Genomic DNA, 56,407 nt, shown 5'->3' with positions numbered 1-56,407 from the left:
CATGAGCGCGCGCACGCTGGCCGTCGACGTCGTCACCGGCATCGCCATCTCGGCGCCGGTGTTCTGGATGTTCACGCAGTTCCTGGCGATCAACCTGCCGGGCCTGACCTCGTCCGGCTGGATCTGAAGGACAAGCCATGGAAATCTTCGCCGCCCTGCTGCACGGCTTCTCCGTCGCCATCTCGCCCGCCAACCTGCTGTGGGCCCTGGTGGGCTGCGCGCTCGGCACCGCCGTCGGCGTGCTGCCCGGCATCGGCCCCGCGGTCGCGGTCGCCATGCTGCTGCCCATCACCGCCAAGGTGGACATCACCTCGTCGATGATCTTCTTCGCCGGCATCTACTACGGCGCGATGTACGGCGGCTCGACCACGTCGATCCTGCTGAACACGCCCGGCGAGACGGCCAGCATGGTCACCGCGCTGGAAGGCAACAAGATGGCCAAGAGCGGGCGCGCCGGCGCGGCGCTGGCCACGTCCGCCATCGGCTCGTTCGTCGCGGGCACCATCGCCACCGTCATCGTCACGCTGTTCGCGCCCTTCGTCGCCGACTTCGCGGTGAAGCTCGGCCCGCCGGAATATTTCCTGCTGATGGTGCTGGCCTTCACGACCGTGAGCGCGGTGCTGGGCGCCAGCACCTTGCGCGGCATGACATCGCTCTTCATCGGCCTGGCCGTCGGCCTGGTCGGCCTGGACCAGATCTCGGGCCAGGCGCGCTACACCTTCGGCGTGCCCGAGCTGCTGGACGGCATCGAGATCGTGCTGGTGGCCGTGGGCCTGTTCGCGGTGGCGGAAGTCATCTACTTCGGCATGTACGAAGGCCGCGAACGCGAGACGCGCAACGAGATGAGCCGCGTCTACATGACGGGGAAGGAGTGGAAGCGGTCCATCCCCGCCTGGCTGCGCGGCACCGCCATCGGCGCGCCGTTCGGCTGCATCCCCGCCGGCGGCACCGAGATCCCCACCTTCCTCAGTTATGCGGTCGAGAAGAAGCTGGCCAAGGGCGAGAACCGCAAGGAGTTCGGCACCGTGGGCGCCATCGAAGGCGTGGCGTCGCCGGAGGCGGCCAACAACGCCACGGTGACCACCGCGATGATCCCGCTGCTGACGCTGGGCCTGCCCACGTCCAACACCACCGCCATCCTGCTGGGCGCGTTCCAGAACTACGGCATCCAGCCGGGCCCGCAGCTGTTCACCACCTCCGCCGCGCTGGTGTGGGCGCTGATCGCTTCGCTGTACATCGGCAATGTGATGCTGCTGATCCTGAACCTGCCGCTGGTGAAGGTGTGGGTGCAGCTGCTGCGCATCCCCAAGCCGCAGCTGTACGCCGGCATCCTGATCTTCGCGACCGTGGGCGCGTACGGCATGCGCCAGAGCGCCTTCGACCTGGTGCTGCTGTGGGGCATCGGCCTGGTCGGCGTGGTGATGCGCCGCTTCGACTTCCCCACCGCGCCCGTGGTGGTGGGCATGATCCTGGGCCCCCTCGCCGAGGCGCAGCTGCGCAACGCGGTGTCCATCGGCGAGGGCAGCTTCGCGGTGTTCTTCCAGCGCCCGATGTCGGTCGCCCTGATCGTCGTCGTCGTGGTCGTGCTGGTGCTGCCGCGCGTGGCGAAGATGATGTCGGCGAGCCGGGCCGTGCGCACGGCCTGAGGCAACGAACCCGGGGTCCGCAGCGCAGAGGGCGCAGAGGTTTCGCAGAGAACGCAGAGGATCGGAAATCATTCAATGGTTTTCTCTGCGTCCTCTGCGAAACCTCTGCGTTCTCTGCGCTGCGGACCCCGCATTCAACGGCCTTAACATAGGCCGCCATGCCGCAAGACGACACCCTCCCGCGAGACGGCCAGCGCATCCTGGCGCTGGCCGCGCGGTCGATGTTCGACCTGTTCGCCAATGCCAGCGAAGGCATGCTGCTGGTCGACCGCGACGGGCGTGTCGTGTGGATCAACGAGCAGTACAAGCGCTTCCTGCCGGCGCTCGGCTTCGACCGCGTGGAGGACTTCCTCGGCCACCCCGTGGGCGAGGTGGTGCACAACACGCAGATGGACCGCGTCATCCGCAGCGGCAAGCCGATCCTGATCGACCTGCTGACCAACCGCGCGGGCACCTTCGTCGTCAGCCGTATCCCGCTGCGCGACGAAGCGGGGCAGGTGATCGGCGCGCTGGGCATCGTGCTGTTCGACCATCCAGAAACCACGCTGCAGCCGCTGATCCAGAAGTTCGCGCACCTGCAGCGCGACCTGGACGACGCGCGCCGTGAACTCGCCACGCAGCGCCGCACCAAGTACACGCTGGCCAGCTTCATCGGCACCAGCCCGGCGGCGGCGGAGGTCAAGCGCCAGGCGCGCCGCGCGGCCACTTCGGCCAGCCCGGTGCTGCTGCTCGGCGAGACGGGCACCGGCAAGGAACTGCTCGCGCATGCCATCCACGCGGCTTCGTCGCGCGCGGCGGGGCCGCTGGTCAGCGTCAACATCGCCGCCGTGCCCGACACGCTGCTCGAAGCCGAGTTCTTCGGCGTCGCCCCTGGCGCGTACACGGGTGCCGACCGCAAGGGCCGGCACGGCAAGTTCAAGCTCGCCGACGGCGGCACGCTGTTCCTGGACGAGATCGGCGACATGCCGATGTCGCTGCAGCCCAAGCTGCTGCGCGCGCTGCAGGAAGACGAGATCGAGCCGCTGGGGTCCAACCAGGTGGTGCCGTTCGACGTGCGCGTGATCGCGGCCACCTCGCGCGACCTGGGCGCTCTCGTGCGCGAAGGCAAGTTCCGCGAGGACCTGTACTACCGCCTGAACGTGCTGCCGATCCGCGTGCCGCCGCTGCGCGAGCGCCGCCCCGACATCCCCGCGCTGGTGGAGGTGCTGGGCGAGGAGATGGCGCTGCGCAACGGCACGCCGCCGCCCGAACTGACGCCGGGCGCGATGGCGATGCTGGCCGCGCAATCGTGGCGCGGCAACATCCGCGAATTGCGCAACGTGCTGGAACAGGCCGCGATGCGCAGCGATTCGCCGCGGCTGGAAGCCGCCCACGTCGAGGGCGTGCTGCTGGCCGCGGGCGTGGAGCGCATCGCGCCGTCAAACGCGGACGTGGATGCCGGTGCTTCCGGCGAAGCCCTGCTGCGCCCGCTGGGCGAGCAGGTCGCGCGCCTGGAGCGCGCCGCCATCGAAGCCGCGATGCAGGCCACGGGAGGAAACAAAGCCGCGGCCGCGAAGCTGCTTGGCATCTCGCGCGCCAAGCTTTATGAACGGCTGGGAGTGTCTGAAACTCAGCCAGTTGACTGATAATGAGACATCGATGTGTCTGAAAATCAGTCAATCCTTTGACGTGCTAATCAGAAAAACCTTTCCCATCAACCACTTACGTGTTGGCACGGTGCCTGCAAACGGGGCACCGGATAGCCGTAGTTCATCCAAGGAGACAAACATGCAACGCCGCACCTGGGTCGCGCTCGCCGCGCTGGCCGCCACCAGCCTCGCCGCCCCCATCGCCCTGGCCCAAGCCAAGGGCGACATCAAGATCGCCCACGTCTACAGCCGCACCGGCCCGCTGGAGGCCTACGGCAAGCAGACTCAGACCGGCCTGATGATGGGCCTGGAGTACGCCACCAACGGCACCATGGCCGTCAACGGCCGCAAGCTGGTGGTGATCGAGAAGGACGACCAGGGCAAGCCCGACGTGGGCAAGTCGCTGCTGGCCGCCGCCTATTCCGACGACAAGGCCGACATCGCGGTCGGCCCGTCCTCCTCCGGCGTCGCACTGGCGCTGCTGCCGGTGGCCGAGGAATACAAGAAGATCCTGCTGGTGGAGCCCGCCGTGGCCGACTCCATCACCGGCGACAAGTGGAACAAGTACATCTTCCGCACCGGCCGCAACAGCTCGCAGGACGCGATCTCCAACGCGGTGGTGATGGACAAGCCGGGCACCGTGGTCGCCACGCTGGCGCAGGACTACGCGTTCGGCCGCGACGGCGTGAAGGCGTTCCGCGACAACCTCAAGAACGCCAAGATCGTCCACGAGGAATACCTGCCGCAGACGACGACCGACTTCACCGCCGGCATCCAGCGCATCGTCGACAAGCTGAAGGACCAGCCCGGCCGCAAGGCGATCGAGGTGATCTGGGCCGGCGGCACGCCCCCGTTCAACGCGCTGGCCGCGCAGAACCTGAAGCAGCGCTACGGCATCGAGGTCTTCACCGGCGGCAACATCCTGCCGGCCATGGTGTCCTTCAACCAGTTCCCGGGCATGGAAGGCGCCAGCTACTACTACTTCGGCTTCGCCAAGAACCCGGCCAACCTGTGGCTGGTGACCAACCACTACAACCGTTTCAAGAGCCCGCCGGACTTCTTCACCGCGGGCGGCTTCTCCGCCGCCATGGCCCTGGTCACCGCGCTGAAGAAGACCAACGGCGACACCAACACCGACAAGCTCATCACCGCCATGGAAGGCATGAGCTTCGACACGCCCAAGGGCAAGATGACCTTCCGCAAGGAAGACCACCAGGCGATGCAGTCGATGTACCACTTCCGCGTGGCACCCGGCGCGCGCCCGGGCGCGATGGCCGACCTGCACCTGGTCAAGGAAATCACGCCCGAAGAGATGAACGTCCCGATCCGCAACAAGCGCTGACGGACCACCACCCGCGGTGAGCGGCGCGGTCCGCCGCCACCGCCTTTTCCAGTGATCGAAGAACGGCCCCCGCGCGGGGGTCGCGGGCCGTTGTACGCTTTTGCGGCCGCCCGACGGGCCCGTTGAACAGGACACCATGGCACTGCTCGCCACCCAGGACCTCACCATCCGCTTCGGCGGGCACGTGGCCGTCAACGCGGTCACGTGCTCGTTCGAGCCGGGCACGCTCACGGCCATCGTCGGCCCGAACGGCGCCGGCAAGACCACCTACTTCAACCTGATCTCGGGCCAGCTGAAGGCGTCCGCGGGCAAGGTGACGCTGGGCGGCCGCGACCTGTCGTCGCTGCCCGCGTCCGAGCGCACGCGCGCGGGCCTGGGCCGGGCCTTCCAGCTCACCAACCTGTTCCCGCGCCTGACGGTGCTGGAGAACGTGCGGCTGGCGGTGCAGGCCGCGCGCGAGGGCGCGCACCACCGCGGGCTCAACCTGTGGAGCGTGTGGAGCGACCACAAGGCGCTGCTGGAGCGCGCGGACGAGATCCTGGAATCCGTGGCGCTGGCCGACAAGGAAGACGAGCTGGTGGCGAACCTGCCGCACGGCGACCAGCGCAAGCTGGAAGTCGCGCTGCTGATGGCGCTGGAGCCGCAGGTGTTCATGTTCGACGAGCCGACCGCGGGCATGAACGCCGCGGAAGCGCCCGTCATCCTCGACCTGATCCGGCGGCTGAAGGCCGACCGAAGCAAGACCATCCTGCTGGTCGAGCACAAGATGGACGTGGTGCGCGAGCTGGCCGACCGCATCATCGTCCTGCACAACGGCGCGCTGGTGGCCGACGGCAAGCCTGCTGAAGTCATCGCGTCGCCGATCGTGCAAGAGGCCTACCTGGGCGTGAGCAAGGAGACCGCATGAGCAACGACCTCCTCACGCTGGAAGGCGTGCACACGCACATCGGGGCGTACCACATCCTGCACGGCGTCGACCTGCGCGTGCCGCGCGGGCAGCTGACGATGCTGCTGGGCCGCAACGGCGCGGGCAAGACCACGACGCTGCGCACCATCATGGGCCTGTGGAAGGCCTCGCGCGGGCGCATCACATTCGCGGGCCAGGACATCACGGCGCTGCCCACGCCGCAGATCGCGAGCCGGGGCGTCGCCTACGTGCCCGAGAACATGGGCATCTTCGCCGACCTGACGGTGCGCGAGAACATGCTGCTGGCCGCGCGTGCGGCGAAGAACGCTTCGCAGATCGACGAGCAGCGGCTGAAGTGGATCTTCCAGCTGTTCCCCGCGGTGGAGAAATTCTGGAACCACCCGGCGGGCAAGCTGTCGGGCGGGCAGAAGCAGATGCTGGCCGTCTCGCGCGCCATCGTGGAGCCGCGCGAGCTGCTCATCATCGACGAGCCGAGCAAGGGCCTGGCGCCCGCCATCATCAACAACATGATCGATGCGTTCGCGCAGCTCAAGGCCAGCGGCGTGACCATCCTGCTCGTCGAGCAGAACTTCAATTTCGCCAAGCGGCTGGGCGACACCGTGGCCGTGATGGACAACGGCCAGGTCGTGCACTCGGGCTCGATGAAGGCACTGGCCGAGGACGAGGGCCTGCAGCAGTCGCTGCTGGGGCTGGCGCTATGAAAACCATGGACTTCGACTGGAAACCGCTGGCGCTGGTGCCGGCGCTCGCCCTGCTGGTGTTCCCCTTCATCGGCTCGGGCTCCACGTGGGTCACGCTGACGGTGGCGGGCCTGGCCATGGGCATGATCATCTTCATCATCGCCTCGGGCCTGACGCTGGTGTTCGGCCTGATGGACGTGCTGAACTTCGGCCACGGCGTGTTCATCGCGCTGGGCGCCTTCGTCGCCACCAGCGTGCTGGGCGCGATGGGCGACTACACCGGCTCCGAGAGCCTGTGGATCAACCTGCTGGCCGTGCTGCCGGCGATGGTGGTCGCGATGCTGGTGGCCGCCGCGGTGGGCCTGGCGTTCGAGCGCTTCATCGTGAAGCCGGTGTACGGCAACCACCTGAAGCAGATCCTCATCACCATGGGCGGCATGATCATCGGCGAGGAGCTGATCAAGGTCATCTGGGGCCCGCTGCAGATCCCGCTGCCGATGCCGATGGGCCTGGGCGGCAGCTTCTTCTTCGGCGACGCCGCGGTGGAGAAGTACCGGCTGCTGGCGGTGGTGGTCGGCGTGGCGGTGTTCGCGCTGCTGCTGTGGACGCTCACGCGCACCAAGATCGGCCTCTTGATCCGCGCCGGCGTGCAGGACCGCGAGATGGTCGAGTCGCTGGGCTACCGCATCCACGTGCTGTTCGTCGGCGTGTTCGTCGCCGGCAGCGCGCTGGCCGGCCTGGGCGGCGTGATGTGGGGCCTGTACCAGCAGAACGTGGTGCCGCAGATGGGCGCGCAGGTGAACGTGCTGATCTTCATCGTGCTGATCATCGGCGGGCTGGGTTCCACCACCGGCGCGCTGATCGGCGCGCTGCTGGTGGGCCTGATGGCCAACTACACCGGCTTCCTGGTGCCCAAGATGGCGCTGTTCTCCAACATCCTGCTGATGATGGCCGTCCTGCTGTGGCGTCCGCAGGGCGTCTACGCGCTGTCGAAGTGAGGCGGACACCATGCTGAATCGCCTGATCTCCAACGACTACCCGCGCAGCCGCGTACTGGCGGTGCTGCTGGTCGCGCTGCTGATGGCGCTGGCCTTCTCGCCCTTCATCTTCCCCGGGGTGAAGGCGCTCAACGTCGCCGCCAAGGTGCTGATCTTCACCGTGCTGGTCGCCAGCTTCGACCTGCTGCTGGGCTACACCGGCATCGTGAGCTTCGCGCACACGATGTTCTTCGGCATCGGCGCCTACGGCGTCGCCGTCGCGTTCACGCGCCTGGGCCCCGACTGGGGCGCGCTGCTGATCGGGCTGGCCGGCGCTCTGGCGCTGTCCTTCGTGCTGGCGCTGGCCATCGGCCTGTTCTCGCTGCGCGTGCGCGCCATCTTCTTCTCGATGATCACGCTGGCTTTCGCGGCGGCGTTCCAGACGCTGGCTTCGCAGCTGTCCGAGATCACGGGCGGCGAGGACGGCCTGACGTTCAAGGTGCCCGCGCTGCTGGCGCCTTCCACCTCGTTCGCCGACGAGCCGTTCTTCGGCGTCAGCCTGGACGGCCGCCTCGCCTGCTACTACCTGCTGTTCGTGCTGACGGTGGTGCTGGTGCTGGCGCTGCTGCGCATCGTGAACTCGCCGTTCGGCCGCGTGCTGCAGGCCATCCGCGAGAACGAGTTCCGCGCCGAAGCCATCGGCTACCGCGTGGTGGTGTACCGCACCGCGTCCGCGATCCTGTCGGCGCTGTTCGCCACCGTGGCCGGCGCCATGCTGGCGCTCTGGCTGCGCTACAACGGGCCGGACACCTCGCTGTCGTTCGAGATCATGCTGGACGTGCTGCTGATCGTGGTGATCGGCGGCATGGGCACGCTGTACGGCGCCGCCATCGGCTCGGGCCTGTTCATCGTGGCCCAGAGCTACCTGCAGGAACTGTTGCGGCTGGCCAGCGAAGCCGCGTCGGGCCTGCCGTGGCTGGCCGCGCTGCTGTCGCCCGACCGCTGGCTGCTGTGGCTGGGCCTGCTGTTCGTACTGTCCGTCTACTACTTCCCCACCGGCATCGTCGGCAAGCTGCGCGCCCTGCAACCGGCGGCGCGGCCGCGGGTGGCGGCGGCCAAGGCCCCCGCGATGAAGTAACGCCCGAGGCGGCGACGAACAAGGAATGCGAACGATGGCTGCACCCACTTCGAACTACGCCACCTGCGCCGGCCGCGAGATCCACTTCATGGAGTGGGGCGCGGGCCAGCGCGAGACGGTCATCGCCTGGCACGGCCTGGCCCGCACCGGCCGCGACATGGACGAACTGGCCGAGCACCTCAGCGGCCGCTACCGCGTGATCTGCCCCGACACGCTGGGCCGCGGCTACTCGCAGTGGAGCCCCGAGCCCGGCACCGAGTACACGCTGGCGTTCTACGCGAAGCTGGCGGCGGACCTGTTCGACCGATTGGGCATCGAGAGCGCGCACTGGGTCGGCACGTCGATGGGCGGCGCCATCGGCACGGTGTGCGCGGGCGGCCTGTCGCAACCCGCGATGAAAGCGCGCATCCGCAGCCTGGTGCTGAACGACAACGCGCCGCGCCTGTCGCAGCCGGCGGTGGAGCGCATCAAGAACTACGCGGGCAATCCGCCGGCGTTCGGCACCATGGCCGAACTGGAAGCGTTCTTCCGCCAGGTCTACAAGCCGTACGGCTGGCTGTCGGATGCGCAGTGGCGCCGGCTGACGGAGTCGTCCACGCGCCGCCTGCCCGATGGGCGCGTGACCCCGCACTACGACCCGGCGATGGTCCGCCAGTTCATCGACCACCCGAACGACTACGAGCTGTGGGCGCACTGGGACGCCATCGAGATTCCGGTGCTGCTGCTGCGCGGCGCCGAGTCCGATCTCGTGCTGCCGGATGCGGTGGAAGAGATGAGGCGGCGCGGCCCCGGTGCCAAGGGCAAGCTGCGTGTCGTGGAAGTGGCGGGCTGCGGCCATGCGCCCGCGCTGAACGTGCCCGACCAGCTTCAACTCGTGGCCGGCTTCATCGCCGAAAGCGAAGGCTCGCTGGTCAGCGCGTAGGCCAGCCGGCCAGCTGCCGCTGCGCGATGCCGGCCAGCGCATCGATCCAGTCCGGGTCCGCGTTCAGGCAGGGCAGGTAGCGGAACTCGCGCCCGCCTTCCCGCAGGAAGGCGTCGCGCACTTCCATCGCGATCTCCTCCAGCGTTTCCAGGCAGTCGCTGGTGAAGCCGGGGCACGCCACGTCGATGCGCTTCACGCCGCGGCGCGCGAGCTCGCGCACGGTGGGCTCGGTGTAAGGCTCCAGCCACTTGGCGCGCCCGAAGCGGGACTGGAAGCTGAGTGTCCATTGCCCCCGGGCCAGGCCCAGGCGTTCGGCCAGCAGCCTTCCGGTGGTCTCGCATTCCGATTGGTAGGGATCGCCCAGGCGCACGGTGCGCTCGGGCACGCCGTGAAAACTCATGACGAAGTGTTCGGGCCGGCCGTGTTCGCGCCATTGCGCCTCGATGCCCAAAGCCAACGATTCGATGTAGCCGGGGTCGTCGTGGTAGCGCATCGCGAAGCGCAGCTCCGGCACCGCGCGGGTGCGGCCTGTCCACGCAGCGGCCGCGTCCACCAGGCTGGCCGTGGTGGTGCCAGAGTACTGCGGGTACGCACTGAGCACCACGATGCGTTCGCAGCCGGCGGCCTTCAGCGCATCGAGTTCCGCCGCGATCGAAGGCGTGCCGTAGCGCATGGCATGCCGGACCAGGACGCGGTGGCCTTGCATGGTGAGCGCCGCCTGCAGCGCCGCCGCCTGGCGTGCGGTCCACACGGCGAGGGGCGAGCCTTCGGGCAGCCAGATGCCGGCGTACTTCGCGGCGGAAGCGCCGGACCGCAGCGGCAGGATCACGCCGTACAACAGCGGCAGCCACGCGGCGCGCGGGATCTCCACCACGCGCGGGTCGGAGAGGAATTCCTTCAGGTAACGGCGGACGGCGGGCCGGGTGGGCGCGTCGGGCGTGCCCAGGTTGCAAAGCAGGACGCCGGCGGCGGGCCGGCCTTCAAGGGGCGGCGGTTCCGGCCGAAAACTCGGTGAAAGGGCCATCCGCTATTCTCGCCTGCATGCTGGACACTTCCCGCGTCAAAGCCATCAGCCTGGACCTCGATGACACGCTGTGGCCGATCTGGCCCACCATCGAGCGGGCCGAGCACGTGCTGCACGATTGGCTGACCGAGCACGCGCCCATGGCCGCCGCGCTGTTCTCCAACCCCGGCGCGCTGCGCGAGATCCGCAACCACGTGGCGGAGCACCGCCCGGAACTCAAGCACGACCTCAGCGCCGTGCGGCGCGAATCCATCCGCCTGGCGCTTTACCGCGCCGGCGAGGACCCGCTGCTGGCGGAACCGGCGTTCGACGCCTTCTTCACCGCGCGCCAGCAGGTGGAACTGTTCGAGGACGCGCGGCCCGCGCTGGAACGCCTGGCGCGCCGCTTCCCGCTGGTGAGCCTGTCGAACGGCAATGCGGATCTCGCGCGCGTGGGGCTGGACGGCTTTTTCCGCGCGGCGGTGTCGGCACGCGAGTTCGGCGTCGGCAAGCCCGACCCGCGCATCTTCCACGCGGCCGCGGGCGCCGTGGACACCCCAGCCGAAGCGGTGCTGCACGTGGGCGACGACGCCACGCTGGACGTGGTGGGCGCGCTGAACGCGGGCATGCAGGCCGTGTGGGTGAATCGCGGCGACCACCTGTGGCCGCACGAGCAGCATCCGCACGCGACGGTCAGGACGCTGACGGAGCTGTGCGAGCTGCTGGATTGAGGCGCGCGGCGGCCGCCTGCGCCGCGCGCACCGCGCCTTCCAGCGTGGCGGGGTAGGGGCCGTCGACGTAGTCGCCGCAAGCGAACAGTCCCGGTGCCACGTCGATGCCGGGCCGCCGCAGCGAGGGCACGCAGGCGAAGGTGGCACGCTTTTCGACGACGGTCTTCAAGGGTCGCACGCGCCAGCCCAATGCGCCGGCCTGCGCCAGCACCCGGGTTTCCAGCTCCTGCACGCCGCCTTCGCTGGCGCTGATGACGAAGGCCAGCACACCGGGCGGGCCACCCAGTTGCGCGCGGTCGAACACGAACTGCGCGGGCGCGTCGGGCGCCGAGTGCAAGGCCAGCATCGGCAAAGGCAGGGCGGGGCCGTCCTGCACGTAGACGGTGGCGATGGGCTCGTGCGCCAGGCTGCGCACCTGCGCGAGCCAGTCGCCGGTGGGCGCGGCGGACTCCGCGACAAGCCGTTCGGCTTCCCACGGCGGGGCCGCGAGCAGCACGCTGCCGAATCGCTCGCCATCGACCGCCCAGCCTTCCCCGTCGCGCGAAAGCGACTGCACGCGATGGCCGAGCCGCAGCGAAGCGCCTTTCGCTTGCAGCCAGGCAGCGGCCGCCTCGGGAAACAGCGTGCCCAGGTCGCGCGCCGGCAGCAGCAGGTTGGAGGCGCCCCAGCCGTCTTGCGAAGGTCCGAACAGGCCGTCGCGCAGCACGCGCAGGAGCACCGAAGCACTCGCGCGGCCGGCGGGGATGTTCAGCGCAGCCACGCACAGTGGATCGACGAGGTCGCGCATCACCGTGGGTGCCAGGCCTTCGCACAGCGCACTGACGGTCAGCGAGTCGTCGCACTGGAAGCGGCGCAGCTGCCAACCGGCAGCGTGCTTCAGCAGGGACAGCTTGTCCGTCCAGGTCCATCCGCGCGCGCCGAGGATGCCCCACGCGGCGTCCAGCGGCGCCGGCGCTTCCGGCAACACGAGCCCCTGTCCATCGGGGAAGCGCAGCGTGAGCGGCAGGCGGCGCAGCACTTCGCGCGGCTCGATGCCCACCGCGCGCATCAGCGCCAGCGTCTCGCGGTAGGCGCCGATCAGGATGTGCTGGCCGTTGTCCAGCGTGACGGTGCCGCCATCGTCCAGCGGCACTTCGAGCGCCCGCGCGCGGCCGCCCCATTGGCGCGCGGCCTCGAAAACCGTGACCCGGTGGCCGCCACGCACCGCTTCGATGGCGGCCGCGAGGCCCGCCCAGCCGCCGCCGACGACGGCGACGTTCACAGCCGGCCCAGCGCCTGCACTTTCCAGGCGAGCCAGAACTTGCGCAGCGGCGTGAGGCTCACGCGCTGGTTCAGCACGCGGAAGTCGTCGGCCTCGATCTCGCGCAGCAGCGTGCGGTAGATGCTGGCCATCATCAGCCCGGGCTTCTGCGCGCGCCGGTCCTCGGCGGGCAGCAGCGCCAGGGCTTCCTGGTACAGGCGGCGCGCGCGGGCCGCCTGGTAGTTCATCAGCGCGGCGAAGCGGTCGGAGTACTGGCGCTGCACGATCTCGTGCGCCTTGACGTCGAACTGCTGCAGCTCGTTGATCGGCAGGTAGATGCGGCCGCGCATCGCGTCCTCGCCGACGTCGCGGATGATGTTCGTCAGCTGGAACGCCAGGCCCAGCTTGTGCGCGTACTCGGTGGTTCGCGGCTGCGTCTGGCCGAAGATGCGCGCCGACACCTCGCCCACGATGCCGGCCACCAGGTGGCAGTAGCGCTCCAGCGTGGGGAAGTCGAGGTAGCGCGTCTGCGTCAGGTCCATGCGGCAGCCTTCGATCACGGCGCGCAGGTGCCCCTCCTCGATGCCGAAAGGCTGGGCGTGCGGCATCAGCGCGCGCATCACGGGGTGCTGCGGCTCGCCGGCGAAGGCGCGCGCCACTTCGGTGTCCCACCAGGCCAGCTTGGTTTGTGCGACGCCGGGGTCCTGGACTTCGTCGACGACGTCGTCCACCTCGCGGCAGAAGGCATAGAAGGCGGTGATGGCGGCGCGCCGCGGCGGCGGCAGGAAGAGGAAGGCGTAGTAGAAGCTGCTGCCCGACGCTGCCGCCTTCTCCTGGACGTATTGCTCCGGGGTCATCCGCCGATTGTCACATCCGCAGCATGCGCAGCCCGATGACGGCGACGTCACGGCGGCGGATCGTGGGGCGCGCGGTGAACGTGTCGAAGCCCAGCGCCTCGATGCGGTCCAGGATCCGCAGCCCGCCTTGCACGACGCCGCGCAGCTCCCAGCCCGCGCGGCCCGGCACGCGGCGGGCCAGCGGCGCGCCTTCCAGCATCAGCTCGCGTGCCCATTCGCATTCGTGGCGCACCAGGGCGCGCCGCTGCTCCACGGGCGCCGACGCGGGCACGAGCGGATCGACGTGGAAGGCGGCGCAATCCGCATCGGGCAGGTAGCGGCGGCCGCGCGGCAGGTCCACGCCCAGGTCCTGCCAGAAGTTGATCAACTGCAGCGCGCTGCAGATCGCGTCGCTGCGCGCCAGCGAGCCTTCGTCCGCGATGCCGTACAGGTGCAGCAGCAGGCGGCCCACCGGGTTGGCGGAGCGGGCGCAGTAGTCGAGCAGCTCGCCGCGGTCGCGATAGCCGTGGCCGTCGCGGGTCTTCACGATGTCCTGCTCGAACGCACTGAGCAGGTCCAGCAGCAGCGGAGCGGGCAGGGCGAACTCGCGCAGCGCCGCGCCCAACGGCCTGAACACCGCGTCCCAGCGGCCGGACGTCGCGCGCCCATGCGACAGCGCCACGAGGTCGGCGCGGTACGCGGCGAGCGCTTCGATGCGCCGGCCGGCAGGCGCATCGCCTTCGTCGGCGATGTCGTCCGCCGTGCGCGCGAACCAGTAGATGGCCGCGATGGGCGGGCGCAGCCGCGGCGGGCACAGCCAGGACGCGACCGGGAAGTTCTCGTAGTGGTCGACGGGCGCGGCGCGGGGCTCTTCAGTCACGGGGCGGATTCTCGCCTTGACGGCAACCCCGGGTTTACCTTAGATTACTAACCAGTCAGTCATTAGCGAGTGGAGCACTTCCATGTCCCTGTCTCCTTCGGCCCGGCTGAGGGTCCTGCTTCCCGTCGTCCTGGCTGCCGTTCTGGCCGGTTGCTCCAAACCCGCGCCCGCGCCGGAACCCATCCGCTCGGTGAAGGTGATGACCGTGGGCGAGAGCGCTTTCGGCGCGGCCCACGAGTTCGCGGGCGAGGTCCGGCCGAGGATCGAGACGCGCGTCGGCTTCCGTGTCGGCGGCAAGATCGTCCAGCGCCAGGCCGAACTGGGGCAGCGCGTGAAGCCGGGGCAGGTGCTGGCGCAACTCGACGCGCAGGACTTCCGCCTGGCCGCCGATGCGGCGCGCGCGCAGGTCACGGCCGCTGCCACCAACCGCGACCTGGCCGCGGCGGACTTCAAGCGCTTCCAGGCGCTGAAAGACCAGAACTTCATCAGCGGCGCGGAACTGGAGCGCCGCGAGACCACGTTCAAGGCGGCGCAGGCGCAACTGGAACAGGCCCAGGCACAGCTCTCGTCGCAGTCGAACCAGGCCCGGTACGCGAGCCTGGTCGCGGACGTCGCCGGCGTGGTGACTGCGATCGAAGCCGAGCCCGGCCAGGTGGTCGCCGCCGGCGCGCCGGTGGTGCGCATCGCGCAGGATGGCCCGCGCGACGTGGTGTTTTCCGTCCCTGAAGACAAGGTCGCGGCGATCAAGCCCAACTCGCCCGTCGCGGTGCGCGTGTGGGCGGGCGACAGCTTCGACGGCCAGGTGCGCGAGGTGGCCGCCAGCGCGGACCCCGTGACGCGCACGTACGCGGTCAAGGTTTCGCTGCCGGCCAATGCGCAGCCGCCGCTGGGCGCCACCGCGTATGTCTTCCCGCAGGCCCTGAGCATGGCGGGTGCGCTGGTGATCAAGCTGCCCACCAGCGCGCTGCGCCAGGAAGGGCAGGGCACTTCGGTGTGGGTGCTGGACAAGGGCAGCATGACGGTGCGCTCGCAGCCCGTGCAGATCGCCACCGCCGACGGCAACGAAGCCGTCATCGCGGGCGGCCTGCAACCGGGGATGCTGGTTGTCTCGGCCGGCGTGCACGTGCTGCAGCCGGGCCAGAAGGTGCGCATCTACGAAGAGCACGCGACCGGCCTCGCGCCTGTCGCCACCGGCCCGGTGCCCGCGGGGGCCGTGCGCCCCGTGGCCACGAGCAAGTGAGGCGCGCATGAACCGCCAGGACCAGGATTGGGCCGCCAAGCCCGGCTTCAACCTGTCGAAGTGGGCGCTGGACCACCCGGCGCTCACGCGCTACCTGATGGTGGTGCTGATGGTGCTGGGCTTCGCCGCGTACTTCCAGCTGGGGCAGGACGAGGACCCGCCGTTCACCTTCCGCGCGATGGTCGTGCGCACCTACTGGCCCGGCGCCACGTCGCAGCAGGTGGCCGAGCAGGTGACCGACAAGATCGAGCGCACGCTGCAGGAAGTGCCGTACGCCGACATCATCCGCAGCTATTCCAAGCCGGGCGAGTCGCAGATCATTTTCCAGATCAAGGACTCGTCGAAGCCTGCGGACGTGCCCAACGTCTGGTACACGGTGCGCAAGAAGATCGGCGACATGCGCCAGACCCTGCCGCAAGGCGTGCAGGGGCCGTTCTTCAACGACGAATTCGGCGACGTGTACGGCGTGATCTACGCGCTGGAAGCCGAGCCGGGCTTCAGCTACGCCGAGCTCAAGGACTTCGCCGACGATGTGCGCCAGCAGCTGCTGCGCGTGCCCGACGTGGCGAAGGTGGAGCTGTTCGGCGTGCAGGACGAGAAGCTGTACATCGAGATCTCGCAGAAGCGCCTGGCGCAGCTGGGCCTGGACCTGAACCAGGTGCTCGCGCAGCTGGGGCAGCAGAACGCGGTGGAATCGGCCGGCGCCGTGCAGACGCCGCTGGACGTGGTACAGGTGCGCGTGGCCGGCCAGTTCCAGGCCGTGGAGCAGCTTGCCGCGATGCCGATCCGCGGCAGCTCGGGCAGTCAGCTGAAGCTGGGCGACATCGCCGACATCAAACGCGCCTACGTCGATCCGCCGCAGATCAAGGTGCGGCACGACGGCAAGGAGGTGATCGCGCTGGGCGTGTCCATGGCCAAGGGCGGCGACATCATCCGCCTGGGGCAATCGCTGAAGTCGGCGTTCCATCGCATCGAGGACGGGCTGCCTGCCGGCATCAAACTGGTTCAGTTCCAGGACCAGCCCAAGGCGGTGGCGACTTCGGTCAACGAGTTCGTGCGCACGCTGGTCGAGGCCGTGGTCATCGTGCTGGCCGTCAGCTTCCTCAGCCTGGGCCTGCACAAGCGGCCGGACGCGGGCCTGCCGGTGTGGAAGCGCTGGTATGTGGACATTCGCCCCGGCCTGATGGTGGGCATCACCATCCCGCTGGTGCTGGCGGTGACCTTCCTGGCGATGGACTACTGGGGCATCGGCCTGCACAAGATCTCGCTGGGCTCGCTGATCATCGCGCTGGGCCTGCTGGTGGACGACGCCATCATCGCCGTCGAGATGATGGTGCGGAAGATGGAAGAGGGCTACGACAAGGTCCGTGCCGCCACCTTCGCCTATGAAGTGACCGCGATGCCGATGCTCACCGGCACGCTGATCACCGCCACCGGCTTCCTGCCCATCGGTTTGGCCAAGTCCACGGTCGGCGAGTACACGTACGCGATCTTCGCGGTCACGGTGATCGCGCTGGTGCTCAGCTGGTTCTGCTCGGTGTACTTCGTGCCCTACCTGGGCCAGCTGCTGCTCAAGCCCAAGCCGGTCACCGGCGACCACCATGAGCATTTCGACACGCCGTTCTACCGGCGCTTTCGCCGCACGGTGAACTGGTGCGTGGAACATCGGTGGCTGACCATCGGCGCGACGCTGCTGGTGTTCGCGCTGGGCATCGTGGGCATGGGCAAGGTGCAGCAGCAGTTCTTCCCCGATTCCAGCCGGCCCGAGATCCTGGTGGCGCTGTGGTCGCCGGAAGGCACCTCGTTCACCGCCAACGAAGCCGCGGCCAGGCGCGTGGAAGCGCGGCTGCGCAGCGAGCCCGGGGTGACGGAGGTCAGCGCGTGGATAGGCTCCGGCGTGCCGCGCTTCTACCTGCCGCTGGACCAGGTGTTCCCGCAGACCAACGTGTCGCAGCTGATCGTGATGCCGCAGGACCTGAAGACGCGCGAGGCGCTGCGGGTGAAGCTGCCGGCGCTGCTGGCCGAGGAATTCCCCGAGGTGCGCGGCCGCGTGACGCTGCTGCCCAACGGGCCGCCCGTGCCCTATCCGGTGATGTTCCGCGTGACCGGCCCCGACCCCGCGCAGCTGCGCACCTACGCCGACGAGGTGAAGGCCGCGATGCGCGCCAGCCCCAACACGCGCGGCGTGAACGACAACTGGAACGAGTCGGTGAAGGTGCTGCGGCTGGAAGTGGACCAGGCCAAGGCGCGCGCGCTGGGCGTCACCAGCCAGTCGATCGCGCAGGCTTCGCGCACCATCCTGGCCGGCACCACGGTGGGCCAGTACCGCGAAGGCGACCGCCTGATCGACATCGTGCTGCGCCAGCCGCTGGAAGAGCGCAACGCCATCACCGACCTGGGCAACGCCTACCTGCCCACCGCTTCGGGCAAGTCGATCCCGCTGACGCAGATCGCCAAGCCGGTGTTCACCTGGGAGCCGGGCGTGATGTGGCGCGAGAACCGCGAGTACGCCATCACCGTGCAGGGCGACATCGCCGAGGGCATGCAGGGCGCCACGGTCACCGAGGAGCTGCTGCCCAAGCTGCGCCAGATCGAGGCCAAGTGGAACCCGACTTACCGCATCCACGTGGCGGGCGCGGTGGAGGAAAGCTCCAAGGGGTCGTCGTCCATCTCGGCCGGCGTGCCCATCATGCTGTTCATCACCTTCACGCTGCTGATGCTGCAGCTGCAAAGCTTCAGCCGCGCGATGCTGGTGTTCCTGACGGGGCCGCTGGGCATCGCAGGGGTCGCCGGCGCGCTGCTGTTGCTGGACCGGCCGTTCGGTTTCGTCGCGCTGCTGGGCGTGATCGCGCTGATGGGGATGATCCAGCGCAACTCGGTGATCCTGATCGACCAGATCGAGCAGGACCGCGCGCACGGCGTGCCGGCGTGGGACGCCATCGTCGAGTCGGCGGTGCGCCGCCTGCGGCCCATCGTGCTAACCGCCGCCGCGGCCGTGCTGGCGATGATCCCGCTCTCGCGCTCGGTGTTCTGGGGACCGATGGCGGTGGCGATCATGGGCGGCCTCATCGTGGCGACGGTGCTGACCCTGCTGGCGCTGCCCGCCATGTACGCCGCCTGGTTCCGGGTGCGCCGGGACGGCGCGCAACCGGCTCAGCCGATGCTCGCGGAACCCGTGCCGGCATCAAGGTAAAATCGCGGGCTGACCGAATCCGGGCGGGCGGCTGGTGTGCAACACGGCCGCCCGCCCCGCTTTTGGACCGCGCGGGTGGCGAAATTGGTAGACGCACCAGGTTTAGGTCCTGACGCCTTCACCGGCGTGTCGGTTCGAGTCCGACCCCGCGCACCACAGACCCATCGCAAGAGAGAAGCACCATGGCCGTGAACGTTGAAACCCTCGACAAGCTGGAGCGCAAGATCACCCTGACGCTGCCCACCAGCGTGATCCAGACCGAAGTCGACAGCCGCCTCAAGCGCCTGGCGCGCACCGTGAAGATGGACGGCTTCCGTCCGGGCAAGGTGCCGCTCAACGTCGTGGCTCAGCGCTACGGCTACTCGGTGCACTACGAGGTGATGAACGACAAGGTTGGCGAGGCTTTCGCGCAGGCTGCTAACGAGGCCAAGCTGCGCGTGGCCGGCCAGCCCAAGATCACCGAGAAGCAGGAAGCGCCCGAGGGCCAGCTGGCCTTCGACGCGGTGTTCGAGGTGTTCCCCGAAGTGAAGCTCGGCGAGCTGGCCGGTGCGGAAGTCGAGAAGCTGTCCGCCGACGTGAGCGACGCCGCCATCGACAAGACGCTGGACATCCTGCGCAAGCAGCGCCGCACCTTCGCCCAGCGTGCCCAGGCCGACGCTGCGCAGGACAACGACCGCGTCACCGTCGACTTCGAAGGCAAGATCGACGGCGAGCCCTTCCAGGGCGGCAAGGCCGAGGACTTCCAGTTCCTGGTCGGCGAAGGCCAGATGCTCAAGGAGTTCGAGGACGCCGTGCGCGGCATGAAGTCGGGCGAGAGCAAGACCTTCCCGCTGGCCTTCCCGGCCGACTACCACGGCAAGGACGTGGCGGGCAAGACGGCCGACTTCCTGGTCACCGTGAAGAAGATCGAAGCCGCCAAGCTGCCCGAAGTGAACGAGGAATTCGCCAAGTCGCTGGGCATCGGCGAAGGCACGGTGGGCGCGCTGCGCGCCGACATCAAGAAGAACCTGGAGCGCGAGGTCAAGTTCCGCCTGCTGGCCAAGAACAAGCAGGCCGTGATGGACGCGCTGGTGGCCAAGGCCGAGCTGGACCTGCCCAAGAGCAGCGTGCAGGCCGAGATGGATCGCATGGTGGAAGGCGCCCGCGCCGACCTGAAGCAGCGCGGCATCAAGGACGCCGACAAGGCCCCGATCCCCGACGACATCTTCCGCCCGCAGGCCGAGCGCCGCGTGCGCCTGGGCCTGGTGGTGGCCGAGCTGGTGCGCGCCAACAACCTGGGCGCCAAGCCCGAGCAGATCCGCGCCCACGTGGAAGAGCTGGCCGCCAGCTACGAGAAGCCGGAAGACGTTGTGCGCTGGTACTACAGCGACAACCGCCGCCTGGCCGAGGTGGAGGCCATCGTCATCGAGAACAACGTCACGGATTTCGTGCTGTCCAAGGCGCGGGTCTTGGACAAGGCGGTGTCGTTCGACGAACTGATGGGCCAGCAGGGCTGAAGCCCGCCCGGCGCCGGAAAAACCGGCGCCACGCGCCCCCGGGGCTCGCGTCCGGACTTGCAAGTCCGGGCCCGGGCCCCATCTCATTTGCGGCTACAGTTGAAGCCGCACTAACCAGATTCCCATGAGCGCACTTGACACCCAGGCCCTCGGCATGATCCCGATGGTCATCGAGCAGTCCGGCCGCGGCGAGCGGTCCTACGACATCTATTCGCGCCTGCTGAAGGAGCGCGTGGTGTTCCTCGTCGGGCCGGTGAACGACCAGACCGCCAACCTGGTGGTCGCCCAGCTGCTGTTCCTCGAGAGCGAGAACCCCGACAAGGACATCTCGTTCTACATCAACTCCCCCGGCGGCAGCGTCAGCGCCGGCATGGCGATCTACGACACGATGAACTTCATCAAGCCGGACGTCTCCACGCTGTGCACCGGCATGGCCGCCAGCATGGGCGCGTTCCTGCTGTCCGCCGGCGCCAAGGGCAAGCGGTTCTGCCTGCCCAACTCCAAGGTCATGATCCACCAGCCGCTGGGCGGCATGCAGGGCCAGGCCACGGACATCGAGATCCACGCCAAGGACATCCTGAAGACGCGCGCCACGCTGAACAAGATCCTGGCCGCCAACACCAGCCAGCCGCTGGAGAAGATCGAGCGCGACACCGAGCGCGACTATTTCCTGTCGGCGGACGAAGCCAAGGACTACGGCCTGGTCGACCAGGTCATCGCCAAGCGGCCCTGAGCGCGCGCCAGCCCCTCCGCGCCGGCCCCCGCGGCCGGCGCGCCGTTTCCGCCCGGTTGCTCTACAACAACGGCGTCCTCTCCGACAGGGGGCGCCGGGGGCCTATTGGTTATCATTGAAATTCCACCCGACGGAACACCGACCCATGGCCGACAAGAAGGGCTCAACCAGCGAGAAAACGCTTTATTGCTCGTTCTGCGGGAAGAGCCAGCACGAGGTCAAGAAGCTCATCGCGGGACCTTCGGTCTTCATCTGCGACGAGTGCATCGACCTGTGCAACGAGATCATCCGCGACGAGCTTCCCGCGGGTGAGGAGCAGCGCGAGGCGCGGGGCGACCTGCCCACGCCCGCAGAGATCAAGGCCAACCTGGACAACTACGTCATCGGCCAGGAAGTCGCCAAGCGTGCCCTGTCGGTCGCCGTCTACAACCACTACAAGCGGCTGCGCCACAAGGACAAGGCCAAGAAGGACGAAGTCGAGCTCGCCAAGAGCAACATCCTCCTGATCGGTCCCACCGGCAGCGGCAAGACGCTGCTGGCGCAGACGCTGGCGCGCATGCTGGACGTGCCTTTCGTGATGGCCGACGCCACCACGCTGACCGAAGCCGGCTACGTCGGCGAGGACGTCGAGAACATCATCCAGAAGCTGCTGCAGAGCTGCAACTACGAGGTGGAACGCGCCTCGCGCGGCATCGTGTACATCGACGAGATCGACAAGATCTCGCGCAAGTCCGACAACCCCAGCATCACGCGCGACGTGTCGGGCGAGGGCGTGCAGCAGGCCCTGCTGAAGCTCATCGAGGGCACCATGGCCAGCGTGCCGCCGCAGGGCGGGCGCAAGCACCCGAACCAGGACTTCCTGCAGATCGACACGACCAACATCCTGTTCATCTGCGGCGGCGCCTTCGCCGGCCTGGAAAAGGTGATCGAGCAGCGCACCGAAGGCTCGGGCATCGGCTTTGGCGCCGCGGTCAAGAGCAAGAAGGAGCGTAGCCTCACCGACGTCTTCCGCGAGGTCGAGCCCGAAGACCTGATCAAGTTCGGCCTGATCCCCGAACTGGTGGGCCGCATGCCGGTGGTCGCCACGCTGGCCGAGCTGTCCGAGGACGCCCTGATCCAGATCCTGACCGAGCCGAAGAACGCGCTGGTCAAGCAGTACGCCAAGCTGTTCTCGATGGAGGGCGTGGACCTGGAAATCCGCCCGAACGCGCTGCGCGCCATTGCGCGCAAGGCATTGCAACGCAAGACCGGCGCGCGCGGGCTGCGGTCCATCGTCGAACAGTCGTTGATCGATACCATGTTCGAGTTGCCCAACACGGCCAACGTCGACAAGGTGGTGGTGGACGAGTCCACCATCGAAGAGAACAAGCCGCCCCTGCTGGTCTACCGCGAAGCGGCCAAGAAGGCCTGATTGCGGCGCGAGAACGGCCTGATTTCCGCCCCGCCTGGCCCCAGCCTCGCGAAATCCCCGGTGATCCGAGGTCTTCTTCCCGCCCACGGCCGGGCCGTGCGGGTTGAAAATGTCCCTTTCCGGCGCAACTACGGCCGGTAACCCCAAGGATTCTCATGTCCGGACACACCCCCCTGCCGCCCACCCCGATCGACCTGCCGCTGCTGCCGCTGCGCGACGTGGTGGTCTTTCCCCACATGGTGATCCCGCTGTTCGTGGGCCGGCCCAAGAGCATCAAGGCGCTGGAAGCCGCGATGGAAGCCGAGCGCCGCATCATGCTGGTGGCGCAGAAGGCCGCGGCCAAGGACGAGCCTTCCGTCAACGACATGTTCGAGGTCGGCTGCGTCTCCACCATCCTGCAGATGCTGAAGCTGCCGGACGGCACCGTGAAGGTGCTGGTGGAAGGCCAGCAGCGCGCCAACGTGAACAAGATCGAGGAGGGCGATGCCCACTTCGTGGCCACGGTCACGCCGGTGGAAGCGCTGCCCGACAGCCGCTCCAGCGAGATCGAGGCGCTGCGCCGCGCGGTGATGCAGCAGTTCGACCAGTACGTGAAGCTGAACAAGAAGATCCCGCCGGAGATCCTCACGTCCATCTCGAGCATCGACGACCCGGGCCGCCTGGCGGACACCATCGCCGCGCACCTGCCGCTGAAGCTCGACAACAAGCAGATCGTGCTGGACCTGGCCGACATCAAGGCGCGGCTGGAGAACCTGTTCGAGCAGATCGAGCGCGAGGTGGACATCCTCAACGTCGACAAGCGCATCCGCTCGCGCGTGAAGCGCCAGATGGAGAAGAACCAGCGCGACTTCTACCTGAACGAGCAGGTCAAGGCCATCCAGAAGGAGCTGGGCGAAGGCGAAGAGGGCGCCGACATCGAGGAGATCGAGAAAAAGATCAAATCGGCCAAGATGCCCAAGGACGCGCTGAAGAAGGCCGAGGGCGAGCTGAAGAAGCTGAAGCTGATGTCGCCCATGTCGGCCGAAGCCACCGTGGTGCGCAACTACATCGACGTGCTCACGGGCCTGCCCTGGAGCAAGCGCACCAAGATCAAGCACAACCTCGGCCACGCCGAGGACGTGCTGAACGAGGACCACTGGGGCCTGGAGAAGGTCAAGGACCGCATCCTCGAATATCTCGCGGTGCAGCAGCGCGTGGACAAGGTGAAGGCGCCCATCCTGTGCCTGGTCGGCCCGCCCGGCGTGGGCAAGACCTCGCTCGGCCAGTCCATCGCGAAGGCGACGGGCCGCAAGTACGTGCGCATGGCGCTGGGCGGCATGCGCGACGAGGCGGAAATCCGCGGCCACCGCCGCACCTACATCGGCGCGCTGCCGGGCAAGGTGCTGCAGTCGCTGTCGAAGGTGGGCACGCGCAACCCGCTGTTCCTGCTGGACGAGATCGACAAGCTGGGCACCGACTTCCGCGGCGACCCTTCCAGCGCGCTGCTGGAAGTGCTGGACCCCGAGCAGAACCACACGTTCAGCGACCACTACGTCGAGGTCGACTTCGATCTGTCCGACGTGATGTTCGTGGCGACGTCCAACTCGATGAACATCCCGCCGGCACTGCTGGACCGGATGGAAGTGATCCGCCTCTCGGGCTACACCGAGGACGAGAAGGCCAACATCGCCATCCGCTACCTGCTGCCCAAGCAGATGAAGAACAACGGCGTGAAGGACGAGGAGCTCAAGGTCACCGACGATGCCGTCCGCGACATCGTGCGCTACTACACGCGCGAAGCGGGCGTGCGTTCGCTGGAACGCGAGCTGGGCAAGATCTGCCGCAAGGTGGTCAAGGGCCTGCAGCTGAAGAAGATGACCCCGCAGGTCGTCGTCACGCCGGAGAACCTGAACGACTTCCTGGGCGTGCGCAAGTTCACCTACGGCCGCGCCGAGAAGCAGAACCAGGTGGGCCAGGTGGTCGGCCTCGCGTGGACCGAGGTCGGCGGCGACCTGCTCACCATCGAGGCGGCGCTGATGCCCGGCAAGGGCGCCATCCAGCGCACGGGTTCGCTGGGCGACGTGATGAAGGAATCCGTCGAGGCCGCGCGCACCGTCGTGCGCAGCCGCTCGCGCGTGCTGGGCATCAAGGACGAAGTGTTCGAGAAGAAGGACATGCACATCCACGTGCCCGACGGCGCCACGCCCAAGGACGGTCCCAGCGCGGGCATCGCGATGACCACGGCCATCGTGTCGGCGCTGACCGGCATCCCGGTGCGCGCGGACGTCGCGATGACCGGCGAGATCACGCTGCGCGGCGAGGTCACGGCCATCGGCGGCCTGAAGGAAAAGCTGTTGGCCGCGCTGCGCGGCGGCATCAAGACGGTGCTCATCCCGGAAGAGAACACCAAGGACCTGCAGGACATTCCCGAGAACGTGAAGAGCGGCCTCGAGATCGTGCCGGTGAAGTGGATCGACCGCGTGCTGGAGATCGCGCTCGAGCGCCAGCCCACGCCGCTGACGGAAGACGAAGCGCCGGCTGCATCGTCCGCGGCCGACGGCAAGGGCACCGCCGCGCCCGCTTCGGTGAAGCACTGAAAAGTTTTTTCGGGCACCTGTCGGGGTGCCCGAAAAAACGCGCTACAATAGCGGACTCACGCGGGAGTAGCTCAGTTGGTAGAGCGCAACCTTGCCAAGGTTGAGGTCGCGAGTTCGAGACTCGTCTCCCGCTCCAGGTTCCAGGGGAAGCATCGACTTCCCCGCCGATAGAAAAAGGGAAGCACTGCTTCCCTTTTTTGTCGGTACAGACGAATGTCTGTGAAGGACATGGGCGCGTTAGCAAAGCGGTTATGCAGCGGATTGCAAATCCGTTTAGATCGGTTCGACTCCGGTACGCGCCTCCAGTCGCATTCGCCTCGATGGTGAAATTGGCAGACACAGCGGACTTAAAATCCGCCGCTTAGCTGAAAGGCGGCGTGCCGGTTCGATCCCGGCTCGAGGCACCAGGACGCTGCAAATGGCCCAATACGACAACGCCCCCTTCGAAATCCACGTGCATGGCGACGTGCCGCTTCGCGCGGACGTCACCTACGCCCAGTTGCAGGAAGCGCTCAAGCCCCTGTGGCGCTACGCCGGCGCGCGCTCGCTCGCCGACGGTGCCGAGAGCGCCTACGAGGAAGAGCCGGGCATCAAGTTCGACGCGCACGAGCACCTGCTGACCATGTGCTGGACCATCAACGGCGACGAGGATTTCCGCCAGCAGCTCGACGAGATGTGCATGAGCCTCAACGAACTGGCCGAGCAGGGCGCCGCCATCGAGGTGACCTTCTACGACGCCGAGTTCGACGAGGAAGAGGAACCGCCCGAAGCCGAGTCGCGCGACGACTTCATCATGCTGTTCGTCGGCCCGACGCCCGCGGCCATCATGCAGGTGCAGCGCGACCTGCTGGTCGAGGACGTGGTGAACCTGATGGAGCGCCACTTCGACAGCCAGGAACTGGGCGGCGTCGTGGCCGAGATCGACAAGCTGTTCTCGCAACGCTTCGACGCGCTGGTCAGCTCGCTGGAGATCGGCAAGCCGCCGCGCGGCGGTGGCGGCGGCGGCAGCCACGGTGGCGGGCGGCGTCCGCGCCACCTGCATTGAACTGAAGACGAACGCGGCCCGTGTGGCCGCGTTTTCTTTTGGCGCCAGACAAGGAGAAGACATGGCCCTGTTTTCGCAAGAGGCGCTCAATCCCGGCGTGCGCAAGCGCGAGGTGTTCGGCTGGGCCATGTACGACTTCGCCAACTCGGGCTACACGACGGTGGTCATCACCGCGGTGTTCGCGGCCTACTTTGTGGGCGGTGTCGCAGGCAAGGCCCCGTGGGCCACGTTCGCGTGGACGCTGGCGCTGAGCGTGTCGTACGCCATCGTGATGTTCACCATGCCCAGCCTGGGCGCGTACGCCGACCTTCGCGCGGCGAAGAAGCGCATGCTGGCGGTGGTGACGGCCGGCTGCGTGGCCAGCACGGCGGCGCTGGCTTTCGCGGGCCCGGGCTCGGTGGCGCTGGCGATGCTGCTGATCGTCGTGTCCAACACCTTCTATAGCTACGGCGAGTCGCTCACCGCGGCTTTCCTGCCGGAACTGGCGCGCCCGGAGTCGATGGGCAAGGTCAGCGGCTGGGGTTGGGGCTTCGGCTACTTCGGCGGCATGCTGGCGCTGGGCCTGTGCCTGGGCTACGTCATCTGGGCACAGGGGCGGGGCATCCCGGCCAATCGCTTCGTGCCCGTCACCATGGTGCTCACCGCGGTGATCTATGGACTGGCTTCCATGGCGACCTTCAAGCTGCTGCGCGAGCGCGCCGAGCCCAATCCGCAGATGCTCCGCCAAGGCGGCGTGCGCGCCTCGCTGGCGCAGCTGCGGCAGACGTTCTCGCAGGCGCGCCGGTACGGCGACTTCATGTGGCTGATGGCCTGCGCTGTTTTTTACCAGGGCGGCGTCGCGGTCGCCGTGGCGCTGGCCGCCATCTATGCGGAGCAGGTGATCGGTTTCCAGCAGCAGGAAACCATGGTGCTGGTCTTCGTGCTCAATCTCGCGGCCGCCGGCGGCGCGTTCGCGTGGGGCTACCTGCAAGACCGCATCGGCCACAAGCTGGCGTTGGGCAGCACGCTGGTGGGCTGGGTCGTGACGTGCGTCATCGCGGCGGTCAGCACGACCAAGGGCCAGTTCTGGTGGGCCGCGGGCATCGCTGGACTGTGCATGGGGTCCAGCCAGTCGGCAGGTCGTGCGATGGCCGCGATGTTCGCGCCGAAGCGGCAGTCGGCGGAGTTCTTCGGCCTGTGGACCTTCGCGATCCGGCTGGCCAGCATCCTGGGGCCGCTGACCTACGGTGCCATCACCTGGGCCACGGGCGGCGACCAGCGCACCGCGATCCTGTCGACCACGGCGCTGTTCATCGCGGGGTTGGTGCTGCTGCTGAAGGTGGACGTCGCGCGCGGCCGCGCGGCGGCGCAGGCGACGGACGAGGAGGAAGAGGCCAGGTCAGCCGGCACCTCGCTGGTGCCGGCCTGAGCCGCCGTTACGCGACGGCCAGCGGGATGTTCTTGAACTCGCCGCTGGCGATGCGCTTGCTCCACTCGGCCGGACCGGTGACGTGCGCGCTGGTGCCGCCGGCATCCACCGCCACCGTCACGGGCATGTCGACCACGTCGAACTCGTAGATCGCTTCCATGCCCAGGTCTTCGAAGCCCACCACCTTGGCGGTCTTGATCGCCTTGGACACCAGGTAGGCAGCGCCGCCCACGGCCATCAGGTAGGCCGACTTGTGCTTCTGGATCGCCTCGATGGCGGTGGGGCCGCGCTCGGCCTTGCCGATCATCGCGATGAGGCCGGTCTTGCTCAGCATCATGTCGGTGAACTTGTCCATGCGCGTGGCCGTGGTCGGGCCCGCGGGGCCCACCGCTTCGTCGCGCACCGGGTCTACCGGACCGACGTAGTAGATGACGCGGTTGGTGAAGTCCACCGGCAGCTTCTCGCCCTTGGCCAGCATGTCCTGGATGCGCTTGTGCGCGGCGTCGCGACCGGTGAGCATCTTGCCGTTCAGCAGCAGCGTGTCGCCCGGCTTCCAGCTGGCGACTTCTTCCTTCGTCAGCGTGTCCAGGTTGACGCGCTTGCTCTTCTGCGTGTCGGGCTGCCAGTCCACCTTGGGCCACAGGTCCAGCGAGGGCGCTTCCAGGTACACGGGACCGGAGCCGTCCAGCACGAAGTGCGCGTGGCGCGTGGCCGCGCAATTGGGGATCATCGCCACCGGCTTGCTGGCCGCGTGCGTGGGGTACATCTTGATCTTGACGTCCAGCACGGTGGTCAGGCCGCCCAGGCCCTGCGCGCCGATGCCCAGCGCGTTGACCTTCTCGTACAGCTCCAGCCGCATCTCCTCGACCTGCGACAGCTTCTCGCCTTTGGCGGCCTTGGCCTGCAGCTCGTACATGTCCAGGTCGTCCATCAGGCTTTCCTTGGCCATCAGCACGGCCTTCTCGGCGGTGCCGCCGATGCCGATGCCCAGCATGCCCGGCGGGCACCAGCCGGCGCCCATGGTGGGCACCGTCTTGAGCACCCAGTCGACGACGCTGTCGCTGGGGTTGAGCATGACCATCTTGCTCTTGTTCTCGCTGCCGCCGCCCTTGGCTGCGACCGTAACGTCCACCTTATCGCCGGGCACCAGCTCCGTGAAGATGACCGCGGGCGTGTTGTCCTTGGTGTTCTTGCGCGCGAACTGCGGGTCGGCCACCACGCTGGCGCGCAGCATGTTGTCCGGGTGGTTGTAGCCGCGGCGCACGCCTTCGTTGACGGCGTCTTCCAGGCTGCCGGTGAAGCCTTCGAAGCGCACGTCCATGCCGATTTTCAGGAACACGTTGACGATGCCGGTGTCCTGGCAAATGGGCCGGTGGCCGAACGCGCTCATCTTGCTGTTGGTCAGGATCTGCGCGATGGCGTCCTTGGCCGCCGCGCTCTGCTCGCGCTCGTATGCGCGGGCCAGGTGGGCGATGTAGTCGGCGGGGTGGTAGTAGCTGATGTACTGCAGCGCCGCCGCGATGGATTCGATGAGGTCGGACTGCTTCAGGGTGGTGGTCATGGCGGAAGGAGGGGCTGGCAGGGAAGCTGGCACACGGGGCCCGCCGCCTCTGGCAGGATGGGCGGGCAACCCGCATTTTGACAGCTGTGCCGGCACAGTCCGACAGGAGAGCCCATGGCCACCCGCACCGAGAAAGACACCTTCGGCCCGATCGAAGTCCCGGCCGATCGCCTGTGGGGCGCGCAGACGCAGCGCTCGCTGCAGAACTTCGACATCTCCGGCGAACGCCAGCCGCGCGAGCTCATTCGCGCGCTGGTGCAGGTCAAGCGTTCATCGGCCGTCGCCAACCATCTGCTCGGCCTGCTGGACCAGCGCAAGGCGTCGGCCATCATCGCGGCGGCCGACGAGGTGCTGGGTGGGCAGCACGCGGACGAATTCCCGCTGGTGGTGTGGCAGACGGGCTCGGGCACGCAGACCAACATGAACGTCAACGAGGTGCTGGCCAACCGCGCGAGCGAGCTGCTGGGCGGCCCGCGCGGAGAAGGGCGGCTGATCCACCCGAACGACGATGTCAACCGCAGCCAGTCGTCGAACGACGTGTTTCCCACGGCGATGCACGTCGCTGCCGTGGACGCCATCCGCAACCGCGTGCTGCCCGCGCTGCAGCGGCTGAAAGGCACGCTGGCGGACAAGAGCGAGGCCTTCCGCGGCATCGTGAAGATCGGCCGCACGCACCTGCAGGACGCCACGCCGCTCACGCTGGGCCAGGAGTTTTCCGGCTACGTCGCGCAGCTGGAGCAGGCAGACCGCCATCTGCACGCCAGCTTGCCGCACCTGTGCGAGCTGGCGCTTGGGGGTACGGCCGTCGGTACGGGGCTGAACGCACCTCCCGGCTACGCGGAGGCCGTCGCGAAGGAACTCGCGCGGCTCACGGGCCTGCCGTTCGTCACCGCGCCGAACAAGTTCGAGGTGATGGCCGCGGCCGATGCGCTGGTGCATGCGCACGGCGCGCTGAAGACGCTGGCGGCCAGCATGATGAAGATCGCCAACGACGTGCGCTGGCTGGCCAGCGGGCCGCGCAGCGGCATCGGCGAACTGCGCATCCCGGAGAACGAGCCCGGCTCTTCCATCATGCCGGGCAAGGTCAACCCCACGCAGAGCGAGGCGGTGACCATGCTGTGCTGCCAGGTGTTCGGCAACGACGTCGCCATCAACTTCGGCGGCGCTTCCGGCAACTTCGAGCTGAACGTGTTCCGGCCCATGATCGCGCACAACTTCCTGCAGAGCGCGCGCCTGCTGGCCGACGGCATGAAGAGCTTCAACGACCACTGCGCGGCGGGCATCGAACCGAACACGGAACGCATTCAGGAACTGGTGGACCGCTCGCTGATGCTGGTGACCGCGCTCAACCCGCACATCGGCTACGACAAGGCCGCCGAAATCGCGAAGAAGGCGCACAAGGAAGGCACGACGCTGCGCGAAGCCGCGCTGAAGACCGGCTACGTGACCGGTGAGCAATTCGACCAGTGGGTGCGGCCGGAGAAGATGATCGGGTAGGGGGCGGACCCCCTTACGCAGAGGACGCGGAGGTCCCGCAGAGGAGGTCGCGGAGAAATGAAAAAGCGCAAAGGAATCGAATTCCTCTGCGCTCTCTGCGGGACCTCTGCGATCTCCGCGTAAGGGTGTCCGCCTTTACAGCGTGTCGATGAAGCTGCGCAGCTTGTCGCTGCGGCTGGGGTGCTTCAGCTTGCGCAGCGCCTTGGCTTCGATCTGGCGGATGCGCTCGCGGGTGACGTCGAACTGCTTGCCGACTTCCTCCAGCGTGTGGTCCGTGCTCATTTCGATGCCGAAGCGCATGCGCAGCACCTTGGCTTCGCGCGGCGTGAGCGAGTCGAGGATGTCCTTCACCACGTCGCGCAGGCCGGCCTGCATGGCCGCCTCGATGGGCGCGGTGTTGTTGGTGTCCTCGATGAAATCGCCCAGGTGGCTGTCGTCGTCGTCCCCGATCGGCGTTTCCATGGAGATCGGCTCCTTGGCGATCTTCATGATCTTGCGGATCTTGTCCTCCGGGATCTCCATCTTGGCCGCCAGGATGCTGGCGTCCGGCTCGAAGCCGAATTCCTGCAGGTGCTGGCGCGAGATGCGGTTCATCTTGTTGATGGTCTCGATCATGTGCACCGGGATGCGGATGGTGCGCGCCTGGTCGGCGATCGAGCGCGTGATGGCCTGGCGGATCCACCACGTGGCGTAGGTCGAGAACTTGTAGCCGCGGCGGTATTCGAACTTGTCGACCGCCTTCATCAGGCCGATGTTGCCTTCCTGGATCAGGTCCAGGAACTGCAGGCCGCGGTTGGTGTACTTCTTGGCGATGGAAATCACCAGGCGCAGGTTGGCCTCGATCATCTCCTTCTTCGCGTCGCGCGACGAGGCCTCGCCCTCGTTCATGCGCTTGTTGATCTCCTTGAGCTCGTGCAGCGGCACCACCACGCGCGCCTGCAGGTCGCTCAGCTTCTGCTGCAGTTCCTGGATGGGCGGCACGTTGCGCGCGATCACGGTGCTCCACGGCTTGCCGGCCGTGGCCTGCTTCTCCACCCACTTCAGGTTCAGCAGGTTGGGCGGGAATTCCTTGATGAAGGTTTCCTGCGGCATGCCGCACTTGTCCACGATGATGCGGCGCAGCTCGCGTTCCTTCTTGCGCACGTCGTCGACCTGCGCGCGCACCATGTCGCACAGCTTCTCGATGGTCTTGGCCGTGAAGCGGATGGTCATCAGCTCTTCGCTGAGCGCGTGCTGGGCCTTCTGGTAGGCGGGCGTGCCCCAGCCTTCCTTGTCGTAGACCTTGTGCACCTTCTCGAACAGGCCGGCGATGCGGTCGAAGCGCTCCAGCGCCTGCGCCTTCAGCTCTTCCAGCTTCTTGGTCAGCGCCTTGGAGCCGCCGTTGCCGTCGTCGTCGTCGTCCGCGTCGAACTCGTCGAAGTCTTCCTCGGCGACGTAGTCGTCGGCTTCGTTCGGGTTGGAGAAGCCGTCGACGATGCTGGAGATGACGACCTTGCCTTCGCGAATCTCGCCGGCCAGGCGCAGGATCTCGTGGATGGTGGCGGGCGAGGCGGAGATCGCCTCCATCATGGCCATCAGGCCGCCTTCGATGCGCTTGGCGATCTCGATCTCGCCTTCGCGCGTGAGCAGTTCCACCGTGCCCATCTCGCGCATGTACATGCGCACCGGGTCGGTGGTGCGGCCGAATTCGCTGTCCACCGTGGACAGGGCGGCTTCGGCTTCCTCTTCCGCTTCCTCCACCGTCGCCGCCGTCGGCGTGGTGTTGTTCAGCAGGAGCATCTCGGCGTCGGGCGTCTGCTCGTACACCGCCACGCCCAGGTCGTTCAGCATGGTGACCACGACTTCCAGCGTCTCGGCGTCCACCAGCTTCTCGGGCAGGTGGTCGGTGATCTCGCCGTGGGTCAGGTAGCCGCGCGTCTTGCCCAGCGTGATCAGCGTCTTCAGGCGCTGGCGGCGCTTGGTCATCTCCTCTTCGGAGAGGATGGTCTCGTCGAGGCCGAACTCCTTCATCAAGGCCCGTTCCTTGGCCTTGCTGATCTTCATGCGCAGCGGCTTGACCTTCTCGGTGGTCTCCGTCGCGGCCGGTTCTTCCGCGAACTCGGCCTCGATGTCGGACAGGTCGTCTTCCTCGACGGCTTCCGGCTTCTCGTTGCCGGCCTTCGGCTTGCGGCCGCGCTTGGCGCCGGCGGCCTTGGCGGGGGCGCCGGCTTCGGCGGAGGCGGCCTTGGGCGGGCGGCCCGGCTTCTTCTTCACGGGCTCGTCCGCCGGCACGGCGGTGGCGACCTTGGCGGTCTTCTTCGGCTCTTCCTTGGCGGCTGCCTTGTCCTTGGGCGAGGTCTTGGTACTGCTGGGCACGGGTTGGGCTTTCGTGGTGGGCTTGGCGGCGGCCTTCGCCTGGGGCGCGGAGGTCTTGACGACCTTCAACGCGGCCTTGGCGGCAGGCTTCGCGGGTTTGACCGGTTTTTTCGCGCTCGGTTTCGCTGCGGGCTTGGCAAGCTTCACGGACTTCGATGCGGGCATGGACGACCTCGGAACGACACGGAAACAGGATGCGCCACAAAACTACCCGGCGCGGGCGAAGGGGCACGGACGAGTCCGGGCCCCCGTTGGGCAAGATGGGTGGGCGAACATTTGGGGTGCAGTCCTTGCGGTTGGTGGCGCTGTCGTGCCCGCTGTGGGTGCACGGTCGGCCGGCCCGGAGGTGCTGCTGTCGCTCTTGCCGCTGACGAACCCTACATTATATCTTTTCTTTGGGATTTCAAGACCTTAGCGCGTGTGCTTGCGGGCCAGCAGGTCCTTCTGACGCAGGCTCAGCTCGCGCAACCGGTCCACGCGGCCGGGGTCGCTCTGGGGCAGCCGGTTGGCCTCGTCGATGGCACTGGCCGTCAGGTCCAGGTGGATCTCCAGCATCGAGCGGCCCAGGTCCTGCTCGGCCGTGTCCACGTCCTCGACCATGCGGCTGAGCGGCTGGCTTTCGTCGTAGGCCATCAGTTCCGCCGCCTTGGGCTGGAAAGCCTGGCCTTCCAGCCCGGCCTGCAGCGCGGCCCAGGGCTGGCCACCGTGTTCGTGCACCCCGGCGTCGATCCACGAAAACAGGTCGCCCAGCGGCGGCTGCAGGCCGCACAGCACCTCGTGGTCGTGGTGCGTCAGGCGCTCCCACGCGGACGAGTTGCGCAGCACCAGCCGCGCGATGGTTTCGGCGAAGGCGATCGTCTTGCCCTTCACCGGCTGGCGCACGCCGCTGCCGTACGCGCGCGGCTCACGGCGTTCGCGGTCGCCCCTGTTGCCGCGGGCGGGCCTGGATGCCCCCGGCAGGCGCCAAAGTTCCGCCAGCTCGTGCGTGCCGACCTGCGATCGCTCGGCAATGGACGCGAACAGCTGCCGCTTCAGCGCGCCTTCCGGCAACAGCGACCACAGCGGCTGCGCCACGGTCAGCATGCGCGAGCGGCCTTCCGCGGTGGACAGGTCGCAGTCTTCCGACGCGGCTTCCAGAAGGAACACGCTCAGCGGCACGGCCTGGCGGACATAGCGCTGGAACTCGTCGCGCCCGAACTCGCGGATGAAGCTGTCCGGGTCGTGCTCGGGCGGCAGGAACAGGAACTTCACCGTGCGCGTGTCGGTGGCATAGGGCAGGGCGCCGTCCAGCGCCTTGCGTGCCGCGCGCCGGCCTGCCGCGTCGCCGTCGAAGCCGAAGACCACCGCGTCGGTAAAGCGGAACAGCTTGTGCACGTGCTCGGGCGTGCAGGCGGTGCCCAGCGTGGCCACGGCATTCGGGAAGCCCAGCTGCGCCAGGGCCACCACGTCCATGTAGCCCTCGGTGACCAGCACGTAGCCTTCCTCGCGGATGGCATTGCGCGCCTCGTACAGGCCATACAGCTCGCGGCCCTTGCTGAACACCGGCGTCTCGGGCGAGTTCAGGTACTTGGGCTTCTCGTCGCCGAGCACCCGCCCGCCGAAACCGATGCACTCGCCCTTGACGTTGCGGATGGGGAACATCACGCGGTCGCGGAAGCGGTCGTAGCGCTTGGAATCTTCTTCGTTGACGATGACCAGGCCGCTTTCGGCCAGCAGCGGGTCGTCGTAGTTCGGAAAGACGCTGGCCAGGCTGCGCCACCCTTCCGGCGCGTAGCCCAGGCCGAATTGCTTGGCGATCTCGCCGGAAACGCCCCGGCGCTTGAAGTAGTCGATGGCGCGCGGCGATCCGCGCAGGTGCTTGCGGTAGGCCTGCCCGGCCTTTTCCAGCACGTCGCTGAGGGTCTGCTGCTTCTGGCGCTGCTGCGCGGCCTTTTCGCGGTCCTGCGGCGAGCGGTCGTCTTCCGGCACCTCCATGCCGTACTGGCCGGCCAGGTCCTTCACCGCGTCGACGAAGCCCATGCCGGCGTGCTCCATCAGGAAGCCGACGGCGTTCCCGTGCTTGCCGCAGCCGAAGCAGTGGAAGAACTGCTTGGTGGGCGAAACCGTGAAGGAGGGCGACTTTTCGCTGTGGAACGGGCACAGGCCCTGGAAGTTGGCGCCGGCCTTCTTCAGCTGCACGTAGCGGCCGACGATCTCGACCACGTCGGCACGGGCCAGCAACTCCTGGATGAACGACTGGGGGATGGCCATCGGCTCGGTATTCTTACCTAATGCACGGTCCCGATTCCGGGATGTCGCCGTCCTGCTTAAAGTAGGCGCGCCGCGGTACGAGCGCCGCGAGCGAGGAGACATCCCCATGGCCAGCATCTTCGACCAGGACCTGCCGCGCAACGCGGCGAATTTCGCGGCCATCACGCCGCTGTCGTTCCTCGAGCGGGCGGCCGAGGTCTATCCCGACCGGCTGGCCGTCGTGCACGGTCCCGTGCGCCGCACCTGGTCCGAGACTTACGCGCGCTGCCGGCAGCTGGCTTCCGCACTGGCCGCGCGCGGCATCGGCAAGGGCGACACGGTGGCCGTGATGCTGCCCAACACGCCGCCGATGGTGGAGGCGCACTTCGGCATCCCGATGGCCGGCGCGGTGCTCAACGCGCTGAACACGCGGCTGGACCCGGAATCCATCGCCTTCACGCTGGACCATGGTGAAGCCAGGGTGGTCATCGTCGATCCGGAATTCGCGCCCGTGATGAAGAAGGCGCTGGCGCTGCGCAAGGGCACGGCGCCGCTGCTGGTGATCGACGTCGAAGACCCGGTGTTCACCGGCCCCGCCGAGCGCCTGGGCGAGACGACCTACGACGCTTTCGTCGCCGGCGGCGATGCGCAGTTCGAATGGCAGATGCCGGCCGACGAGTGGGACGCCATCGCGCTGAACTACACCAGCGGCACCACGGGCAACCCGAAGGGCGTGGTCTACCACCACCGGGGCGCGGCCACCAACGCGGTGTCCAACATCCTCGAGTGGGACATGCCCAAGCACGCGGTCTACCTGTGGACGCTGCCCATGTTCCACTGCAACGGCTGGTGCTTCCCGTGGACCGTCGCGGCACGCGCCGGCGTGAACGTCTGCCTGCGCCGCGTGGAAGCGGGCGCGATCATCGACGCCATCAAGACCCACGGCGTCACCCACTACTGCGGCGCGCCCATCGTGCACGGCATGCTGGTGAACGCGCCCGACGAATTGAAGAAAGGCCTGCCGCGCGGCGTGAAGGCGATGGTGGCCGGTGCCGCGCCGCCCGCTTCGATGATCGAGGGCATGGAGCGCCTGGGCTTCGACCTAACGCACGTGTACGGCCTGACGGAGGTGTACGGCCCCGCCACCGTGTGCCCCAAGCACGAGGAATGGGAATCGCTCGACATCGGCGAGCGGGCCCGCCTGAACGCGCGCCAGGGCGTGCGCTACCACCTGCAGCAGGGCGCGATGGTGATGAACCCGGCGACGATGGAGCCCGTGCCGTGGGACGGCGAGACCATGGGCGAGATCATGTTCCGCGGGAACATCACGATGAAGGGCTACCTGAAGAACCCCAAGGCCACGCAGGAAGCCTTCGCGGGCGGCTGGTTCCACACCGGCGACCTGGCGGTGCAGTACCCCGACGGCTACATCAAGATCAAGGACCGCAGCAAGGACATCATCATCTCCGGCGGCGAGAACATCTCGTCGATCGAGGTGGAAGACGTGCTGTACCGCCACCCCGACGTGCTGGCCGCGGCGGTGGTCGCCCGGCCCGACCCGAAGTGGGGCGAGACGCCCTGCGCGTTCGTCGAGTTGAAGGCAGGCGCGAGGCTCGCACCGGAAGACATCGTCGCGCATTGCCGCAAGCACCTGGCCGGGTTCAAGGTGCCCAAGGCCGTCGTCTTCGGCGAACTGCCCAAGACCAGCACCGGCAAGATCCAGAAGTTCGAGCTGCGCAAGCAGGCGGGCTCCGCGCAGGCCATCGACGTCTAGCGCTCATCCGCACGGTTTCGACGGCGGGGCCCCGCGAAAGCCGCAGGCCCGCCATACTCGGCGGCATGCCGATCCTGAGTCCCGCCGCCGCGAAAGTGGTCGCCGGCCCCGGCGCGTTCGCGCGCCGGGTGGTGGCGGGCTTCATCCGCAACCAGGGCCTGCTGCTCGCGGGCGCGGTGGCGTACTACGCGTTGCTCTCCGTGGTGCCGCTGCTGATCCTGGCCGTGATCGGGTTGTCGCACCTCGTGGACCAGGCCGAGCTGCTGGACACGATCGGCCGCTACCTGGAGTTGTTGCTGCCGGGACAGTCGCGCGCCGTGCTGGGCGAGCTGGGTTCCTTCGTGGCGCACCGCGACGTCGTCGGCTGGGTGCTGCTCGGCACCATGCTGTTCTTCAGTTCGCTCGCCTTCACCGTGCTGGAGAAGGCGATGTCGGTGATCTTCCTGCACCGCCTGACCGTGCGCAGGCGGCATTTCCTGGTCTCGGCGCTGCTGCCGTACTGCTACATCGTCTGCCTGGGCGTGGGTTTGCTGGTGGTGACGCTGGTGGCGGGCAAGCTGCAGACACTGGGTGACGAGAGCCTCCTGCTGTTCGGGCACGAGTGGTCGCTGAGCGGCCTGTCGGGCCTGCTGCTCTACCTGCTGGGGTTCGTGGGCGAGGTGTTCCTGCTGACCTCGATCTACATGGTGATGCCGACGGGACGCCTCACCTGGCGACACGCGCTGACCGGCGGAGTGACGGCGGCGCTGCTGTGGGAGATCACGCGCCACGTCCTGGTGTGGTACTTCGCGCGGCTGTCCAAGGTGAACATCGTCTACGGCTCGCTCACCACCGCCATCGTGGTGCTGCTGAGCCTGGAGATCGCCGCCACGCTGCTGCTGCTGGGCGCGCAGGTGATCTCGGAATACGAGCGGCTGGGCCGCGAGCCCATGCCCGCGTCCCGGCCGCACTGACGGGCGTCAGTCGCCCATCACGATGCCTTCGCGCCGCGGATCGGCGCCGCCGAACCAGAACAGCTCGCCGTGCGCCTGGCCGCGCGTGATGGCCTGCAGGCCGCTGGTCAGCGCCTGTTCGCGCACCTCCGCGCCGCGGGCGCGCAGCGCTTCAACCGTCGCGGGCGGGAAGCGCTTTTCTTCCAGCAGGGTCGGGCCGTTCAGCGAAGCGAAGTTGGGCAGGTTGATCGCCTGCTGCGGCGTCATGCCCCAGTTCAGCACGCCGTACAGCGTCTTGGCGGTGAAATGGATGATCAGCGCGCCGCCCGGGCTGCCGCCGCTCATCACCAGTTCGTTGCTCGCCTTGTCGAACACCAGCGTCGGCGCCATCGACGAGCGCGGGCGCTTGCCCGGCTGCACGCGGTTGGCCACCGGCTGGCCCTGCGCGTCGGTGGGCGCGAAACTGAAGTCGGTGAGTTCGTTGTTCAGCATGAAGCCGCGCACCATCTGGCGCGAGCCGAACTGGTCTTCGATGGTGGTGGTCATCGCGATGGCGTTGCCGTACGGGTCGACGATGCTGATGTGCGAGGTGCCGTGCTCGATCTGGTCAGGCATCGGCGCGTAGCTCATGCGGGTGGCGGCCGGGTTGCCAGCCTGCGCCACCTTCATGCTTTGCGGGCCGATCAGCTTGGCGCGTTCGGCCAGATAGGCCGGGTTCAGCAGCGTCATCCAGTTGCCGCCGGGCGGCTGCACGAAATCGGGATCGCCCAGGTACTGGCCGCGGTCGGCGAAGGCCAGGCGCGAAGCCTCCGTGTACAGGTGCAGCCAGTCGGCGGTGGGCAGGCCGTTGACGGGCGCGATGCTGCCCGCGTTGGTGTTGGACAGGATGCCCAGGATCTGGCCCACCGCGATGGCGCCCGAACTCGGCGGCGGGAAGCCGCAGATGCGGTAGTCCTTGCCGGCGGCCGCTCGGTAGTCGCTGCAGATCGGCGCGCGCTTCTTCGGCTGGTAGTTGGCCAGGTCGGCCATCGTCAACTTGCCCGGGTTGGTCGGGTGCTTCTGCACCTTGTCGACGATGGCCTGCGCGATGTCGCCTTCGTAGAAGGCCTTGGGCCCTTCGCCGGCGATGCGGCGCAGCACCTTGGCCAGCTCGGGGTTCTTCAGCACGGAACCCACGTCGAGCGGCTGGCCGTCGGCCTTGAAGAAGTAGGCGAGGGCGGCCGGGTCCTTCTTCAGGTGTGCGTCGCTCGCGACCAGCGTGTTCAGCCGCGGGCTGACGCGGAAGCCCTGTTCGGCCAGCGTGATGGCCGGCTGGAACAGCGTGGCCCAGGGCAGCTTGCCGTATTGCTTGTGCGCCATTTCCAGCACGCGCAGCGTGCCGGGCGTGCCGACCGAGCGGCCGCCCACGACCGCCTCGTAGAAAGGCAGGGGCTTGCCGTCGGCGCCGAGGAACAGCTTTTCGTCGGCCGACGCGGGCGCCGTCTCACGGCCGTCAAAAGCCTCGACGTCCTTGCCGTTGAAGTGCAGCAGGAAGGTGCCGCCCGCGATGCCACTGGATTGCGGTTCGACCAGCGCCAGCACCATCTGCACCGCGATGGCCGCATCGACGGCGGAGCCGCCCGCCTTGAGGATCTGGTAGCCCGCGTCGGTGGCCAGCGGGTTGGCTGCGGCGACCGCGAACTTGCGCGTGGCCCAGCCGGGCTTCTCGGTGTAGCCTGAAGCAGCCTCCGGCTGCACCGGGGGCTGGTACTGGAAGCTGGAAGGCGGGGTGCCGGCGCAGCCGGCGACCACCGCGGTGAAAGCCAGGGCCGTGAGCTTGAGTTTCATCGCGTCTCCTCTTTGCGGGGAGCGCATCGTAAACCCGAGGCCCTCAGGGTTGGCCCTGAGGCCGGTGGCTCACTTCGGCGCCAGGCGGATGGCGCCGTCGAGGCGGATCACCTCGCCATTGAGCATGTCGTTCTCGAAAATGTGCTTCGCGAGCCTGGCGTAGTCCTGCGGCGTGCCCAGGCGCGAAGGGAAGGGCACGCTGGCGGCCAGCGCGTCCTGCACTTCCTTGGGCATCCCGAACAGCATGGGCGTGCCGAAGATGCCGGGCGCGATGGTCATGTTGCGGATGCCGTTGCGCGCCAGGTCGCGCGCGATGGGCAGCGTCATGCCGACCACGCCGCCCTTCGAAGCGCTGTACGCGGCCTGGCCGATCTGGCCGTCGTAGGCCGCGACGGAAGCGGTGCTGATCATGCAGCCGCGCTCGCCCGTGCTCTCCGGCTCGTTCTTCGACATGGCTTCAGCCGCCAGGCGGATCATGTTGAAGCTGCCCACCAGGTTGACCATGATGGTCTTGGTGTACAGCGCCAGGTTGTGCGCGCCGTTCTTGCCGACGGTCTTTTCCGCGGGCGCGATGCCGGCGCAATTCACCAGGCCCATCAGCTTGCCCAGCGACACGGCCTTGGCCACCACGGCCTGGCCGTCGGCTTCCTGGCTCACGTCGCACTTGACGAAGGCGCCGCCGATCTCCTTCGCGACGGCTTCGCCCTTCTCGGCCTGCATGTCGGCGACGACGACCTTGCCGCCGGCTTCGGCCAGCATGCGCGCGGTGCCTTCGCCCAGGCCGGACGCGCCGCCGGTGACGATGAAGACCTTGCCCTTGATGTCCATGGAACTTGCTCCTGATTGGTGAGTTGACGTGCACGTCAATTATCCGCGACTCGCGGCGCCGGCCGCCGCGCGAGAATGCGCACCCCGCGCGAGCGCGCGACCGAAGGAAGTACGTGAAGGCAATCGTTGGCCGGCTGAAGCTGGCTTTGGGTTTCGTCGTGGTCGCTCTGGCGGCCGGCTGCGCGCAGACGCCTCCCGCGCCGCCCGTCCCAGTGGCCCCGCCCGCAGTGGCGCAGCCAGCGCCACCCAAGCCGCCGCGCATCGGCCTCGCACTGGGCGGCGGCGCCGCGCGCGGTTTCGCCCACGTGGGCGTGATCCAGGTGCTGGAAGAAGCGGGCCTGAAGCCCGATCTCGTCGCCGGCACTTCGGCGGGCAGCCTGGTGGCCGCGCTGTACGCGAGCGGACGCAATGCAGCCCAGCTGCAGCAGGCCGCGGAAGCCATGGACGAGGCCGCATTCGCCGACTGGACGCTGCCGTTGTTCAACCGCGGCATGCTGCGCGGCGAGGCGCTGGCGCGCTACGTCAACGCACAGGTCGGCCACAAGCTGCTGGAGCAGATGGCCATGCCCATCGGCATCCTTGCAACGCGGCTGGACACAGGCGAAGGCGTGCTGTTCCAGCGTGGCGACACCGGCACGGCCGTGCGCGCCTCGAGCGCGGTGCCGGCCGTGTTCCTGCCTGTGAAGATCGCGGGGTCGGAGTACGTCGACGGCGGACTGGTGTCACCGGTGCCTGTGCGCTATGCGCGCCAGATGGGCGCGGACTTCGTGATCGCTGTGGACATCTCGTCGGCGCCGGAAGGCAATCCCTCGGGCGATCCGCTGCAGATCCTGCTGCAGACCTTCGCCATCATGGGCAAGAGCCTGAACCGCTGGGAGCTGAAGGAAGCCGACCTGGTGGTGCGGCCCTCGCTCGTGGGCATGAGCGGCGCCGATTTCGCTTCGCGCCGCCGCGCCATCGAAGCCGGCCGGGCCGCCATGCAGCGTGCGCTGCCTCAGCTGCGCGCGGCGCTCGCGGCAGCGACGAAGTGAAGCGCCCATAAAAAAGCCCGGACCTTGCGATCCGGGCCGAAGGATCCCTGAACTCCGAAGAGTGTCGAAAGGACCCGAGGAGACAACCTGAAGAACTCCTGGTCGATCACAAGGAGTGTCGGATAGATGCTCCGTGGCGGATAGAGTTCCGGCTCCAACCCAGTTGGTGCCGGCGCTCAGTGTTTCAAGCCTTGCTCAGCGCTTGGCGCGGGCGGTGGTCTTGCCGGCGTTCACCGCCGTGCTGGCCACGGCGTTGAAGTTGGCTTCGGCGACTTCGGTGGCCTGCTTGACGGCCTTCTGCACCGATTCCAGCGCGTTGTTGCCGGCGGCGACAGCGCTCTTGAACACGGCGACGGCGGTCTCGGAACCGGCAGGCGCGTTCTTGGCGGCGTTGTCCACGGCGGCCAGGAACTTCTTCTGCGCGTCGGTGGCCTGCGACTCGAAAGCCTTGCCGAATTCGGCGCCGGTGCCGGCGGCGATGTCGTACAGGTGGCGGCTGTAGGCGGCGGTCTTCTCGGCCAGGGGCTGGAACAGGCTGGCTTGCAGGGCCAGCAGTTCCTGCGCGTCCTTGACGCTCAGGAAGGTCTGGGTCGTGCCCGCGGATTCGGCGATGGCGGCCTTGGTGGCGGTCAGGTTCAGCTCGACGAGCTTCTCCACGCCTTCGAAAGCCTTGGTGGTCAGGCCGAAGAGGGTCTCGACGGAAGCCTTTTGCGAGGCCAGGACTTGTTCAGCGGTCAGCATTGCGAATCTCCAGGTGGTGGCGGGCGGTGGTTCGGGGCACTGTCTGGGAAACCCAGTTCTTGTTGCAGTGCAGCATGGATCGAAGTATAGGGATGTCGTCCACCGTTGCAAGCGATTTTTGTTGCGCCGCAGCATTCTAGAAGCCGGCCCCTAGAAACCGCCTGCCGGGACGGCCCGCAGACAATCGCCGCATGCAGGTTTTCTACGCGACGCAGTTCGTGCTGCCGTTGCCCGCGGGCCACCGGTTCCCGATGGCCAAGTACCAGCTCCTGCGCGACCGGCTGGCCGATGAGCTGCCTGCGGTCCAGCTGCGGCAGGCGTTGCCCGCCACCGACGGCGAACTGGCCCTGGCGCATTCGCCAGAGTACATCCAGGCCATCAGTGACGGCACGGTCGACCCAGTCATCCTGCGCGAAATCGGCTTTCCCTGGAGCCCGGCCATGGCCGAGCGGGCGCGCCGTTCCGTCGGCGCCACCATCGCGGCCTGCCGCGCGGCGTTCAACGAAGGCGTGGCTGGCAACATCGCCGGCGGCACGCACCACGCCAGCGCCGATCGCGGCGGCGGCTTCTGCGTGTTCAACGATGCCGCGGTCGCGTCGCGCCTGATGCAGGCCGAGCAGTTGCGCCGCGGCCGCCGCCTGCGCGTGGCGGTCATCGACCTGGACGTGCACCAGGGCAACGGCACGGCGAGGATCTTCCGCGGCGACGACTCGGTGTTCACGCTGTCGCTGCATGGCCAGAAGAACTTTCCGTTCCGCAAGGAAGCTTCCGATCTCGACGTCGACCTGCCCGACGGCTGCGGCGACGACGAGTACCTGCACGCGCTGGAAGGCGCGCTGGGCGAACTGGAGAGGCGCTTCGATCCGGGCCTGGTGATCTACCTCGCCGGCGCCGATCCGCACGAAGGCGATCGCCTCGGGCGGTTGAAGCTCACCTGGGACGGCCTGGAGGCGCGCGACCGCCGCGTGTTCGAGTGGGCCTGGGAGCGCGGCCTGCCGCTGGCTTTCGCGATGGCCGGCGGCTACGGCAAGCGCATGGAAGACACGGTGCAGGCGCAGGTGAACACTTTCGGCGTCGCCGCGCAGTACTGGCAGCGCTGGCAGAATCGCCGCCGATGAGCGACACGCCCACCGCCGCGTCCAAACCGCAGGCCGAGCCGCGCGAAGCCTACAAGGCCTTCCGCACCATCACCACCCGCTGGATGGACAACGACGTGTACGGCCACGTCAACAACGTCATCTACTACAGCTGGTTCGACACCGCGGTGAACGCGCACCTGATCGAAGAGGGCGCGCTGGACATCCACGGCGGCGGCACCATCGGGCTGGTGGTCGAGACGCAATGCAACTACTTCGCGCCGCTGGCTTTCCCGCAGTCCATCGAAGCCGGCATCCGCGTCGCCAGGCTCGGCGGCTCCAGCGTGCGCTATGAAGTCGGGCTGTTCGCCGCCGGCGAGCCCACCACCGCGGCGAAGGGCCACTTCATCCACGTCTACGTCGACCGCGAAACGCGGCGGCCGGTGCCGCTGCCCGCGGCCCTGCGCGCCGTCCTGGAGAAATTGCAATGAGCAGCAGCACGCCACAGGTGAGTACGCCCGTGGAAGATCCGCCCAGCGTGGCCGCGGCCATCGAGAGCCGCTTTTCCGCCCGCGCTTTCCTGCCGCGCAACGTGCCGCGCGAAACCCTCGAGCGCATCCTGCGCATCGCCAGCCGCGCGCCTTCGGGCACCAACACGCAGCCGTGGCGCGTGTACGTGCTGCAGGGCAAGTCGCGCGACGAGCTGGTGCGCCAGGTGTGCGCCGCGCACGACGCCATCTACGCCAATCCCGCGCTGGCCGCCGAGTACCGCGAGGAGTACGACTACTACCCCGAGAAGTGGGTGTCGCCGTACATCGACCGGCGCCGCGAGAACGGCTGGAGCCTGTATGGCCTGCTGGGCATCGCGAAGGGCGAGAAGGACAAGATGCATGCGCAGCACCAGCGCAACTTCCGCTTCTTCGACGCGCCCGTGGGCCTGATGTTCACCCTGGACCGCGTGATGGGCCGCGGTTCGCTGGTGGACTACGGCATGTTCCTGCAGAACCTGATGGTGGCCGCGCGCGCCGAAGGCCTGCACACCTGCCCCCAGGCGGCGTGGAACGGCTATGCGCGCATCGTGCTGCCGCACATCGGCGCGGGTCCCGACGAGATGCTGGTGTGCGGCATGTCGCTGGGCTGGGCGGACAAGTCGGCGCGCGTGAATGAGTTCACCACGCCGCGCGAGCCGGTGGAGAAGTTCACCCACTGGCTGGAGTGACCGGGAGATAAAAAGAGGGCGCGGCATCGGTGCCTCGATGCCGCGCCCTGGCGTCAAGAACCGTCCCGCCGGACGGTTCGCCGGCGGCCGCTGTCCGGACGGCCGCCAGATGCCGCGAGCGCCTTCAGGACCCGTCGAATCGCACGTCCGGGTTCCGGCTCTCGAAATCCTTCACCTGCTTCTCCGCGTCTTCCCTGGCGATGCCGTGCCGCTCCTGGATGCGCCCGAGCAGCTGGTCGCGGCGGCCGGCGATCACGTCCAGGTCGTCGTCGGTCAGGTGGCCCCAGCGTTCCTTGAGGCGGCCCTTCAACTGCTTCCATTGGCCGCGCAGCCGGTCGTTGTTCATCGCGTCGTTGCAGGTGTGTTGGACGCACTGTAGGCAGCGCCGGGCGCCGCGTCGGTAGGAAGGCGCCTCGCCGCGCAGGTCGGCGCGCGCCTACAGCAGAGCCAGGCCCCCCTTGCGTTGGTATGCTCACATGCTCGGCCGCGCAAGGCGACCGTCCCGAGGAGACATGAAAAAAGCACTCATCGCGGCAGGCCTGGCCCTGCTGCTGCCCCACGCCGTGTTGGCGGCCGAGCTCGACGGCCGCCAACTCGCCCCCGCCTGGGGCCTGCCGTTCGCCGGCATCCTGTTGAGCATCGCACTCGCGCCCTTGCTGGCGCCATCGTTCTGGCACCACCACTACGGCAAGGTGGCCGCCGCCTGGGCGCTGGCGTTCCTGCTGCCTTTCGCGGCGATGTTCGGGCCCGGCGCGGCCGGCTCGGCCTTCGTGCACGCGCTGGTGGGCGAGTACGTCCCGTTCGTCATCCTGCTCACGGCGCTGTACACGGTGGCCGGCGGCATCTACATCCGCGGCAACCTGCACGGCAGCCCGAAGCTGAACACCGCGGTGCTGGCCATCGGCGCGGTGCTGGCCAGCTTCATGGGCACGACAGGCGCGTCCATGCTGCTCGTGCGCCCGCTCATCCGCGCGAACGACAACCGCCGGCACAAGGCGCACGTGTTCGTGTTCTTCATCTTCATCGTCTCCAACGCCGGCGGATCGCTCACGCCGCTGGGCGACCCGCCGCTGTTCCTGGGCTTCCTGCAGGGCGTGGACTTCTTCTGGACCGTGTTCCACATCTTCCCGGAGACGCTGTTCCTGGTGGGGTGCCTGCTGGCGGCGTTCTTCGTGCTGGACAGCTGGTACTACCACCGGCGCGAGGAAATCCAGCGGTTCGACCCCACGCCCGACACGCCGGCCATCGGCTTCGCTGGCGCGCGCAACTTCTGGCTGCTGGCGGCGGTGATCGTGCTGGTGCTGCTGTCCGGCTTCTGGAAGTCGGCCGCCGGCTTCGACGTCGCCGGCGTGCGCGTCGGCCTGCCCGGGCTGGTGCGGGACCTGGGGCTGATCGCCGTGACCATCGTCTCGCTGCGCATCACGCCCGCCGCGGTGCACGAGTCCAACCAGTTCTCCTGGGGGCCGATGCAGGAGGTCGCCAAGCTGTTCGCCGGCATCTTCCTCACGATCATCCCCGTCATCGCCATGCTCAAGGCCGGTACCGAAGGGCCGTTCGGCCCCATCGTGCGCGCTGTCACCCGGCCCGACGGCTCACCCGATCCCGCCATGTACTTCTGGGCTTCCGGCCTGCTCAGCTCCTTCCTCGACAACGCGCCGACGTACCTCGTGTTCTTCAACACGGCCGGCGGCGATGCGCAGACGCTGATGAACGCGCTGGCGCCCACGCTGGCCGCGATCTCGGCCGGCTCGGTGTTCATGGGCGCCAACAGCTACATCGGCAACGCGCCCAACCTGATGGTCAAGGCCATCGCCGAGGAGCGCGGGGTGAAGATGCCCGGCTTCTTCGGCTACATGGCGTGGTCCATCGCCTTCCTCATCCCGCTGTTCGCCGTGATGACCTTCCTCTGGTTCCGCTGAATTCCATGACCAAGCCCGCCATCCTCGTCGCCCGTTCCATCTTTCCCGAGGTGCTGCAGAAGCTGCGCCGGCACTTCGAGGTCGAGTCCAACGACGGCGACCAGCCGCTGTCGCGCGAGCAGCTGATCTCGAAGCTGCAGGGCAAGGCGGGCGCGTTCACCACCGGTGGCGAGCGCATCGACGCCGGCCTGCTCAAGGCCTGCCCGCAGCTGCGCATCTGCGCCAACATGGCCGTGGGCTTCAACAACTTCGACCTGCCCGCGATGACGGCGGCCAAGGTGCTGGGCACCAACACGCCCGACGTGCTGACCGAGACCACGGCCGATTTCGGCTTCGCGCTGCTGATGGCCACGGCGCGCCGCATGACCGAGAGCGAGCATTTCCTGCGCGCGGGCCAGTGGAAGAAGTGGGCCTACGACATGTTCGCCGGCGCCGAGGTGCACGGCAGCACGCTGGGCATCCTGGGCATGGGCCGCATCGGGCAGGGCATCGCGCGCCGCGGCGCGCATGGCTTCGGCATGAAGGTGATCTACCACAACCGCTCGCGCCTGGCGCCCCAGCTCGAGAAGGAATGCGGCGCCACCTACGTCGGCAAGGAGCAGCTGCTGCGCGAAGCCGATCACCTGGTGCTGGTGCTGCCGTACTCGAAGGAGTCGCACCACGCCATCGGCGCGGCGGAACTGGCGCAGATGAAGCCCACGGCCACGCTCGTGAACATCGCGCGCGGCGGCATCGTGGACGATGCCGCGCTGGCGAAGGCGCTGCGCGAGAAGCGCATCGCGGCCGCGGGCCTGGACGTCTTCGAGGGCGAACCGCAGGTGCATCCCGACCTGCTCACCGTGCCCAACGTCGTGCTCACGCCGCACATCGCCAGCGCCACCATCAAGACGCGCCTGGCCATGGCCAACCTGGCCGCCGACAACCTGGTCGCCTTCCTCACGCAGGGCAGGCCGCTGACGCCGCTCAACCCGGAGGCGCTGGGCTGAGGGAGGCCGCCATGGGCGGCCTGAGTCGAGAGCTGGCCTGGCTGATCACGGGCCAGGTGTTCCTGCATGCCAGCATGGCCGGCATGCGGATGGCGGCGCCGCTGATGGCGCTGCGCGCGCACTACAGCGAAGCCGCGGTGGGCGTTCTGCTGGCGCTGTTCGCGCTGACGCAAGTGTTCCTCGCGCTGCCTGCCGGCCGGTATGCCGATCGCCACGGCCTGCGCCGGCCGTTCGGGCTGGCGGTCATCGCGGCGTCCATCGGCGGCGGCATCGCGGTGGCTTTCCCCATCTTCCCGGTGCTGTGCCTGTCGGCGCTGCTCACGGGCGGCGCCACCGGCACGGCGGCCATCGCGCTGCAGCGCCACGTGGGCCGCGCGGCGGTGGGACCGACGCAGCTGAAGCAGGTGTTCTCCTGGCTCGCCATCGGGCCGGCGGCATCGAACTTCCTCGGGCCCTTCGCGTGCGGCCTGGCCATCGATGCGGCGGGTTTCCAGCTGGCATTCCTGATCGTCGCCGTGCTGCCGCTGATCGCGTGGTTCTGGGTGCGCGGCGCGAACGAGCTGCCGCCGGTGCCTCCGCCGCCCGGCAACCACCGCCAGACCGCGTGGGACCTGCTGCGCGAGCCCATGTTCCGCCGCCTGCTGCTCGTGAACTGGCTGCTGTCGTCCTGCTGGGACGTGCACACCTTCGTCGTTCCGGTGCTGGGGCACGAGCGCGGCCTGTCGGCCTCGGTCATCGGCACCATCCTCGGCGCCTTCGCGGTCGCGGCCGCCGCCGTCCGCGTCCTGCTGCCCACGGTGGCGGCCAGCCTGCGCGAATGGGCGGTGGTCACCTCCGCGATGGTCGCCACGGCGGTGCTGTTCTTCGTCTACCCGTTCCTGCGCGCGCCGCTGGCGATGGGCACCTGCTCGGTGCTGCTCGGCTTCGCGCTCGGCACGGTGCAGCCGATGATCATGAGCACGCTGCACCAGATCACGCCGGAACACCGGCATGGCCAGGCCGTGGGCCTGCGGCTGATGGCGATCAACGCGTCGAGCGTGAGCATGCCGCTGCTGTTCGGCGCGGCCGGCGCCGTCGTCGGCATCTCGTCGGTGTTCTGGGCGGTAGCCGCGCTGGTGGGCGCGGGCACGAGGGTGGCCATCGGGCTGCGCGACGCGCAGCCGGCTCACAACTTGTAGAAGCCGCGGATGTGGTCCCAGGCGGCCTGGGGCTCGTCCGCGTAGCGGAAGAGCTGCAGGTCCGCCGGCGAGATCACGCCTTCGTCCACCAGCACGTCGAAGTCGATCAGGCGCTTCCAGTAATCGCTGCCAAACAGCACGATCGGCACCTGCCTGGCCTTGCGCGTCTGCACGAGCGTGATGACCTCGAACAGCTCGTCCAGCGTGCCGAAGCCGCCGGGGAAGGCGACCAGCGCCTTCGCGCGCATCATGAAGTGCATCTTGCGCAGCGCGAAGTAGTGGAACTTGAACGACAGCGCCGGCGTGACGTACGGGTTGGCCGCTTCCTCCATCGGCAGCGCGATGGAAAGCCCCACGCTGATGCCGTCGCCTTCGTAGGCGCCGCGGTTGGCCGCCTGCATGATGCCGGGGCCGCCGCCGGTGCAGATGAACAGCATGTCGCGCGGCTCCTTGCCGGCGCTGTACTCGGCCACCAGCCGGCCGAAGGCGCGCGCCTTCTCGTAGTAGTGCGCGTTGCGCGCCAGCGCCTTGGCGCGGCGCAGCACCTCGGGGTCGCCGCCGGCCTCGGCCGCCGTGACCAGCGCGGTCGCCTCGTCCTGGCTGCGGAAGCGCGCGCTTCCGAAGACGACGATGGTGTTCTCGATGCCGTGCGCCTGCTGCTCCAGGTCGGGCTTGAGCAGCTCCAGCTGGAAGCGGATGCCGCGCGTCTCGCGGCGCAGCAGGAACTCGGGGTCGGCGAAGGCCAGCCGGCTGGCGTCCTGGTCCAGCGGCAGGCCGGCGTCGGAATGCGCCTTGATGGTGGCCCAGGCGTCGGCCAGGCGGTTGTCGTGCAGGTTGCGGGTGGATGCCATGCGGGCATTGTGGCGGGAAAGCCGCGCGCTTTGGGCCGGCGCGGCGTTATCCTCCGCGCCCAGAAAAGACGAGGAGGGAACGATCGTGGAGGAGCCACTGTTCCATGTCTTGCTGCAAGGGCAGCAGGTGGGCCCGTACGACCGGCGCACCATCGTCGGCATGCGGATCAAGAAAGCGCTGACCAGCGAGCACGAGCTGGTGGGCACCGACGGCAGCCGGCTCACCGTGGCCGACCTGATCCGGCGCGCGCCGGCCGAGCCTTTCAGCCCGCAGCGCACCAGCGCGCATTCCATCGTGCAGGCCACTTACCCCGGCAGCCTGGCCGGCGTGCATGGCGCCGGCATGCCCATCCCGGCCTTCCGCGGCGAAGTGGAGATTCGCGTCCAGCCCGACGTGCTGCGCATCGCGGGCCGGCACCGGGAGGGCCTGGGCTGGAAGGACAGCCGGGTGAAGCTTCCGGTGCAGGACATCGCCGAGACGAAGGTGCAAGGCAGCGAAGTGGAACTTGGCGTGCGCCATGAAGGGCGGCCGGCGCTGCAGCGTGTGCGGCTGGAGCTGTTCACGCCGCAGGCCGCCGGCGAACTCGTCGCCTGGTTGCCCAACGCGCGTGCGCCCCAGGCGGCAAGCACTTCGCGCGCGGTGGGCGCGCCGCCGATGATGTGGGCGTCGGTCGCCGGCGTCACGCTCGCCGTCTTCATCGTGATCGGCGTGATGCTGGCGCGGCGCGTCTATTGACCGGGCAGGGCGGCCACGATGAGGAACACCGGCACGATCACTTGCGCGATGCGCGGCAGCAGATCCATCAAACCGCCCTGGAATCCAGCCAGCGCAGCAGCGGCGCGCGCGCGGGCGTGAGCCCCTTGTACGCCAGCACGGCATCGGTCATCGAGGCCAGTGATTCACGCAACCGCGGAGCGAGGCCGAGCGTGCGCGCGGCTTCCACCAGCGGCTGCAGCATCACGCGGATGGTGAACACCGCCTGCCGCGTGCCGCGCCCCACCGGGAAGAAGGTCTGCCGCTCCACGCGTAGCCAGCAGCCGGCCGCGAACGCAGCCGCATCGGCGGCATCGGGCCACGGCGCGCGCGGCTGGCGGCGCGGATGCTGGTCGTGGCGCGGCGAGGGGCTGATCGTCCACACGTGACGCTCCCAGCGCTCGCCGCCGGTCGCCAGCTGCACCAAGTGGGAGCCCGCCGCCAGCAGCGTGGCGGCGTCGGCCACGGGCGCGTGCACGGCGCTGAAGTCCAGGCCGAGCTTGTCTTCCGGCGCCCAATGCGAAGGCACGCAGACGCAAAGCCACGGCAGGGTGCCGGTGACCCCATCGAGCACGGCGAAGTCTTCCTCGAACGCCAGCTCGGGCGGAGCGGCTGGGTCGATTCGCAGACCTTGCTCAGACACCTGTCGTGCGATGGCTTCCAGCGCCGGTCCTGGATCGAAGCCCGGCATCGCATGGCGCGACGCACCCGCCTCGAACACGCGCCGCTTCTCCTCATGCAGCGCGCTGCCCGGCCGCAGCGCCGTCAATTGCGGCTCGCCCGCGGCCAGCTTCCGCAAGCCCGGCTGCATGCGGAACGGCGAAGCGACCAGCTGCGGATCGAGGACGGTGGTGGGCATGGGCATCAAAAAAGGCTCCCGTCGGGAGCCTTCGCTGGAGGGGAGGGACGGGCCTCAGACGCGCCGGCGGTACTCGCCGGTGCGGGTGTCGATCTCGACCTTGTCGCCCTGGGCCACGAAGATCGGCACGCCGATCTCGAAGCCGGTGGCGATCTTGGCCGGCTTGAGCACCTTGCCGGACGTGTCGCCCTTGACGGCGGGCTCGGTCCAGGTGATCTCGCGCTCGACGCTGGTGGGCAGTTCCACCGAGATCGCCTTGCCTTCGTAGAACACCACCTCGGCGGGCATGCCTTCCTCGAGGTAGTTCAGGGCGTCGCCCATGTTCTCGTTCTCGACTTCGTACTGGTTGTACTCGCCGTCCATCCAGACGTACATCGGGTCGGCGAAGTAGGAGTACGTGCAGTCCTTCTTGTCCAGCACGATCTGGTCCATCTTGTCGTCGGCCTTGAAGACGACTTCGGTGCCCTGGTTGGACAGCAGGCTCTTGAGCTTCATGCGCACGGTGGCGGCGTTGCGGCCGCCGCGGGCGTATTCGGTCTTGAGCACGACCCAGGGGGCGCTGGAATGCATGATCACGTTGCCGGCGCGGATTTCTTGAGCGATTTTCATGGACTGTGAGAGGCTGAGGTAGGCCGCGGGGCCGGCGCTCGCGAGCGTGCGGTAGGCGGCGGGGGCGCGCAAGCCGACAGTGGCTGCGTGCGCAAAGCCTCCTATTTTAGCCGTTTCCCGGCACCCGTCCCTGTCTTAAGCGCCTCTTAAGCGCCTCCAGCCCATCCTCGGGAGATGCGAATTTCCCGTCCGGCGTTGCACACCGAAACATTGGTGCTGCTCGCGGCGCTGTGGCTGCTGGCGGCCTGCAATGCTCCTTTCTGGCACTCGATCCTGGCCGGCCGTGACCCGCACGCGCCGGGCACCTGGGCGTTCATGGCCGCGCTGTTCACGGCCTTCGCCGCCGCCTACACGGGCTTTGCGCTCCTGCTGGCCACCCGCTGGACCGTCAGGCCGCTGCTGGCGATCCTGCTCGTCACCGGGGCCTGCGTGTCGTTCTACATGGAGCGCTACTCGGTTTATTTCGACCGGACCATGTTCGCCAACGTGATCGCCACCAACTGGGGCGAGGCGCGCGAGCTGCTCAGCATCGAATTCGTGCGCCACGTGCTGCTGCTGGGCGTCCTGCCCGCCGTGGCGCTCTGGTGGCCCCGGCTGCTCAGCCGGCGTCCCCTGCGTGCCGCGGCCGTCCGCACCGGCTGGATCACCGGCGCGGCCATCATGGTGGTCGCCAGCCTGCTGCCGGTGTTCGCCGACTTCGCTTCCGCGATGCGCAACCAGCGCGAAGTGCGGCACCTCCTCGCGCCGGGCAACGTGGTGGCCGCCTCGGCGTCGTACTACTTCGGCCGCGCATCCCGGCCCGCGGGCCCGCTGGCGGTCGTGGGGCAGGACGCGCGCACGGTTGCGACCCCGGACCGCCGTCCCACGCTGTTCGTGCTGGTGGTCGGCGAAACGGCACGCGCCCAGAACTTCTCGCTCAACGGGTACGACCGCCTCACCAACCCGGAGCTGGCCAAGCGCGACATCGTCAATTTCAGGAATGCCACCTCCTGCGGCACTTCGACCGAGGTCTCGCTGCCGTGCATGTTCTCGCCCTACGGACGCGAGAACTACGACGAGCGCGCCATCCTCTCGCACGAATCGGTGCTGCACGTGCTGCACCGCGCCGGCGTGCAGGTGCTGTGGCGCGACAACCAGTCGGGCTGCAAGGGCGTGTGTGCGGGCCTTCCGGCCGAGCAGATGGACCATGCGGCCGTGGAGGGGCTGTGCCCGGAGGGGCAGTGCTACGACGAGGTGCTGCTGCACGGACTGGACCGCGTGGTGCGCGACGCCCACGGCAACCTGCTGGTCGTGCTGCACCAGCTGGGCAGCCACGGGCCGGCGTACTACCGGCGGTATCCCGCGGCGTTCCGCCGCTTCGCGCCCGCGTGCGAGCAGGACGAGCTGCGCCGCTGCACGCCGGCGGAGATCGTCAACGCGTACGACAACTCGCTGCTGTACACCGATTATTTCCTTGCGCAGCTGATCGATTTCCTGAAGACGCAATCCGGCCGTTACGACACCGCCATGCTGTACATGTCGGACCACGGCGAATCGCTGGGCGAGTCGGGCCTGTACCTGCACGGCATGCCTTATCCCATCGCCCCCGACGTGCAGAAGCACGTGCCCATGGTCGCCTGGTTTTCGCCGGGCTTCGCGTCGGCTTCGCACCTGGACGTGGGCTGCCTGCGCAGCCGCGCGGCGCAACCGGTCTCGCACGACAACCTGTTCCACACGCTGCTGGGCGTGATGCAGGTGCAGGCCAGCGTCTACCAGCCGGACAAGGACATCCTGGTCCCGTGCCGGGCCGTCACGGCGCGAAACGCACAGTGACGAGCAGGCCGCCCGCGGCCGACTGTTCCAGCGCCACGCCGGCGCCATGGCGCTCCGCCACCGCCTTGACGATGGCCAGGCCCAGGCCGCTGCCGCCGCCCGCGGATTGGCCGGCGCCGCGGTAGAAGCGGTCGAACACCCGCTCGCGTTCTTCCGGCGGGATGCCCGGGCCGCTGTCGGCCACCTGCAGCAGGCAATGGCCGTCCCTGAGCAACGCGCACACGTCGACGCGCCCGCCGGCCGGCGTGTGGCGGAGGGCGTTGTCCACGAGGTTGTTCAGCAGCGTGGTGAGCTGCGACAGGTCGGCCAGGATGATGGGCTCGCCGGCCACTTCCGCGCCCAGGTCGATGCCGCGGGCCTCGGCGCGGGCGCTGAAATGCGCGACGCAGGTGCGCGCCAGCTCGCCCAGGGCCACCGGCCGCGGCTTCAGCTCCGCGCCTTCGGGCCCCAGCTTCGACAGCTGCAGCAACTGCTCCACCAGGTGCTGCGCGCGTTCCACGCCGGCGGCCAGCTCGGCCATCGCCTCGCGGCGCTGCGCTTCGTCGCCAGCGCGCTCCAGCAGCTGCAGTTGCAGGCGCAGCGCGGTCATGGGCGTGCGCAGTTCGTGCGCGGCATCGGCGACGAAGTGCCGCTGCACCGCCAGCGCGTCGCCCAGCCGCGCCATCAGGCCGTTCACGGCGCCGACCAGCGGATGCAGTTCCCTGGGGTGGTCTTCCAGCGCGATGGGGTGCATGGCCTCCGCGCTGCGCGCCGCCACGTCGTCCGCGGCGGTGGACAGCGGCGTCAGCCCGCGCCGCACCGCGATGGCCAGCAGCACGACGATCAGCGACAGCAGTCCCAAGGTGGGGCCGACGAGTGCGGAGATCGATTCGCGCGCCAGCAGCTCGCGCTCGCTGGCCAGCTGGGCCGACTGCACGATGCGGTCGTGCAGCACGATGGTGTACAGGTACCAGCGGTGCCCTTCGATGACCACCTGGCTGAGCCCGCTGCGCGAGCGGAATGGCAGGTGGACCGCCGCGTCGGAACTGTTCAGCAGCCGCCCGTTGAGGCTCCACACCGCGGTGACGAATTCGAACTTGCCGTATTCCTCGTAGATGCGCGGCAGCTGCTCGGCCAGCCGCGGTGGGTTGCCCCGCGTGCCGCCCTGGTGGTGAGCCAGGGCCAGCGCGACCTGCTTGAGGTTGTCGTCGAACACCTCGCCCATCTCGCTCTCCAGGATGTACCAGGAGCCCGCGAGGAGGACTGCCGCGCCCACGGCCAGCGCGCCCATGATCCAGGCCAGCAGGTTGCGGTGGATGGAGCGCATGCTCAAGGCGCGCTGACCTTGTAGCCCACGCCGCGCACATTGCGGATGGTGCTTGCGCCCAGCTTGCGGCGCAGGTGGTGCAGGTGCACTTCCACCGCGTTGCTGCCCACTTCCTCGCCCCAGCCGTACACCGCCTCTTCCAGCTGCTCGCGCGAGAGCACGGCGCCGGGCCGCTGCATCAGCGCTTCCAGCAACGCGAACTCACGCGGGGAGAGGCCGACCGGCTCGCCGGCCAGGCGCACCTCGCGCTTGACCGGATCCAGCTGCAGGCTGCCGCACGAAAGTTCGGGCGTGGCGGTGCCCGCGCTCCGGCGCAGCAGCGCGCGCACGCGGGCGATCAGCTCGTCCAGGTCGAAAGGCTTGAGGACGTAGTCGTCGGCGCCCGCGTTGAGGCCCGCGATGCGGTCGGGCACGCCGTCGCGCGCGGTGACCACGAGGACGGGCAGCCGCAGCCCCCTGGCGCGCAGGTCGCGCAGCACCTGCATGCCGTCCTTGCCGGGCAGGCCGAGGTCCAGCACGGCGGCGTCGTACACGCCGTTGCCCAGCGCCAGCTCGGCGGCGCGGCCGTCCTGTACCCAGTCGACCGCGAAGCCCGCGCCGGCCAGCCCCTGCTGCACGGCGCGGCCGATCATGGCGTCGTCTTCAGCGAGCAGCAGTCTCATCGCGGTGCAGGGCCGGCAGCACGAAGCTGCACAGCCAGGCCCAGGTCCAGCAGAGCCAGGCGGTCCACAAGGTGTGGCTGGCGAAGTGAGCGCCGCGCAGTTGCTGCGCCACGCCCATGGCCGCGCCCGCCACCAGCGCGCCGGCGAGCCACGCGCGAGCCACGCGTGGCTGGTGTTCGCGGAAGGCGAAATAGCCGGCCAGCCAGGCGAAGCCCGCGGAGGCGTGGCCGCCGGGGAAACACTGGCCGGAGCCGCCATCGGACAGGCCCCAGGCCCAGTGCGAGACAAGGCGCGCCTTGCCGCCGAACTCGCGCAAATCCCACGGACAGCTGGTGAGGCTGTGATGCTTGAGGACCGAGATCAGCAGCATGCCGGTGAGCGCCGTGGCCAGCAGCCAGCCGATGCGCGCGCGCGGCAGCCGGCGCAGGACGCCGGTGGGCCGCCACAGCGCGCTCACCGGCCACAGCACCATCAGCCACACCGCGGTGCGGGCCCCCTCGTGCAGCACCTTCGACCACAGCCAGTTGTCGCGCAGCGGGAAGCCGCCCGCGTGGCTGGCCCACTGGGCCGCCGGCAGGTCCAGGCCGGAAGCGTCCCATCCCAGCACCAGCACAAGCGCGGCGACGGTGGGAACGAGCAGGGGAGGGAGGGTCTGGCGAAGCATGGAAAGGAGGAGGGAGCGCCGTCATCCACCGGCAGCGAAGCCCGTCAATTGGCTGGCGAGGTCCGGCATGGCCTGGGCCCGGTCGCGTGCCCCGGTGACGCATTGTCGCCAAGCGTCGAAATCCGCCCGGGGCAGCGCATGGTGCGGCTGGTTCCAGGCATGGTGGAACTCGCGCAGGCCGGCGGGGGCCTGCAGCCAGTCGAGGAAGGCATCGAGCTTCGCCAGGTGGACGCCATCCGCCTGCGGATACGGGTTCCACACGAACGGCCGCCCAGCCCACAACGCGCGCACGAAGGAGTCTTCGCCGCGCACGAAGTTGGCGTCGCAGGCCCACAGCAGGTGGTCGTACCCGGGCTGCGGCATCAGCGGCAGCCAGTCGATCGCGAGGCGCGAGGCCGCGGGCAGCGAGGGCAAGGCCGCGCGGACGGCCTGTGCCGCGCGGCCGGCGGTGACCAGCAGGCGAACCGGCTCCGCGGCCGAAGCCAGTTGCGCCAGCCATGCGGGCAGCCCGGGCGGTTCGTAGCAGAACAGGCTGATGAGGCGTTCACCTTGCCAGTCCACCCCATGGGCACGCAACCAGCTGGCGCGGTCGAACGCAGCCTGACGCGCGGCGAGGTCCGGTTCGCGCAGCAGCCCGCCGGTGGCGGCGGTGAAGCCGGGATAGAAGAAGCGCTTGGCCAGCCC

General features: G+C 68.5%; 48 protein-coding genes and 4 tRNA genes (2 of these 52 only partly in view). 34 read left to right on the top strand and 18 right to left on the bottom strand.

The genetic code is table 11. The annotated features are described in order from the left end of the window. The 9 genes from EZ216_RS06015 to EZ216_RS05975 all read left to right on the top strand — a co-directional run. Positions 1-127, top strand: the final stretch of a protein-coding gene (locus EZ216_RS06015; protein ID WP_135248734.1) for a tripartite tricarboxylate transporter TctB family protein. Its footprint begins 392 nt before the window's first position; the window shows 127 of its 519 coding nt (coding positions 393-519); its start codon lies beyond the left edge, outside the window; the stop codon is at positions 125-127. Between the two features lie 10 nt (positions 128-137). Then, on the top strand, positions 138-1,646 hold the full coding sequence (locus tag EZ216_RS06010) for a tripartite tricarboxylate transporter permease (protein WP_135248732.1): 1,509 nt from the start codon (positions 138-140) through the stop codon (positions 1,644-1,646). 158 nt (positions 1,647-1,804) lie between these two features. Beyond that, a complete protein-coding gene (locus EZ216_RS06005; protein WP_135248730.1) occupies positions 1,805-3,271 on the top strand; it encodes a sigma-54 interaction domain-containing protein in 1,467 nt (488 codons plus the stop codon). A 142-nt stretch (positions 3,272-3,413) separates the two neighbouring features. Next, the gene (locus EZ216_RS06000) at positions 3,414-4,616 is read left to right on the top strand and encodes a substrate-binding domain-containing protein (protein WP_135248728.1); all 1,203 of its coding nucleotides are present in this window, start codon (positions 3,414-3,416) and stop codon (positions 4,614-4,616) included. Between the two features lie 136 nt (positions 4,617-4,752). Next, positions 4,753-5,523, top strand: coding sequence for an ABC transporter ATP-binding protein (locus EZ216_RS05995; protein ID WP_205959620.1), 771 nt, complete (start codon positions 4,753-4,755; stop codon positions 5,521-5,523). Then, positions 5,520-6,245, top strand: a complete 726-nt coding sequence (locus EZ216_RS05990; RefSeq protein ID WP_135248726.1) for an ABC transporter ATP-binding protein — start codon at positions 5,520-5,522, stop codon at positions 6,243-6,245. Before EZ216_RS05995 ends, EZ216_RS05990 begins: the two co-directional genes overlap by 4 nt. After that, a complete protein-coding gene (locus EZ216_RS05985; protein WP_135248724.1) occupies positions 6,242-7,222 on the top strand; it encodes a branched-chain amino acid ABC transporter permease in 981 nt (326 codons plus the stop codon). Before EZ216_RS05990 ends, EZ216_RS05985 begins: the two co-directional genes overlap by 4 nt. Before the next feature lie 10 nt (positions 7,223-7,232). Continuing rightward, positions 7,233-8,339 (top strand): branched-chain amino acid ABC transporter permease, encoded by a 1,107-nt coding sequence (locus tag EZ216_RS05980; protein WP_135248722.1) that lies wholly within the window; start codon positions 7,233-7,235, stop codon positions 8,337-8,339. Positions 8,340-8,373: 34 nt separating this feature from the next. Next, positions 8,374-9,261, top strand: a complete 888-nt coding sequence (locus EZ216_RS05975) for an alpha/beta fold hydrolase (RefSeq protein WP_135248720.1) — start codon at positions 8,374-8,376, stop codon at positions 9,259-9,261. Here the strand turns inward: EZ216_RS05975 and hemH are convergent. Beyond that, a complete protein-coding gene (gene hemH / locus EZ216_RS05970; RefSeq protein WP_135248718.1) occupies positions 9,251-10,285 on the bottom strand; it encodes a ferrochelatase in 1,035 nt (344 codons plus the stop codon). The two genes, EZ216_RS05975 and hemH, sit on opposite strands and share 11 nt — an antisense overlap. A 17-nt stretch (positions 10,286-10,302) precedes the next feature. Between hemH and EZ216_RS05965 the strand changes: the two genes are divergently transcribed. Further along, positions 10,303-10,995 (top strand): HAD family hydrolase, encoded by a 693-nt coding sequence (locus EZ216_RS05965; RefSeq protein ID WP_135248716.1) that lies wholly within the window; start codon positions 10,303-10,305, stop codon positions 10,993-10,995. On the opposite strand, the gene hpnE is transcribed toward EZ216_RS05965, so the two are convergent. The 3 genes from hpnE to hpnC are packed head-to-tail and all read right to left on the bottom strand — an operon-like array spanning position 10,958 to position 13,951. Beyond that, positions 10,958-12,256, bottom strand: a complete 1,299-nt coding sequence (hpnE, locus tag EZ216_RS05960) for a hydroxysqualene dehydroxylase HpnE (protein WP_135248714.1) — start codon at positions 12,254-12,256, stop codon at positions 10,958-10,960. The two genes, EZ216_RS05965 and hpnE, sit on opposite strands and share 38 nt — an antisense overlap. Then, positions 12,253-13,092: a presqualene diphosphate synthase HpnD gene (gene hpnD / locus EZ216_RS05955; protein WP_135248712.1), complete on the bottom strand. Its 840-nt coding sequence runs from the start codon at positions 13,090-13,092 to the stop codon at positions 12,253-12,255. The genes hpnE and hpnD overlap by 4 nt, the downstream gene beginning before the upstream one ends. Before the next feature lie 10 nt (positions 13,093-13,102). Then, positions 13,103-13,951 (bottom strand): squalene synthase HpnC, encoded by an 849-nt coding sequence (gene hpnC / locus EZ216_RS05950; protein ID WP_135248710.1) that lies wholly within the window; start codon positions 13,949-13,951, stop codon positions 13,103-13,105. 82 nt (positions 13,952-14,033) lie between these two features. Here hpnC and EZ216_RS05945 point away from each other — a divergent pair, with 82 nt between their 5' ends. The 12 genes from EZ216_RS05945 to EZ216_RS05890 all read left to right on the top strand — a co-directional run bounded on the left by EZ216_RS05945 (position 14,034) and on the right by EZ216_RS05890 (position 27,053). Beyond that, positions 14,034-15,191 (top strand): efflux RND transporter periplasmic adaptor subunit, encoded by a 1,158-nt coding sequence (locus EZ216_RS05945; RefSeq protein WP_135248708.1) that lies wholly within the window; start codon positions 14,034-14,036, stop codon positions 15,189-15,191. Positions 15,192-15,198: 7 nt separating this feature from the next. Beyond that, on the top strand, positions 15,199-18,384 hold the full coding sequence (locus EZ216_RS05940) for an efflux RND transporter permease subunit (protein ID WP_135248706.1): 3,186 nt from the start codon (positions 15,199-15,201) through the stop codon (positions 18,382-18,384). A 69-nt stretch (positions 18,385-18,453) separates the two neighbouring features. Next, positions 18,454-18,540, top strand: a tRNA-Leu gene (locus EZ216_RS05935). A 26-nt stretch (positions 18,541-18,566) separates the two neighbouring features. Next, positions 18,567-19,880 carry a trigger factor gene (gene tig / locus EZ216_RS05930; RefSeq protein ID WP_135248704.1) on the top strand — a complete coding sequence of 438 codons (1,314 nt, stop codon included), beginning with the start codon at positions 18,567-18,569 and terminating at the stop codon, positions 19,878-19,880. Positions 19,881-20,004: 124 nt separating this feature from the next. Further along, entirely contained in the window at positions 20,005-20,613 is a 609-nt protein-coding gene (gene clpP / locus EZ216_RS05925; RefSeq protein ID WP_135248702.1) for an ATP-dependent Clp endopeptidase proteolytic subunit ClpP, read from the top strand. A gap of 145 nt (positions 20,614-20,758) precedes the next feature. Continuing rightward, positions 20,759-22,024 carry an ATP-dependent Clp protease ATP-binding subunit ClpX gene (gene clpX / locus EZ216_RS05920; RefSeq protein ID WP_135248700.1) on the top strand — a complete coding sequence of 422 codons (1,266 nt, stop codon included), beginning with the start codon at positions 20,759-20,761 and terminating at the stop codon, positions 22,022-22,024. 155 nt (positions 22,025-22,179) lie between these two features. Beyond that, entirely contained in the window at positions 22,180-24,600 is a 2,421-nt protein-coding gene (gene lon, locus EZ216_RS05915; RefSeq protein ID WP_135248698.1) for an endopeptidase La, read from the top strand. Between the two features lie 60 nt (positions 24,601-24,660). After that, positions 24,661-24,736 (top strand) — tRNA-Gly (locus EZ216_RS05910). A 95-nt stretch (positions 24,737-24,831) separates the two neighbouring features. Next, positions 24,832-24,905, top strand: a tRNA-Cys gene (locus tag EZ216_RS05905). A gap of 9 nt (positions 24,906-24,914) precedes the next feature. Next, positions 24,915-25,007, top strand: a tRNA-Leu gene (locus EZ216_RS05900). Between the two features lie 11 nt (positions 25,008-25,018). Beyond that, complete coding sequence (locus tag EZ216_RS05895) at positions 25,019-25,645, top strand: DUF6806 family protein (protein WP_135248696.1); 627 nt, start codon at positions 25,019-25,021, stop codon at positions 25,643-25,645. 61 nt (positions 25,646-25,706) lie between these two features. Next, positions 25,707-27,053 (top strand): MFS transporter, encoded by a 1,347-nt coding sequence (locus tag EZ216_RS05890; protein WP_135248694.1) that lies wholly within the window; start codon positions 25,707-25,709, stop codon positions 27,051-27,053. Between the two features lie 7 nt (positions 27,054-27,060). Here the strand turns inward: EZ216_RS05890 and EZ216_RS05885 are convergent, their stop codons facing one another. Further along, positions 27,061-28,614 carry a fumarate hydratase gene (locus EZ216_RS05885; protein ID WP_135248692.1) on the bottom strand — a complete coding sequence of 518 codons (1,554 nt, stop codon included), beginning with the start codon at positions 28,612-28,614 and terminating at the stop codon, positions 27,061-27,063. A gap of 114 nt (positions 28,615-28,728) precedes the next feature. Here EZ216_RS05885 and fumC point away from each other — a divergent pair, with 114 nt between their 5' ends. Next, complete coding sequence (fumC, locus tag EZ216_RS05880) at positions 28,729-30,111, top strand: class II fumarate hydratase (RefSeq protein ID WP_135248690.1); 1,383 nt, start codon at positions 28,729-28,731, stop codon at positions 30,109-30,111. Between the two features lie 135 nt (positions 30,112-30,246). On the opposite strand, the gene rpoD is transcribed toward fumC, so the two are convergent. Both rpoD and dnaG read right to left on the bottom strand, forming a co-directional pair. After that, positions 30,247-32,631, bottom strand: a complete 2,385-nt coding sequence (rpoD, locus tag EZ216_RS05875; RefSeq protein WP_135248688.1) for an RNA polymerase sigma factor RpoD — start codon at positions 32,629-32,631, stop codon at positions 30,247-30,249. A gap of 246 nt (positions 32,632-32,877) precedes the next feature. Further along, complete coding sequence (dnaG, locus tag EZ216_RS05870) at positions 32,878-34,716, bottom strand: DNA primase (RefSeq protein WP_135248686.1); 1,839 nt, start codon at positions 34,714-34,716, stop codon at positions 32,878-32,880. 106 nt (positions 34,717-34,822) lie between these two features. Here dnaG and EZ216_RS05865 point away from each other — a divergent pair, with 106 nt between their 5' ends. Beyond that, positions 34,823-36,469, top strand: a complete 1,647-nt coding sequence (locus EZ216_RS05865; protein ID WP_135248684.1) for an acyl-CoA synthetase — start codon at positions 34,823-34,825, stop codon at positions 36,467-36,469. A gap of 65 nt (positions 36,470-36,534) precedes the next feature. Next, entirely contained in the window at positions 36,535-37,422 is an 888-nt protein-coding gene (locus EZ216_RS05860) for a YihY/virulence factor BrkB family protein (protein WP_135248682.1), read from the top strand. A gap of 6 nt (positions 37,423-37,428) precedes the next feature. Here the strand turns inward: EZ216_RS05860 and ggt are convergent, their stop codons facing one another. Beyond that, positions 37,429-39,228, bottom strand: a complete 1,800-nt coding sequence (ggt, locus tag EZ216_RS05855) for a gamma-glutamyltransferase (protein WP_135248680.1) — start codon at positions 39,226-39,228, stop codon at positions 37,429-37,431. A gap of 69 nt (positions 39,229-39,297) precedes the next feature. Then, on the bottom strand, positions 39,298-40,056 hold the full coding sequence (locus EZ216_RS05850; protein ID WP_135248678.1) for a 3-hydroxyacyl-CoA dehydrogenase: 759 nt from the start codon (positions 40,054-40,056) through the stop codon (positions 39,298-39,300). 113 nt (positions 40,057-40,169) lie between these two features. Here EZ216_RS05850 and EZ216_RS05845 point away from each other — a divergent pair, with 113 nt between their 5' ends. Then, on the top strand, positions 40,170-41,087 hold the full coding sequence (locus tag EZ216_RS05845; protein WP_239024276.1) for a patatin-like phospholipase family protein: 918 nt from the start codon (positions 40,170-40,172) through the stop codon (positions 41,085-41,087). A gap of 195 nt (positions 41,088-41,282) precedes the next feature. Here the strand turns inward: EZ216_RS05845 and phaP are convergent, their stop codons facing one another. Further along, on the bottom strand, positions 41,283-41,828 hold the full coding sequence (phaP, locus tag EZ216_RS05840) for a TIGR01841 family phasin (RefSeq protein WP_135248676.1): 546 nt from the start codon (positions 41,826-41,828) through the stop codon (positions 41,283-41,285). A 191-nt stretch (positions 41,829-42,019) separates the two neighbouring features. Here phaP and EZ216_RS05835 point away from each other — a divergent pair, with 191 nt between their 5' ends. The 3 genes from EZ216_RS05835 to EZ216_RS05825 are packed head-to-tail and all read left to right on the top strand — an operon-like array spanning position 42,020 to position 44,123. Next, entirely contained in the window at positions 42,020-42,946 is a 927-nt protein-coding gene (locus tag EZ216_RS05835) for a histone deacetylase family protein (RefSeq protein ID WP_135248674.1), read from the top strand. Beyond that, positions 42,943-43,395 (top strand): acyl-CoA thioesterase, encoded by a 453-nt coding sequence (locus EZ216_RS05830; protein WP_135248672.1) that lies wholly within the window; start codon positions 42,943-42,945, stop codon positions 43,393-43,395. The genes EZ216_RS05835 and EZ216_RS05830 overlap by 4 nt, the downstream gene beginning before the upstream one ends. Next, positions 43,392-44,123 (top strand): nitroreductase, encoded by a 732-nt coding sequence (locus tag EZ216_RS05825; RefSeq protein WP_135248670.1) that lies wholly within the window; start codon positions 43,392-43,394, stop codon positions 44,121-44,123. Before EZ216_RS05830 ends, EZ216_RS05825 begins: the two co-directional genes overlap by 4 nt. 124 nt (positions 44,124-44,247) lie before the next feature. Here EZ216_RS05825 and EZ216_RS05820 read toward each other — a convergent pair whose 3' ends face one another. Further along, complete coding sequence (locus EZ216_RS05820) at positions 44,248-44,469, bottom strand: CsbD family protein (protein WP_135248668.1); 222 nt, start codon at positions 44,467-44,469, stop codon at positions 44,248-44,250. A 166-nt stretch (positions 44,470-44,635) separates the two neighbouring features. Here EZ216_RS05820 and EZ216_RS05815 point away from each other — a divergent pair, with 166 nt between their 5' ends. Genes EZ216_RS05815 through EZ216_RS05805 form a run of 3 tightly spaced genes read left to right on the top strand, consistent with a single transcriptional unit; the run spans position 44,636 to position 48,206 of the window. Then, the gene (locus tag EZ216_RS05815; protein WP_135248666.1) at positions 44,636-46,042 is read left to right on the top strand and encodes a sodium:proton antiporter; all 1,407 of its coding nucleotides are present in this window, start codon (positions 44,636-44,638) and stop codon (positions 46,040-46,042) included. Between the two features lie 5 nt (positions 46,043-46,047). Further along, complete coding sequence (locus EZ216_RS05810) at positions 46,048-47,028, top strand: 2-hydroxyacid dehydrogenase (RefSeq protein ID WP_135248664.1); 981 nt, start codon at positions 46,048-46,050, stop codon at positions 47,026-47,028. A gap of 20 nt (positions 47,029-47,048) precedes the next feature. Further along, positions 47,049-48,206: an MFS transporter gene (locus EZ216_RS05805; RefSeq protein WP_135249126.1), complete on the top strand. Its 1,158-nt coding sequence runs from the start codon at positions 47,049-47,051 to the stop codon at positions 48,204-48,206. Here EZ216_RS05805 and EZ216_RS05800 read toward each other — a convergent pair. Continuing rightward, a complete protein-coding gene (locus tag EZ216_RS05800; RefSeq protein ID WP_135248662.1) occupies positions 48,194-49,057 on the bottom strand; it encodes an LOG family protein in 864 nt (287 codons plus the stop codon). The two genes, EZ216_RS05805 and EZ216_RS05800, sit on opposite strands and share 13 nt — an antisense overlap. Before the next feature lie 85 nt (positions 49,058-49,142). Here EZ216_RS05800 and EZ216_RS05795 point away from each other — a divergent pair, with 85 nt between their 5' ends. Next, positions 49,143-49,793 carry a hypothetical protein gene (locus tag EZ216_RS05795; protein WP_135248661.1) on the top strand — a complete coding sequence of 217 codons (651 nt, stop codon included), beginning with the start codon at positions 49,143-49,145 and terminating at the stop codon, positions 49,791-49,793. Positions 49,794-49,860: 67 nt separating this feature from the next. Here the strand turns inward: EZ216_RS05795 and EZ216_RS05790 are convergent, their stop codons facing one another. Together EZ216_RS05790 and efp are read right to left on the bottom strand one after the other, a co-directional pair. Beyond that, positions 49,861-50,670, bottom strand: coding sequence for a heme-dependent oxidative N-demethylase subunit alpha family protein (locus EZ216_RS05790; protein WP_167772835.1), 810 nt, complete (start codon positions 50,668-50,670; stop codon positions 49,861-49,863). A gap of 54 nt (positions 50,671-50,724) precedes the next feature. Next, entirely contained in the window at positions 50,725-51,279 is a 555-nt protein-coding gene (gene efp / locus EZ216_RS05785) for an elongation factor P (protein WP_135248657.1), read from the bottom strand. A 174-nt stretch (positions 51,280-51,453) separates the two neighbouring features. Here efp and EZ216_RS05780 point away from each other — a divergent pair, with 174 nt between their 5' ends. Further along, positions 51,454-53,091: a phosphoethanolamine transferase gene (locus tag EZ216_RS05780; RefSeq protein WP_135248655.1), complete on the top strand. Its 1,638-nt coding sequence runs from the start codon at positions 51,454-51,456 to the stop codon at positions 53,089-53,091. On the opposite strand, the gene EZ216_RS05775 is transcribed toward EZ216_RS05780, so the two are convergent. The 4 genes in view from EZ216_RS05775 to earP are tightly spaced (at most 21 nt apart) and all read right to left on the bottom strand, a layout consistent with a single transcriptional unit that may run on beyond the window. After that, complete coding sequence (locus EZ216_RS05775; protein ID WP_135248653.1) at positions 53,069-54,397, bottom strand: ATP-binding protein; 1,329 nt, start codon at positions 54,395-54,397, stop codon at positions 53,069-53,071. The two genes, EZ216_RS05780 and EZ216_RS05775, sit on opposite strands and share 23 nt — an antisense overlap. A gap of 2 nt (positions 54,398-54,399) precedes the next feature. Next, the gene (locus EZ216_RS05770; RefSeq protein WP_135248651.1) at positions 54,400-55,059 is read right to left on the bottom strand and encodes a response regulator; all 660 of its coding nucleotides are present in this window, start codon (positions 55,057-55,059) and stop codon (positions 54,400-54,402) included. Beyond that, a complete protein-coding gene (locus tag EZ216_RS05765) occupies positions 55,040-55,723 on the bottom strand; it encodes a phosphatase PAP2 family protein (protein WP_135248650.1) in 684 nt (227 codons plus the stop codon). The genes EZ216_RS05770 and EZ216_RS05765 overlap by 20 nt, the downstream gene beginning before the upstream one ends. A 21-nt stretch (positions 55,724-55,744) precedes the next feature. Further along, positions 55,745-56,407: the 3' portion of an elongation factor P maturation arginine rhamnosyltransferase EarP gene (gene earP, locus EZ216_RS05760; protein ID WP_135248648.1), read on the bottom strand. The gene runs 384 nt beyond the window's last position; the window shows 663 of its 1,047 coding nt (coding positions 385-1,047); its start codon lies beyond the right edge, outside the window — the gene reads right to left on this strand; it ends in the stop codon at positions 55,745-55,747.

Origin of the sequence: Ramlibacter humi (assembly GCF_004681975.1) — a bacterium.
Taxonomy (GTDB): Bacteria; Pseudomonadota; Gammaproteobacteria; order Burkholderiales; family Burkholderiaceae_C; genus Ramlibacter; species Ramlibacter humi.
Note: the sequence above shows the minus strand (reverse complement) of the source record. Positions and strands in the feature narration are given on the sequence as shown.

Bases quoted from the DNA above. Each gene is read 5' to 3' on its own strand.
- fumC (WP_135248690.1), top strand. From the start codon at position 28,729: ATGGCCACCCGCACCGAGAAAGACACCTTCGGCCCGATCGAAGTCCCG.
- EZ216_RS05765 (WP_135248650.1), bottom strand. From the start codon at position 55,723: ATGCTTCGCCAGACCCTCCCTCCCCTGCTCGTTCCCACCGTCGCCGCG.
- dnaG (WP_135248686.1), bottom strand. From the start codon at position 34,716: ATGGCCATCCCCCAGTCGTTCATCCAGGAGTTGCTGGCCCGTGCCGAC.
- EZ216_RS05820 (WP_135248668.1), bottom strand. From the start codon at position 44,469: ATGAACAACGACCGGCTGCGCGGCCAATGGAAGCAGTTGAAGGGCCGC.
- EZ216_RS06005 (WP_135248730.1), top strand. From the start codon at position 1,805: ATGCCGCAAGACGACACCCTCCCGCGAGACGGCCAGCGCATCCTGGCG.
- rpoD (WP_135248688.1), bottom strand. From the start codon at position 32,631: ATGCCCGCATCGAAGTCCGTGAAGCTTGCCAAGCCCGCAGCGAAACCG.
- EZ216_RS05825 (WP_135248670.1), top strand. From the start codon at position 43,392: ATGAGCAGCAGCACGCCACAGGTGAGTACGCCCGTGGAAGATCCGCCC.
- EZ216_RS05945 (WP_135248708.1), top strand. From the start codon at position 14,034: ATGTCCCTGTCTCCTTCGGCCCGGCTGAGGGTCCTGCTTCCCGTCGTC.
- EZ216_RS05865 (WP_135248684.1), top strand. From the start codon at position 34,823: ATGGCCAGCATCTTCGACCAGGACCTGCCGCGCAACGCGGCGAATTTC.
- EZ216_RS05895 (WP_135248696.1), top strand. From the start codon at position 25,019: ATGGCCCAATACGACAACGCCCCCTTCGAAATCCACGTGCATGGCGAC.
- EZ216_RS05775 (WP_135248653.1), bottom strand. From the start codon at position 54,397: ATGCGCTCCATCCACCGCAACCTGCTGGCCTGGATCATGGGCGCGCTG.
- EZ216_RS05815 (WP_135248666.1), top strand. From the start codon at position 44,636: ATGAAAAAAGCACTCATCGCGGCAGGCCTGGCCCTGCTGCTGCCCCAC.
- EZ216_RS05780 (WP_135248655.1), top strand. From the start codon at position 51,454: ATGCGAATTTCCCGTCCGGCGTTGCACACCGAAACATTGGTGCTGCTC.
- EZ216_RS05890 (WP_135248694.1), top strand. From the start codon at position 25,707: ATGGCCCTGTTTTCGCAAGAGGCGCTCAATCCCGGCGTGCGCAAGCGC.
- EZ216_RS05980 (WP_135248722.1), top strand. From the start codon at position 7,233: ATGCTGAATCGCCTGATCTCCAACGACTACCCGCGCAGCCGCGTACTG.
- EZ216_RS05995 (WP_205959620.1), top strand. From the start codon at position 4,753: ATGGCACTGCTCGCCACCCAGGACCTCACCATCCGCTTCGGCGGGCAC.
- clpX (WP_135248700.1), top strand. From the start codon at position 20,759: ATGGCCGACAAGAAGGGCTCAACCAGCGAGAAAACGCTTTATTGCTCG.
- EZ216_RS05975 (WP_135248720.1), top strand. From the start codon at position 8,374: ATGGCTGCACCCACTTCGAACTACGCCACCTGCGCCGGCCGCGAGATC.
- ggt (WP_135248680.1), bottom strand. From the start codon at position 39,228: ATGAAACTCAAGCTCACGGCCCTGGCTTTCACCGCGGTGGTCGCCGGC.
- EZ216_RS05990 (WP_135248726.1), top strand. From the start codon at position 5,520: ATGAGCAACGACCTCCTCACGCTGGAAGGCGTGCACACGCACATCGGG.
- EZ216_RS05830 (WP_135248672.1), top strand. From the start codon at position 42,943: ATGAGCGACACGCCCACCGCCGCGTCCAAACCGCAGGCCGAGCCGCGC.
- EZ216_RS05885 (WP_135248692.1), bottom strand. From the start codon at position 28,614: ATGACCACCACCCTGAAGCAGTCCGACCTCATCGAATCCATCGCGGCG.
- EZ216_RS06000 (WP_135248728.1), top strand. From the start codon at position 3,414: ATGCAACGCCGCACCTGGGTCGCGCTCGCCGCGCTGGCCGCCACCAGC.
- hpnD (WP_135248712.1), bottom strand. From the start codon at position 13,092: ATGACCCCGGAGCAATACGTCCAGGAGAAGGCGGCAGCGTCGGGCAGC.
- EZ216_RS06010 (WP_135248732.1), top strand. From the start codon at position 138: ATGGAAATCTTCGCCGCCCTGCTGCACGGCTTCTCCGTCGCCATCTCG.
- phaP (WP_135248676.1), bottom strand. From the start codon at position 41,828: ATGCTGACCGCTGAACAAGTCCTGGCCTCGCAAAAGGCTTCCGTCGAG.
- EZ216_RS05940 (WP_135248706.1), top strand. From the start codon at position 15,199: ATGAACCGCCAGGACCAGGATTGGGCCGCCAAGCCCGGCTTCAACCTG.
- hemH (WP_135248718.1), bottom strand. From the start codon at position 10,285: ATGGCCCTTTCACCGAGTTTTCGGCCGGAACCGCCGCCCCTTGAAGGC.
- EZ216_RS05790 (WP_167772835.1), bottom strand. From the start codon at position 50,670: ATGCCCACCACCGTCCTCGATCCGCAGCTGGTCGCTTCGCCGTTCCGC.
- EZ216_RS05965 (WP_135248716.1), top strand. From the start codon at position 10,303: ATGCTGGACACTTCCCGCGTCAAAGCCATCAGCCTGGACCTCGATGAC.
- EZ216_RS05985 (WP_135248724.1), top strand. From the start codon at position 6,242: ATGAAAACCATGGACTTCGACTGGAAACCGCTGGCGCTGGTGCCGGCG.
- EZ216_RS05770 (WP_135248651.1), bottom strand. From the start codon at position 55,059: ATGAGACTGCTGCTCGCTGAAGACGACGCCATGATCGGCCGCGCCGTG.
- EZ216_RS05860 (WP_135248682.1), top strand. From the start codon at position 36,535: ATGCCGATCCTGAGTCCCGCCGCCGCGAAAGTGGTCGCCGGCCCCGGC.
- clpP (WP_135248702.1), top strand. From the start codon at position 20,005: ATGAGCGCACTTGACACCCAGGCCCTCGGCATGATCCCGATGGTCATC.
- EZ216_RS05810 (WP_135248664.1), top strand. From the start codon at position 46,048: ATGACCAAGCCCGCCATCCTCGTCGCCCGTTCCATCTTTCCCGAGGTG.
- tig (WP_135248704.1), top strand. From the start codon at position 18,567: ATGGCCGTGAACGTTGAAACCCTCGACAAGCTGGAGCGCAAGATCACC.
- EZ216_RS05850 (WP_135248678.1), bottom strand. From the start codon at position 40,056: ATGGACATCAAGGGCAAGGTCTTCATCGTCACCGGCGGCGCGTCCGGC.
- EZ216_RS05800 (WP_135248662.1), bottom strand. From the start codon at position 49,057: ATGGCATCCACCCGCAACCTGCACGACAACCGCCTGGCCGACGCCTGG.
- efp (WP_135248657.1), bottom strand. From the start codon at position 51,279: ATGAAAATCGCTCAAGAAATCCGCGCCGGCAACGTGATCATGCATTCC.
- EZ216_RS05835 (WP_135248674.1), top strand. From the start codon at position 42,020: ATGCAGGTTTTCTACGCGACGCAGTTCGTGCTGCCGTTGCCCGCGGGC.
- lon (WP_135248698.1), top strand. From the start codon at position 22,180: ATGTCCGGACACACCCCCCTGCCGCCCACCCCGATCGACCTGCCGCTG.